At 70.8% G+C, this 45,666-nt stretch carries 38 protein-coding genes and 4 pseudogenes; 17 read left to right on the top strand and 25 right to left on the bottom strand.

All coding sequences use genetic code 11. From position 1 onward, the window contains the following. Positions 1-544, top strand: a pseudogene (locus ABD830_RS27390) (hypothetical protein); the annotation flags it as partial. Positions 545-655: 111 nt separating this feature from the next. Next, the gene (locus ABD830_RS27385) at positions 656-1,351 is read left to right on the top strand and encodes a DUF6193 family natural product biosynthesis protein (RefSeq protein ID WP_344993226.1); all 696 of its coding nucleotides are present in this window, start codon (positions 656-658) and stop codon (positions 1,349-1,351) included. Between the two features lie 98 nt (positions 1,352-1,449). Here ABD830_RS27385 and ABD830_RS27380 read toward each other — a convergent pair whose 3' ends face one another. Next, a complete protein-coding gene (locus ABD830_RS27380) occupies positions 1,450-2,553 on the bottom strand; it encodes a 1-acyl-sn-glycerol-3-phosphate acyltransferase (RefSeq protein ID WP_344993217.1) in 1,104 nt (367 codons plus the stop codon). Next, the gene (locus ABD830_RS27375; protein WP_344993214.1) at positions 2,550-3,266 is read right to left on the bottom strand and encodes a GNAT family N-acetyltransferase; all 717 of its coding nucleotides are present in this window, start codon (positions 3,264-3,266) and stop codon (positions 2,550-2,552) included. The genes ABD830_RS27380 and ABD830_RS27375 overlap by 4 nt, the downstream gene beginning before the upstream one ends. Positions 3,267-3,649: 383 nt before the next feature. On the opposite strand from ABD830_RS27375, the gene fusA reads away from it, so the two are divergent. Next, positions 3,650-5,686 (top strand): elongation factor G, encoded by a 2,037-nt coding sequence (gene fusA / locus ABD830_RS27370; RefSeq protein WP_344993211.1) that lies wholly within the window; start codon positions 3,650-3,652, stop codon positions 5,684-5,686. Positions 5,687-5,915: 229 nt separating this feature from the next. On the opposite strand, the gene ABD830_RS27365 is transcribed toward fusA, so the two are convergent. The 6 genes from ABD830_RS27365 to ABD830_RS27340 form a co-directional block, all read right to left on the bottom strand. After that, positions 5,916-6,893 (bottom strand): LacI family DNA-binding transcriptional regulator, encoded by a 978-nt coding sequence (locus ABD830_RS27365; RefSeq protein ID WP_344993208.1) that lies wholly within the window; start codon positions 6,891-6,893, stop codon positions 5,916-5,918. A 361-nt stretch (positions 6,894-7,254) separates the two neighbouring features. Then, positions 7,255-8,610 (bottom strand): ABC transporter substrate-binding protein, encoded by a 1,356-nt coding sequence (locus tag ABD830_RS27360; RefSeq protein ID WP_344993206.1) that lies wholly within the window; start codon positions 8,608-8,610, stop codon positions 7,255-7,257. 42 nt (positions 8,611-8,652) lie between these two features. Then, positions 8,653-9,597, bottom strand: a complete 945-nt coding sequence (locus ABD830_RS27355) for a carbohydrate ABC transporter permease (RefSeq protein ID WP_344993203.1) — start codon at positions 9,595-9,597, stop codon at positions 8,653-8,655. Positions 9,598-9,609: 12 nt separating this feature from the next. Further along, a complete protein-coding gene (locus tag ABD830_RS27350) occupies positions 9,610-10,557 on the bottom strand; it encodes a carbohydrate ABC transporter permease (RefSeq protein WP_344993200.1) in 948 nt (315 codons plus the stop codon). Positions 10,558-10,560: 3 nt separating this feature from the next. Beyond that, positions 10,561-12,696 (bottom strand): alpha-galactosidase, encoded by a 2,136-nt coding sequence (locus ABD830_RS27345; protein WP_344993223.1) that lies wholly within the window; start codon positions 12,694-12,696, stop codon positions 10,561-10,563. Positions 12,697-13,104: 408 nt separating this feature from the next. Beyond that, entirely contained in the window at positions 13,105-13,608 is a 504-nt protein-coding gene (locus ABD830_RS27340; RefSeq protein ID WP_344993197.1) for a GNAT family N-acetyltransferase, read from the bottom strand. A gap of 121 nt (positions 13,609-13,729) precedes the next feature. Here ABD830_RS27340 and ABD830_RS27335 point away from each other — a divergent pair, with 121 nt between their 5' ends. Both ABD830_RS27335 and ABD830_RS27330 read left to right on the top strand, forming a co-directional pair. Next, positions 13,730-15,196, top strand: a complete 1,467-nt coding sequence (locus ABD830_RS27335; RefSeq protein WP_344993194.1) for an FGGY-family carbohydrate kinase — start codon at positions 13,730-13,732, stop codon at positions 15,194-15,196. A gap of 60 nt (positions 15,197-15,256) precedes the next feature. After that, positions 15,257-16,171 carry a hypothetical protein gene (locus ABD830_RS27330; protein WP_344993191.1) on the top strand — a complete coding sequence of 305 codons (915 nt, stop codon included), beginning with the start codon at positions 15,257-15,259 and terminating at the stop codon, positions 16,169-16,171. Between the two features lie 81 nt (positions 16,172-16,252). Here the strand turns inward: ABD830_RS27330 and ABD830_RS27325 are convergent, their stop codons facing one another. Continuing rightward, complete coding sequence (locus ABD830_RS27325; RefSeq protein ID WP_344993188.1) at positions 16,253-17,533, bottom strand: MFS transporter; 1,281 nt, start codon at positions 17,531-17,533, stop codon at positions 16,253-16,255. A gap of 55 nt (positions 17,534-17,588) precedes the next feature. Here ABD830_RS27325 and ABD830_RS27320 point away from each other — a divergent pair, with 55 nt between their 5' ends. From ABD830_RS27320 to ABD830_RS54355, 4 genes and pseudogenes are all read left to right on the top strand, one after another. Further along, positions 17,589-18,599, top strand: a complete 1,011-nt coding sequence (locus ABD830_RS27320; protein WP_344993186.1) for an ArsR/SmtB family transcription factor — start codon at positions 17,589-17,591, stop codon at positions 18,597-18,599. A gap of 153 nt (positions 18,600-18,752) precedes the next feature. Continuing rightward, positions 18,753-20,870 carry a M14 family metallopeptidase gene (locus tag ABD830_RS27315; protein ID WP_344993184.1) on the top strand — a complete coding sequence of 706 codons (2,118 nt, stop codon included), beginning with the start codon at positions 18,753-18,755 and terminating at the stop codon, positions 20,868-20,870. Positions 20,871-20,891: 21 nt separating this feature from the next. Further along, complete coding sequence (locus ABD830_RS27310) at positions 20,892-21,233, top strand: hypothetical protein (protein WP_344993181.1); 342 nt, start codon at positions 20,892-20,894, stop codon at positions 21,231-21,233. A 70-nt stretch (positions 21,234-21,303) separates the two neighbouring features. Continuing rightward, positions 21,304-21,504: pseudogene (locus tag ABD830_RS54355) on the top strand (YybH family protein); the annotation flags it as partial. A 40-nt stretch (positions 21,505-21,544) separates the two neighbouring features. Here ABD830_RS54355 and ABD830_RS27305 read toward each other — a convergent pair. From ABD830_RS27305 to ABD830_RS27295, 3 genes are all read right to left on the bottom strand, one after another. Further along, complete coding sequence (locus ABD830_RS27305; RefSeq protein ID WP_344993178.1) at positions 21,545-22,402, bottom strand: class I SAM-dependent methyltransferase; 858 nt, start codon at positions 22,400-22,402, stop codon at positions 21,545-21,547. 135 nt (positions 22,403-22,537) lie between these two features. Then, complete coding sequence (locus ABD830_RS27300; protein ID WP_344993175.1) at positions 22,538-23,746, bottom strand: cytochrome P450; 1,209 nt, start codon at positions 23,744-23,746, stop codon at positions 22,538-22,540. A 48-nt stretch (positions 23,747-23,794) separates the two neighbouring features. Next, the gene (locus ABD830_RS27295; protein WP_344993172.1) at positions 23,795-24,565 is read right to left on the bottom strand and encodes a class I SAM-dependent methyltransferase; all 771 of its coding nucleotides are present in this window, start codon (positions 24,563-24,565) and stop codon (positions 23,795-23,797) included. A 108-nt stretch (positions 24,566-24,673) separates the two neighbouring features. Between ABD830_RS27295 and ABD830_RS27290 the strand changes: the two genes are divergently transcribed. Next, positions 24,674-25,573, top strand: a complete 900-nt coding sequence (locus ABD830_RS27290; protein WP_344993169.1) for an amidohydrolase family protein — start codon at positions 24,674-24,676, stop codon at positions 25,571-25,573. After that, a complete protein-coding gene (locus tag ABD830_RS27285) occupies positions 25,570-26,043 on the top strand; it encodes a MaoC family dehydratase (RefSeq protein ID WP_344993166.1) in 474 nt (157 codons plus the stop codon). Before ABD830_RS27290 ends, ABD830_RS27285 begins: the two co-directional genes overlap by 4 nt. Before the next feature lie 43 nt (positions 26,044-26,086). Here the strand turns inward: ABD830_RS27285 and ABD830_RS27280 are convergent, their stop codons facing one another. The 3 genes from ABD830_RS27280 to ABD830_RS27270 all read right to left on the bottom strand — a co-directional run bounded on the left by ABD830_RS27280 (position 26,087) and on the right by ABD830_RS27270 (position 29,123). Next, positions 26,087-27,208, bottom strand: coding sequence for an RNA-guided endonuclease InsQ/TnpB family protein (locus ABD830_RS27280; protein ID WP_344993164.1), 1,122 nt, complete (start codon positions 27,206-27,208; stop codon positions 26,087-26,089). A gap of 126 nt (positions 27,209-27,334) precedes the next feature. Then, positions 27,335-27,982 carry a response regulator gene (locus ABD830_RS27275; protein WP_344993162.1) on the bottom strand — a complete coding sequence of 216 codons (648 nt, stop codon included), beginning with the start codon at positions 27,980-27,982 and terminating at the stop codon, positions 27,335-27,337. A gap of 4 nt (positions 27,983-27,986) precedes the next feature. Beyond that, positions 27,987-29,123 carry a sensor histidine kinase gene (locus tag ABD830_RS27270; protein ID WP_344993159.1) on the bottom strand — a complete coding sequence of 379 codons (1,137 nt, stop codon included), beginning with the start codon at positions 29,121-29,123 and terminating at the stop codon, positions 27,987-27,989. A 159-nt stretch (positions 29,124-29,282) separates the two neighbouring features. Here ABD830_RS27270 and ABD830_RS27265 point away from each other — a divergent pair, with 159 nt between their 5' ends. The 4 genes from ABD830_RS27265 (at position 29,283) to ABD830_RS27250 (ending at position 33,573) form a co-directional block, all read left to right on the top strand. Beyond that, entirely contained in the window at positions 29,283-29,996 is a 714-nt protein-coding gene (locus ABD830_RS27265; RefSeq protein WP_344993156.1) for an ABC transporter ATP-binding protein, read from the top strand. Then, positions 29,993-30,784, top strand: coding sequence for a hypothetical protein (locus ABD830_RS27260; RefSeq protein WP_344993153.1), 792 nt, complete (start codon positions 29,993-29,995; stop codon positions 30,782-30,784). The genes ABD830_RS27265 and ABD830_RS27260 overlap by 4 nt, the downstream gene beginning before the upstream one ends. A 262-nt stretch (positions 30,785-31,046) precedes the next feature. After that, positions 31,047-31,622, top strand: coding sequence for a hypothetical protein (locus ABD830_RS27255; RefSeq protein WP_344993150.1), 576 nt, complete (start codon positions 31,047-31,049; stop codon positions 31,620-31,622). A 136-nt stretch (positions 31,623-31,758) separates the two neighbouring features. Next, the gene (locus ABD830_RS27250) at positions 31,759-33,573 is read left to right on the top strand and encodes a PA14 domain-containing protein (protein WP_344993148.1); all 1,815 of its coding nucleotides are present in this window, start codon (positions 31,759-31,761) and stop codon (positions 33,571-33,573) included. Positions 33,574-33,623: 50 nt separating this feature from the next. Here the strand turns inward: ABD830_RS27250 and ABD830_RS27245 are convergent, their stop codons facing one another. The 3 genes and pseudogenes from ABD830_RS27245 to ABD830_RS27235 all read right to left on the bottom strand — a co-directional run bounded on the left by ABD830_RS27245 (position 33,624) and on the right by ABD830_RS27235 (position 37,924). Continuing rightward, complete coding sequence (locus ABD830_RS27245) at positions 33,624-34,562, bottom strand: beta-galactosidase (protein ID WP_344993220.1); 939 nt, start codon at positions 34,560-34,562, stop codon at positions 33,624-33,626. Beyond that, positions 34,554-35,538: pseudogene (locus ABD830_RS27240) on the bottom strand (beta-galactosidase); the annotation flags it as partial. The pseudogene ABD830_RS27240 and the gene ABD830_RS27245, both read right to left, overlap by 9 nt. A gap of 109 nt (positions 35,539-35,647) precedes the next feature. Then, positions 35,648-37,924 carry a beta-xylosidase/alpha-l-arabinosidase gene (locus ABD830_RS27235; protein WP_344993145.1) on the bottom strand — a complete coding sequence of 759 codons (2,277 nt, stop codon included), beginning with the start codon at positions 37,922-37,924 and terminating at the stop codon, positions 35,648-35,650. A 197-nt stretch (positions 37,925-38,121) separates the two neighbouring features. Between ABD830_RS27235 and ABD830_RS27230 the strand changes: the two genes are divergently transcribed. Continuing rightward, on the top strand, positions 38,122-39,132 hold the full coding sequence (locus ABD830_RS27230; RefSeq protein WP_344993144.1) for a LacI family DNA-binding transcriptional regulator: 1,011 nt from the start codon (positions 38,122-38,124) through the stop codon (positions 39,130-39,132). Between the two features lie 28 nt (positions 39,133-39,160). Here ABD830_RS27230 and ABD830_RS27225 read toward each other — a convergent pair whose 3' ends face one another. From ABD830_RS27225 to add, 3 genes are read right to left on the bottom strand one after another with little or no spacing between them, the layout of a single operon-like run. Further along, the gene (locus tag ABD830_RS27225) at positions 39,161-39,625 is read right to left on the bottom strand and encodes a hypothetical protein (protein WP_344993141.1); all 465 of its coding nucleotides are present in this window, start codon (positions 39,623-39,625) and stop codon (positions 39,161-39,163) included. Between the two features lie 52 nt (positions 39,626-39,677). After that, positions 39,678-40,571, bottom strand: coding sequence for a phosphotransferase family protein (locus ABD830_RS27220; protein WP_344993138.1), 894 nt, complete (start codon positions 40,569-40,571; stop codon positions 39,678-39,680). 27 nt (positions 40,572-40,598) lie between these two features. Further along, positions 40,599-41,546, bottom strand: a complete 948-nt coding sequence (gene add, locus ABD830_RS27215) for an adenosine deaminase (protein WP_344993135.1) — start codon at positions 41,544-41,546, stop codon at positions 40,599-40,601. Positions 41,547-41,612: 66 nt separating this feature from the next. Here add and ABD830_RS27210 point away from each other — a divergent pair, with 66 nt between their 5' ends. After that, a complete protein-coding gene (locus ABD830_RS27210) occupies positions 41,613-42,353 on the top strand; it encodes an alpha/beta fold hydrolase (protein ID WP_344993132.1) in 741 nt (246 codons plus the stop codon). On the opposite strand, the gene ABD830_RS27205 is transcribed toward ABD830_RS27210, so the two are convergent. The 4 genes and pseudogenes from ABD830_RS27205 to ABD830_RS27190 all read right to left on the bottom strand — a co-directional run. Next, positions 42,346-43,107, bottom strand: coding sequence for a class I SAM-dependent DNA methyltransferase (locus ABD830_RS27205; protein ID WP_344993129.1), 762 nt, complete (start codon positions 43,105-43,107; stop codon positions 42,346-42,348). The two genes, ABD830_RS27210 and ABD830_RS27205, sit on opposite strands and share 8 nt — an antisense overlap. A gap of 92 nt (positions 43,108-43,199) precedes the next feature. Next, positions 43,200-44,153, bottom strand: a pseudogene (locus ABD830_RS27200) (RNA polymerase sigma factor); the annotation flags it as partial. A 216-nt stretch (positions 44,154-44,369) separates the two neighbouring features. Beyond that, positions 44,370-44,693, bottom strand: a complete 324-nt coding sequence (locus tag ABD830_RS27195; protein WP_344993124.1) for an MmcQ/YjbR family DNA-binding protein — start codon at positions 44,691-44,693, stop codon at positions 44,370-44,372. Further along, on the bottom strand, positions 44,660-45,666 hold a 1,007-nt coding region (locus ABD830_RS27190), incomplete at its 5' end, for a winged helix DNA-binding domain-containing protein (RefSeq protein WP_344993121.1). The genes ABD830_RS27190 and ABD830_RS27195, both read right to left, overlap by 34 nt.

The following is a 45,666-nucleotide window of genomic DNA, read 5'->3' as shown; positions in this document are numbered from 1 at the left end:
TCTGACTCCGGCGGATCACCTCCGGACGCCGGGCGGCACCACGGTCGATGTACTGGGAGTCAGCACGAAGCAGGGCCACCCCACCGTGCACGACCTCACGGTCGCTGACTTCCACTCCTTCTACGTAGCCGCTGGTGACGCGCCTGTTCTCGTGCACAACTGCGGAGATGTGGCTCTGGGATACAAGGATGCGGGAACAAGAGAATTCGCCGAGGACAGAGGATTCACCCATTTCCTGGATCTCGGGCCAGATGACTGGACGGCACCGGTGCAACGTGCGATCGCAGACGGCGGCAAGACCCTGCATGTCAATACGAAGAATTTCGGTAGCAGCTTCACCGAAATGGCGATGCGCGGACTCGGTAAGGTCGAGGGCATGGCGCCTCGGGCGACCGAGCAGGAGATGGGCTGGATCGCCAGAGCGGTGGCGAACGGACGGCGCACGTGGAGTTCGGTGAAATTCTACGATGACGCTGGAGACATCATAAAAATTCCCGAGCCGGACTGGAGCTCCTTCGGAAGACTGCCCGACTTCTATTTCTGATCTCCCGGCCTGGTGGAGCGCAGGTCCAGCCTCCTTCCTCCGGGGGAGCTGGACCTGCGCTTTACGCTAGAATCACTGGGAGAGGCTCCCGAATCTGAGAGTGTGACCCGAATGACGGACGGTCCGAATTTCTCTGCCGAACATCTGGATGCCGAGTTCTATCCGGATCTCATACAGCTCGGCGGCCTTGCTTCCGCGATCCGTCAACTCGCCAGGGATAACGGTATTGATCTGGAGCGAGTTGATGCCGAACCCGGGGCCGGCCGATACATCACTGCAAAGATACCCTCGAATTGGGGGCGCGTCTCTGTGCTGCTCGGCGCCGAGCGGCGCTGGTTCTCGGTGACGATTCAAGGAAACACGCACGTCTGGGCGAGCGGCGGTACAGAAGATCTTCTCTCCGTGGTGCAGATGGCCGATGCCTGGCGGCAGGGGTTGGCGCTGAGAGGGTTGGCCGATCGATTCCCGTTCATGAGTTACAGTCGTTTGTCCGAGGCGTATGAAAGCGGTGATCCGGTATCGGTCCAATGGGATCACCTTCTCGGCGATGCCGAATTCCGGCAGCTGGCCGACGTATTGCAGGCGGTTCACCGGGTGGATCGGCTGCGAATGTTGTTTCCTTATGTCAGCCACGGGACGATCCGCCTTGCACTCGACTACCTGGAGAGGAGGGCGGGGGAGATCTGGATCGTTCCGCTTGCCGGCGGGAGGTTCCGAGTCGAGTCCACGAGCTCACGGGACGCAAGGAGGGAAGCCGGCTCGGTGGACGACGCTATTGAGATCGCACTTTCGTATCTTCCCCGATGAGCGGGTGATTTCCGCTTTTCGTCTGCACGACCCTGATCCGCACAGACGGTCCATGGTGAAGGCAGCCTTTTCGACGGTGCCGTGCCGCGTTCTGCCGCCTACTCGTGATGTGCAGGTTCGAGTACGTTGGCGCGTACCCGGCTCTCGGTGAGCCGCGCCAGGGCCGTGCGGGCCTCCGGCCGTGTGCTCGTGGGCGCAGCAGGCCGTACGGCGGCGAAGAGCGTGATCTCCACAGTCAGGCGCCGGGTCGCGGCCACCCGGACGATGGAGGCGAGCAGCGAGTCGTCCCCGACGTAGCAGGCGCGGGTCGAAGTCGCCGTCCCTTCGCGGTAGCGGAGTACGGCCGGACGGACCGGAGCGCCCGCGTCCACGGCCGCCTGGAAGACGGCCGGGCGGAACCTGCCCATTCCGCGACCGCACCAGGTGGTGCCCTCGGGGAAGGCGACCACGGTGTCGCCCGCCCTGAGGGCGGCGGCGACCGCGGCGACGGCCGGCGGCAGCGCGGACAGGCGCTCCCTGTCGATGAACAGCGCGCCCGCGCCGGCGGCCAGCGTGCGGATGAAAGGCCACTCGCCGATCTCCCGCTTGGCGAGTGGGCGCGAGGGCACCGTGGCCGCGAGGACGAGTGGGTCGAGCCAGGACACGTGGTTCGCCACGACCAGAACGCCCGTCTCCGGTCCCGCACCGACTTCCGGTCTCACCCCGCCATCCGGTCCCGAACCGCCACCCGGCCTCGCCCGGACGTACGAAGCAGCACCGGCATCCGACACCGTGCCCGCCTCCGAGGCCGCGCCGGCGTCCGGCGGTGTGCCGCTTCCCGACGTCGTCGCCTCGAGGCGGACGCCGAGCGCGCGGAGGAGCAGTCGTGCCCAGGCCATCGTGAGCTCCGTACGCCACGTCGCCCGCATCCGCCCCACCAGGGACATCGGCACCCCGGCGAGCAGCACCAGGAATGCGGCGACCAGCCGGGCCGCGAGCTGGACGGGTCCGGCGGCGGCGGTCGCGGCCTCCACGCAGGTGTCCGTTGTGCAGGGGCCGAGCGGACGCCACGGGTCCGGCGCCTCGGCCGGGTTCGGTGCGTTATGGCTGACCGGCGCCTCAGCCGGGGCCGGCGCATGCAGGGTGGCTGGGGCCGGCGCATGCAGGGTGGGCGAGGTCGGCGCGTGAGGTGCGAGCGGCGTCTCGGGCGCGACAGTGCTCATAGCGTCTCCCCGAGGAAGTACCGCAGGTAGCGCATGTTCACGTTGGCCATCGAGAGCAGCACGAAGAAGTCCGCGGTGCCGAAGTCCCGGTCATGGGCGGGCGCCCCGCACACCCACGACCCCAGCCGCAGGTAGCCGCGCAGGAGGGCGGGTGGCACGAAACGGTCGGAAGGGGCCGTGCCCTGGGGGTGCCACGGCGTGTGCGGCGTGACCCGGTGCTCCTCCGGCCCGAGCGGGACCCGCTCCACCACGGCGGTGGCCAGCGTGCCACCGTCGTCGAGCGGCACCGAGCAGCAGCCCGCCAGCCACTGGTGACCGCCGGAGAGCATGTACCGGGCGATGCCCGCCCACATCAGCGCGACCACCGCGCCGCCCCGGTGGTCGGGGTGGACGCAGGTGCGGCCCGCCTCCACCAGGCCCTTCCTGAGTGGCGCGAGGTTGGTCAGGTCGAACTCGCCGTCGGAGTAGAGCCGGTCGGCACGCCCAGGCGGAAGCAGCCGGTACGTGCCGACGACTTCGCTGCCGTCGCGTACGAGGAGATGGTCGCAGTAGGCGTCGAACCGGTCCACGTCGAGGCCGGAGACCGGGCTGTCGAGCCGCGCCCCCATCTCCCCGGCGAAGACCTCGTGGCGGAGTCGCTGCGCGGCCTGCACGTCGGCGGCGCTGGTGGCCATGCCGACCGTGTACCGCCCAGTGTCCAGAGTGATCGTCATGGGCGCGTCCTTCCATGAAAGCGTCTCGCGCCTATGTCGACATGCCGAAATGACGGCTGTGTCTCTCGTCGGGGGCAGTCAGGCGACCGCGTGGTGAACCTCGCCCGCGGCCGAAACAAATCGCTTTCTTCGCCCCCACACCCCTCATTACACTCGCCACTGATCACCGACGAGGGAGAGGAGAACGGCCGTGCGCCACAGCACCGCTGCCGTCGTCCCCCCGTCGCGCTACGAGGTGATCCTGGTGTCTCCGTCGTCCCGGTGCCGGCTGCGCGGCCGCCACTGGACGACGCCCTGACGAGCACCTGTCCCGCCGATCGAGGCGGTCTCGTCCGGGAAATCGCGCTGTCCCCTTTCTTTTCTGGACCGAAGGGTCATGGGCTGTGCGTGCTCACCTCTCGAAACAAGAACAAGCCAACTCGCTGGCCGTCGTACGGAATCTCGGCATCCTCGCCCACGTCGACGCCGGCAAGACCACTGTCACCGAGCGGATGCTGTACCTCGCCGGCGCCACGTACAAGCGCGGCGAGGTGCACGACGGCACGACCGTCACCGACTTCGACTCCCAGGAACGCGATCGCGGCATCACGATTTTCGCCGCCGCGGTGAGCTGCGTCTGGGACGGGCACCGCGTCAACCTGATCGACACCCCGGGCCACGTCGACTTCTCCGACGAGGTGGAGCGCTCGCTGCGGGTGCTCGACGGCGCGATCGCGGTGTTCGACGCCGTCGCGGGCGTCGAGCCGCAGAGCGAGTCGGTGTGGCGCCGGGCCGACCGGTACGGCGTGCCGCGCGTCGCGTTCGTCAACAAGCTGGACCGGGCCGGCGCCGACCTGGACACCGCGGTCGAGTCGATCCGCCGCCGGCTGCACCGGGCCCCGCTGGTGGTGCAGTTGCCGATCGGGCAGGAGGACCGGTTCGCCGGCGTCGTCGACCTGGTCAGGATGCGCGCGCTCGTCTGGGAGGGCGACGCGTGCCGGGAAGTACCGGTGCCGGAGGATCTGCTGGAGGAGGCGCGGCGGCGGCGCCGGCTGCTCGAGGAGTCGGTGGCGGAGCTGCACGCGGAGGCGCTGGAGGAGTTCTGCGCGCTGCCGTCGATCTCCGACCGGACGCTGGCCGCCGCGCTGCGCGACCTGACCGCGAGCGGTGCGGGCCTGGTGGTGCTGTGCGGGTCGGCGTACCGCAACCGCGGGATCGAGCCGCTGCTCGACGCCGTGGTGGCATACCTGCCGTCGCCGCTGGACGTGCCCGCGGTGCGGGGCGTGGACGGCGCGGAGCGGGCCGCCGACCCGCAGGCGCCGCTGGCCGCGCTGGCGTTCAAGGTGAGCTCGGCCGCCACCGGGCGGCTGACGTATCTGCGGGTCTACTCGGGAACGATGCGGAAGGGGGACGTGGTGCTGGACAGCGGCACGGGTCGCACCGAGCGCGTCAGCCGCATCCTGCGGGTGCAGGCCGACCGGCACACCGAGGTGGACCGGGCGGTGGCCGGCGACATCGTAGCGGTGGTCGGGCTGAAGTCGGCCCGCACCGGGAGCACCCTGTGCGCGCCCGAGGCGCCGCTGGTGCTCGAACCGCCGAGCGCGACGGAGCCGGTGGTGTCCGTGGCGATCGAGGCCCGCCGGAGCGTGGACGCCGACCGGCTGGCCTCGGCGCTGGCGCGGCTGGCCGAGGAGGATCCGTCGCTGGCGGTCCGTACGGACGCCGAGACCGGGCAGACGCTGCTGTCCGGGATGGGCGAGCTGCACCTGGAGGTCGCGGCGGAGAAGCTCCGGCGCGACCACGGGCTGGACGTCGCCGTGGGCCGCCCGCAGGTGGCGCTGCGCGAGACGGTGACGCGTGGCGTGTCCGGGCTGCTGTACCGGCACGTCAAGCAGGACGGCGGCGCGGGGCAGTTCGCCCACGTCGTGCTGGATGTCGAGCCGCTGAAGGTGGACGGTGAGGGCTTCGAGTTCCGCTCGACCGTGGTCGGAGGCCGGGTGCCGCGCGAGTACGTGCGGGCGGTCGAGGCCGGCTGCCGGGACGCCCTGGCCGACGGGCCGCTCGGCGGCCACCCGGTGACCGGCCTGCGGGTCACGCTGACCGACGGGACCACCCATCCGAAGGACTCGTCGGACCTGGCGTTCCGCACGGCGGGGCGGCTCGCGCTGCGCGAGGCGCTGCGGGCCTGCGCGATGGAGCTGCTCGAACCGGTGGTGGAGGTCACGGTCACCGTGCCCGACGACGCGGCCGGCGGCGTGCTGGGTGACCTGGCGGCCCGGCGCGGCCGGATCTCGGGCTCGTCGGCGCGGGCCGGCACGGTGGTGATCACCGCCGTGATCCCGCTGGCCGAGGTGTTCGGGTACGCGACCCGGCTGCGTAGCCGTACGCAGGGCCGCGGCACGTTCACCACGAGGCCCGCCGGTTACGCCCCGGCACGGTAGAGGCACGGCCCCGTTCGCCCGCGCGGGCGGGCGAACGGGGCCGTGCCCCAGTTGGACGGCGTACCCGGCGACGCCCTATCACAGAGGCGATCTCGCTCACCCGCTGCAGCTGCCTCGGCAGCACCCGGTCCGAGGCTTTTGTCGCCGGCCACCACCACTGGCAGCGGCGCGTTCGACTGGAGGGCTTCCTCCCGAGGTGCGGACACCTTGAGTACCGCGGCGAGTCGCGCTAGGCCGAGCCGCCCATGAGGATCTCGGTCGGCAGGTAGATGCCGGGCTCCCCCGTAGGGCCCTCCTCGATCTCCCGCAGGCAGCGCTCCACCAACGCGACCGCGATCTGCTCGAACGGAACCCGCACGGTCGTCAGCGGCGGATCCGTCAGCCACTGCAGGGGACCGCCGTCGAAGCCGGTCACGGCCACGTCGTGGCCGATCCTCAGCCCCGCCGACCGTACGGCGCGGATCGCCTCGACGGCCAGCCAGTCGGCCGCGGTCACCACGGCGGTGGGGCGCCGCCGCCTGGTCAGCAGCCTGCCCACGGCGGCCTCGACCTTCGCCTGCGGCTCCTGCACCACCCATGAGCCGGGCACGGACAGGCCGTGGTGGCGCGCTCGGGCGCGGAAGCCCTCCACCCGCTCGGTGAACCAGTAGCCCGGCTGGCGGGGCCCCACGTAGGCGATGTCCTCGTGCCCTTTGCCGACCAGGTAGTCGACCATGGAAGCGATGCCCGCGGCATTGTCCACATCCACCCACGACTGCGGCAGGTCGGCCTCGGTGCGCCCGAACGAGGCGAAGGGCATGCCCACTCCCGAGAGATAGCGGGCCCGCGGATCGTCGATGCTGGAGTCGCTGATCAGGAATCCGTCGACGCCGTGGGCCGCCACGAGCTCACTCAGGCGGTCGGTGACGTCGCCGCTCGAGGTGAAGACGAGGATCTGGTAGCCCCGCCGCTCGGCCTCACGCAGCAGAGGCGACACGAACGACACGGCGAAGACCTGGTTGCGCTCCAACAGCTCGCCGGAGATGTGGAACCCGAGCTGACGGGTGCGCTGCAGCCGCAGGCTGCGTGCCTGCCGGTTGGGCTGGTAGCCGAGATCCTGCACCGCCTCCAGCACCCGCAGGCGGGTCTCCTCGGGGATGCCGCTGCCCGGCCGCTCGTTGATGACGAAGGAAACCGTGGTCGGCGAGACGCCGGCGAGCCGCGCCACATCCGCCATGGTAGGGCGCCGCCTGCGCGCCCGGGCTCCCTGCCTGGTGGTCATCGGCCGCTCCGTGCTGATCTCTCCCCCACCGCTCCCCGGTCGCTCCGGGCCGATCCCCCGACCGCCGCCCTGCGGGCCGCCGCCACCGCGACGCCCAGGCGGCGACGGCGAAGCCGGGATGCTTCACGCACGTTCATGCGCCCGGCCTGTCGGCTGCGCGTGATCAGCCTAGCGCAGGTGGTACGGCCGATGAGTACCGCCTGTCGCGTGACTCTTCCGTGTGCATCGGACATGTGTGCCCCCCCGTTCCGGTGGCGGACCCGGCGCCGACCGTGCCGGGGCCGGGTCCGCCCGCGTCTCGCCCAGCTCACTTGAACAGGGCGTTGACCTGCTCGTTGGCCTTGGTCAGAGAGCTCGCCGGGGCGGTGCCGGCGACCACGGCGTCCATGGCCGGCTTCATGATGGCTTCGATCTGGGCGGCATGGTCGGTGATCGGGAAGAGGAAGGTCGTCTTCTCCTTGACGTCCACGGTGAACGCCTCGACGTCGACACCCTTCTCCGCGAACTTCTTCTGCGCGACATCCACCGCGGCGGGGATGGCCGGGAAGACGACCGCGTGCTCACCGACGACGTTCTGGCAGGCGGGGGAGGCGAGATACTTCACCCACTCCCACGCGGCGTCCTTGTTCTTGGTGCTGGCGTAGATGGAGTCGGCGAGGCCGTTGAACATGCTCATCCGCGTGCCGCTCGGGCCGGCGGGCAGCGGGGCGAGCGCAGGCTCGAACTTCGCGGACTTGGCGCCGAACACCGAGCCGATCATCCAGCTGCCGTTGGTCGCCATGGCGGCCTTGCCCGCGGAGAGCATGTCGTTCCAGGCCACGCCCTCGGTCGCCTTGAGCGGCGGCATGTAGCCCTTGTCGATCAGGCTCTTCCACCAGGTGACGGCTTCCTGGAACTTGGGGTCGTCGTAGTTGTAGTGCGTGCCCCAGGGGTTCTTGTCGGTGAACTTCCAGCCGTTGCTGGCGGCGTACATGCTCCACTGGGTCTGGCCCACGCCGTTGCCGGAGCTCTCGAGCCACAGGCCGTAGGTGTCCACCTTGCTCTTGTCGAAGCCGGGCTCGTCGCCGTGCTTGCCGTTCTTGTCCACGGTCAGCTTGGCGATGATCTTCTCGTAGGTGCCGCCGTCGGTCGGGTTCCAGGCCATGCTCTTCAGCTGCTCATCGGTGATCCCCGCCTTCTCGGTCAGCTTCTTGTTGTAGAAGACGGCGATGGTGTCCCAGTCCTTGGGCAGGCCGTAGCGCTTGCCGTCGGCGCCGACCCACAGGTCGGCCAGGCCCTCCGCGTAAATGCCGGTGTCCACCTTGTCGCGCTTGACGAGGTCGTCGATCGGCAGGATGGTGCGCTTGGTGACGAACTCGGGGTACTTGGCCAGGTGGTTGGTGAAGACGTCCGGCGCGGACCCGGAGACGAAGCTCGTGGTGAGCTTGGTCCAGTAGTCGTCCCAGCCGAGCTGGGTGATCTTGACCGAGATGTTCGGGTGGGCCTTCTGGAAGTCGGTGGCGCACTGCTGGTAGGCCGGCTGCTGGTTGGCGTCCCAGAGCCAGTAGGAGATGGTCGCCTTCCCGTCGGCGGAGGCGGCTCCTCCGCTGTTGCCGCCGCCGCAGGCGGCGAGGGCCAGCGACAGCAGGGCGACGCCGGCGACCGCCGGCAGCTTCTTGATCATCAATGTGTCCTTTCCGGTGGAGCTTGCGAGAAGAGCGGGGGGTCACTTCAGACCGGAGAACTGGATGGAGTTGACGACGCGCTTGCCGAACGCCGCGAACAGCAGGAGCACGGGCAGCGCCGCGACGAGCGTGGCGGCCATGAGGCCGGCCCAGTCGGGGCTGCCCTGCGGCGTCTGGGACTTGAACACGCCGAGGGCCACGGTGAGCACGCGGACGTCGTCGTTCGTGGGATCGGTGACGAGCAGCGGCCAGAAGTACTCGTTCCAGGAATTGATGTAGGTGAGGATGGACAGAGTGGCGATCGGCGCGGCGCTCATGGGCAGGATGAGCCGGAAGAAGATGCGGGGATAGCCGGCGCCGTCGAGCATCGCGGCCTCCTCGACCTCGCGGCTCACGTTCAGGAAGAACTGCCGCAGGAAGAAGACCGCGAACGGGGTCATGAAGAGGTACGGCAGCACGATCGCGGCGAAGGTGTTGAGCAGGCCCAGGTTCTTCATCAGCTCGAAGTTGGGCAGGTGGATGAAGATCGGCGGGACCATGAGCGCGGTCAGGAACAGGAAGAACACCTTGTCCCGGCCCGGCCAGCGCAGCCGCGCGAAGGCGTACGCCGCCATGGCGCTGAAGAACACCTGCCCGACCGTGATGACCGTGGCGACGAGTACCGAGTTGCGCAGGTACAACCAGAAGCTGATGGAGGCTCCCGAGCCGCCCTGCGCCTGGGCCTCCTGGATGGTGGCCCCCCCGAACACCCGCTCGTATCCGCCGAGGGTCGGCGCCACCGGCAGCCAGGACGAGGGGTCGGAGAACAGCATCCGGTTGTTCGACAGCGAGGTGCGCAGCATCCAGTAGAACGGGAACAGCGTGAGCAGGACGAAGATCCAGAGCACCGCCCAGGCGGCGATCCGGCCGATGTGGACCCGACGTGCCTGGCGTGCGGCCGGGCCGGCCGCCGCGGTCTTCGCCGAGGGCATGCTTATCGCGGTCATGGCAGCGCTCCTCTAAGACAGGTCCGACTCGCCCGCACGCAGCAGGCGCATCTGGAGCAGCGAGACACCGGCGAGGATGACGATCAGGGCGACACCCATCGCGGAGGCGTAGCCGAAGTCGAACTGGCTGAAGGCCTTCTCGAAGATGTAGTAGTAGATGACCTTGGAGGCGTCCGCCGGGCCGCCCTGGGTGGTGACGGCCACGGTGTCGAAGATCTGGAAGGATCCGATCACCGTGATGACCAGCACCATCGCCAGCACCGGCCGCAGCAGCGGCAGCGTGATCCGCCAGAACGAGCGCCACTCCGTGGATCCGTCCACCGCCGCCGCCTCGTAGAGCGACCTCGGGATCGCCTGCAGGCCGGCGAAGATCAGCAGCGCCGTGTAGCCCATGTGCCGCCAGACGTTCACCAGCGCGATCGTCGGGATCACCAGGTGCTCTTCCCCGAAGAACCCCAAGGGACCGAGCCCGATCCAGCCGAGGAACTGGTTGGCCACGCCGAGGGTGTAGTCGGCCATCCAGTACCACACGAGCGCGACGACCACGTTCGCGACGAGGTACGGCAGCAGCAGCACTCCGCGCAGGAAGCTCGACTTGGTCAGCCGGTGCATCAGGACCGCCAGGACGACCGCCACGATCGTCTGCACTCCGATGTTGATGACGACGTATTCCAGGGTCACCCCGAGGGAGCTCCAGAAGGATCCGTCACCGATGAGCTTGGTGTAGTTCGACAGCCCCGACCACTCGGGCGGGGTGAGCAGGCTGTAGTCGGTGAAGCTCAGGTACACGCCGCGGATCGTGGGCCAGAGGTAGAAGACCCCGAACCCGAGCATCGCCGGGAGGATGAAGAAGAGCGCGGCCCGATGATCCCGCCTCTTGTGCGATGGGGCCTGTGGCGACCTGCGGCGCCCGGCGGGCGCCCCGGGTCTTGGTGTGGGAACGGAGACGGTGTCCGCCATCGATCACTCCCTGGTCAGCCGGAGCAGCAGTAGGTGTTCTGGATAGAGATCGGGGGCCTGGATCCCGGCCTGTTCCAAGACCGAGCCGGGAAGGCGGAGCTCGCCGCGGGCCAGCCACGGCGGGAGCACGTGGTTGACGCCGACAGCCGCGTCGCCGGGCGCCAGCGGCTCGATCCGGTACATCGCGCCGGGGTCCAGTGCGGGCAGCCGCACCCGGCCGGGTGGCGCGACGACCGAGGTCGCGACCGCGACCAGCGCGAAGATCGCCTCGGAGCGGTCCTGCGCGACCACGCCGTGCACCCACAGCGCGGGGTCGGGATGATCGACGCGGACGATCCGCCCCGTGTGCAGCAGGCCGCGCACGTCCTTGTAGAGCGCGATCCAGCGGGCGAGGTCCGCTCGCTCGGCGTCCGAGGCGGAGGTGAGGTCCCATTCGATGCCGAAGTGGCCGAACAGCGCGGTCCCCGCGCGGAAGGCGAGGTCGTGTCGCCGGCCGGTGGTGTGCGCGTGCGCGGCTCCCACGTGCGAGCCGATGAGCTCGGGCGGGAGCAGGAGCTGGGTCCAGCGCTGGATCGACTGGCGTTCCAGGGCGTCGATGCAGTCGCTGCCCCACACCCGGTCCGTCCGCTGGAGGATGCCGAGGTCCACCCGCGCCCCGCCAGAGGAGCAGGACTCGATCTCCAGGCCGGGGTGGCGCCGGCGCAGCTCGTCCAGCAGCCGGTAGACCGCCAGCGTCTGCCGGTGGACGGCCGGCTCTCCGAGCGGGCTGTGGCCCGCGTCGATCAGGTCGCGGTTGTGGTCCCACTTCAGGTAGTCGATGGCGTACTCGGCGATCAGCCGGTCCAGGCGGTCCAGCACGTACGCGTACGCCTCAGGGTGCACGAGGTCGAGCACCTGCTGGCGGCGTGCCTCCGGCGGCATCCGCCCGCCGGTCGACATGATCCACTCCGGGTGGGCCCGGGCCAGGTCGGAGTCGGGATTGATCATCTCCGGCTCGACCCACAGCCCGAACCGCATCCCGAGTCCACGCACGTGATCGACCAGGGGGTGCAGGCCCTGCGGCCAGACGTCCTCGTCCACGTACCAGTCGCCGAGGCCGGCGTGATCGTCGCGGCGGTGGCGGAACCAGCCGTCGTCCAGGACGAACCGCTCCGCCCCCACCTCGGCCGCCCGGTCGGCGAGCGCGCACAGCTTGGCGAGGTCGTGGTCGAAGTAGACGGCCTCCCAGGTGTTCATGACCACGGGACGCGGGGCCGGCGGGTGGCCCGGCCGGGCGCGCAGGTGCCGGTGGAAGCGGTCCGACACGTCGTCCAGCCCTTGTCCGTAGGCCGCGTACAGCCACGGGGTCGTGTACTCCTCCCCCGGCTTCAGCCGTACCTCGCCGGGCAGGAGCAGCTCGCCGCCGCCGATGACGGCCCGGCCGTCCGGCAGGCGCTCGGCGTAGGTGACGTGGTTGCCGCTCCAGCCCACGTGCACCGCCCACACCTCGCCGGAGCGGAATCCGAAGCCGGGAACGCCCGCCGCCAGCAGCAGCGACGCGTCGGCTCCGGTGCGGCCGCGCCGGTTCTCCCGGACCCGGGAGCCCACCGTGAACGGCTGGCGCTGCGGTGACCGCTCGCGCAGGTGCCGTCCGGTCAGGTCGAGCAGCTCAGCGGCCGCGGCGGGCACCGGCAGGCTGAGCACGAGACCGTCCAGCACGTACGGCTCGGCCGGATGCCGGTTACGCACCGCGGCCCGCATCGTGATCAGGCCGGTGGCGTCGAGCGCGAGCCACAGCGTCAACTCCAGGGCCGCGGCCTCGTCCACGGCCTCGACGCGCACCTCCGCGCCGTCGGCGTGCGCCGAGGTCACCGTGAACAGCGGCGACCAGGCCGTGCCGCCGCGATGCCCGCGCAGTCCCGGCAGCCCCGGCCAGCCGGTCGCGTGCTCGGCGACCATCGAGAGGTCCGCGGGCGTGTCGAGGCCGTTGGAGACGACGGCGGGAATGGCGGCGAGGGCCAGTTCGCGCAGCTCCGCCGACGTGACGTCGCCGAGGTCGCCACCCCAGTGGAGCACGCTCGGCAGGCGCGGCCCGCCCACGTCCAGGACCAGGCTGACGCCGCCTGCCCGCAGGTGGATCGGCTCCGGCCGGCTCACCATGGCGCCGTACGGCGCCGCCGGCTCCCCGGCTCGCATGCCGGTCTCTTGGGTCACTGCGGCACCTCCCACTACGTTACTAATCTTTAGTAAATCGATTTAGGAAGCACCATTCGCCATAGCGATCAAGGGCGGAAGCCATGGGAGAACGGGGGGAGTTTCGATTTACTAATTGCTTTTAGTTGCTAAGTTGGCCTCAAAGGTGCCCTGGCCTGAACCGCATGTCAATCCTTCGTTACGAGTCCGTTACGCCGACCTCACCTACGGCAAGCGCTTGCCGGTGCGCTGCTCCAGGCGGGCCGTGCGTCTGTCGTCGCGCTTCTTGCTGGAGATGTCCGCTGCGGTGATCGGGCAGGGCGCGGCCCACGGCCGCCGGCGGACATGATCCGTCCGGCGGCCCACCGGGACTCGTCAGGCGAGCGTCTTGAAGGAGATCCACACGTCCGGCGGCTCGTCGGGCAGGTTCGGCACGGGGCGACGCTCCTCGGTCCAGTCGTCTCCGGCGATCTCCGTGGCCACGCGCCGCCAGAAGGCCACGGCGCCCGAGTTGGCGTCCTGGAAGGCGATCTCCCAGCTTCCCGGGTGTCGGGCGACGATGTCCTTGATCGCTCGCAGCCCGATCCCGCTCCGGCGCGCGCCGCGTACCACGAAGAAGCTGTTCAGCACCCGTACCGGGCCGTCAAGCCCGCGCACGAACGCCAGACCGGCGGGGTGGTCGCCGCTCATGATCAAGTACGGCGCCCAGCCGGCGTCGTGGAAGGCGGAGTGGAGCCGTTCGCTCCTGAACGTGCCGTCGGGATGGGGCAGTCCTCCCTGGAACTCCGACATGTCGTGGCGGAACATCAGCCAGAGGCGTTCCACGGTGGCGTGGTCGGCGCCGGTCGCGGGCCGCACGGAGTAGTTGTCATTGGGCATGAAAAAAGCCTCCCGGCCGGAAGGGCGGAAGGCTGAAGCAGTTGAGAGATCATAGCAGGTTATGGGGGAACGCGGCGACCCGGCGCAGGACCTCCGCGCGGCGGTGCGCAATAGTGATCACATGGCACGGCGCGCGCTGCTGGCGGGGATCGACGTGGGCACCACCCACGTCAAGGTGGGCCTCTTCGACGAGCGAGGGACCCGCGTCGCGTCAGTGCGCGAGGCTACCCCGCGCGAGCTGCCCGCCGTCGTGGCCGCCGTGTCGCGGGCGCTCGGCGAGTGCGCCGCCCGGGCCGGGCGCGGGCCGGACGCGATCGGGGTCGCGGGCATGGCCGAGACCGGCGTGCCGCTGGACGGGTCGGGCCGGCCGCTCATGCCGCTGCTGTGGTGGAACGACCCCCGGGCCGCGCGGGAGGCCGCCGAGCTGAGCCGGGACGCGGAGGCGCTGTACGCGCTGACCGGCCGCCGGGCCGACCCGAAAGCGCCACTGGCCAAGTGGCTGTGGCTGCGCACCCACGCGCCGGACGTGCTGGAGTCGATGCGGTGGTGGGCGCACGTGCCCGACGCCGTGGCGTACGCGCTCACTGGCCGGCTGCGGACGCACGAGACGCTGGCCGCCCGCACCCTGGCCTACGACGCGGCGGCCGGAGCCTACGACCCGGACCTGCTGGCGCTGGCCGGGCTGCGGGTCGAGCAGCTGCCTCCCACGGCCGGCGCGGTGGAACCGGTCGGCCCGCTGACGGCCCGGGTGAGCGGGGTGGCGGCCGGCGTCCCCGTGGTCATCGCGGGGCACGACCACGCGGTGGGGTCGTGGGCGTCGGGCGTACGGCGGCCCGGGGACGTGGCCGACTCCCTCGGCACGGCGGAGGCGGTGATGGTGCTGTCGGACACCCGGCCGGACCCGCGCACCGGGCTGGCGCTCGGCATCACGACCGATCCGTCACTGGACGGCGTCCGCAAGGTGGTGGTCGGCGGGCTCCCCACGAGCGGCGCCATGCTCGACTGGCTGCTCGGACTGCTGACACCCGAGGGTGAGCCTGCCGGGGGCCAGGTAAGCGGGCACGCCGCCTCCCCTGGCGGCCGAGGCGGGTATGACGCCTTGCCGGGGCTGCTGGACGGGGTGCGGCTGCCCACCGGGATCGTCATGGAGCCGTACCTGCGGGGCCGGGTCGCGCCCGCCCCCGATCGCGGCCGCCGCGTGACGGTGTCGGGGCTCGGCCCCGAGCACGCGCCCGGCGACCTGCTGGCGTCCGCCGTCGAGGGCACCTGCCTGCACGCCCGCTGGATGCTCGACGAGCTCACCGCCGTGACCGGCACCGCTCCCGAGCGTCTCGTCGTTCTCGGCGGGCAGGTCAGGATCCCGCTGTGGACGCGGGTCAAGGCGGCGGTGTCGCCCGTCCCCGTCGAGGTGGTGCGGGACGGCGACGCGGTGTGCGCCGGCGCGGCGTTGATCGCCGGGCAGGCCGGTGGGTCGCTCGACGACGTGCCGCTGCTCCCCCGCGACGTCCCGCCGCACGACCCCGGCCTCGCCGCCGCGTACGTCCCCCTGTACGAGCGCTTCCTGGCCTCGGCCCGCGAGCCCCGATGACGCATGCGACCGGAGCGGGCCGGCCACAGGAGAAACCTCGCGAACACGATCGGAGCACTCATGACCAGTCCGCAGACCGGCGCCCCCGCGCCGACGCTCGACCTGCTGGCCCGCCCTTCGGGTGGGTTCGCCATGGTGGCGATGGACCAGCGCGAGAGCCTCAGGCAGATGTTCGCGGCGGCGACGGGCGAGCGGGTGGGCGATGAGACGCTGACCGGGTTCAAGCTGGCGGTGGCGCGCGAGGTCGGCCCGTACGCCTCGGGCTTCCTGATCGACCAGGACTACGGGTTCGGCCGGGTGGCCGCCGAGGGCCTGGTCCCGGGCGGCCTCATCGTCGCCGTGGATCTCCTCCGGCAGGACCCTGACGGTCCCGTCGAGGACACCTCCATCGACGAGCGGGTCGATCTGGCCGCCGCCCGCCGAGCCGGGGCCGTGGCCGCAAAGCTGCTGCTGATCTGGCGCGACGACGAGCACCGCGCGCCGCGTCTGGAGACCGCCGCCGCGTTCGTACGGCGCTGCGCCGACGCGGGGCTGCTCTCCGTGCTCGAAGGCGTCGCAAGACCTCCGGCCGGGGCGGCGGGACCCTTCGACGGGCCTGCCGCGATCCGCGAGGCCGCCAGGGAACTGGCCGGGCTGCGGCCCAGCCTCTACAAGGCGCAGGTGCCGCTCGGAGGGGCCGCGCCCGAGGAGCGGCTGGTGGAGGAGTGCGCGCGGCTCGACGAGGTGATCCCGGTGCCGTGGGTGGTGCTCTCCCAGGGCGTGGAGCGGGACGACTTCCCCGCGGCCGTGCGCGCCGCCTGCCGTGCGGGCGCTTCCGGGATGCTCGCCGGGCGGGCCATCTGGAGTGACGTGGTCGGCTCCGGCGATGTGGCCGCCGAGCTGCGTACCCGTTCCGTTCCGCGACTCCGGCGCCTGGCCGCACTCGTCGACGCCCACGCCCGCCCGTGGAACGCGCCGCGCCCCACAGTCACCTGACACGGCCATGCTGTGAAGTCACATCGGCCGAGAAACCCCTGGCGTGCTGAAGCTCCCGCCGGCTGATGCCGGCATCCCGCCTCAGCGCGCCTTCGCGCTCGCACCGGCCGGTGCGGGTGCGTCTGGGGCGGACGTTGCTCTGGGGCGGTGCCTCCGGGCGACTGCCGCGGCGCCGGTGCCGCCGGCGACGAACACCGCGGCCAGCGCGAGCCAGCCCACGGTTCCGTGTTCGATGGCGGTGGCGGTGACGAGCACCGGTGAGACCATGGCGGCGATCGCGTAGCCGGTCTGGCTGAGGCCCTGGTAGGCACCGGCGTTGCGCTGGTCGGCCAGTTCGAAGGCCATGCCCCAGCCACCCGCCTCGCCCAGGATCTCGCCGAAGGCGTGGGCGAGGCCCGCCAGGAGAAGCAGGACACAGGCGATGATCAGGTTTCCGTAGCCCGCCAGCGCGTACAGCCCGCATGCGAGCGCCAGCAGCCACGACGCGCGCCGGACGGCGATCCCGGCGCGACGCACGTCGTGGACGCCACGCGAGACACGCACCTGGAGTACGGCCACGACCACGGTGTTGAGGACGAGCAGCACGGACACGACGGCGGTGGGGGCGCCGATGGAGGCGACCCAGAGAGGGACGCCGACGGTCAGCAGGCCGAACTGCACGGCCACGACGGCGTTGCACGCCACGCTCGCCAGATACGTGCGGTCCTTGAGCGGTGACGGTCCCCCGGGAGGGGTGTCGGCCGCCTGACCTTCCGCCGAGGCGGCCATCCGGGCCGGAAGCTCCGGCACCCGGGATCCAAGCCGTGCCAGCGGCACCGCGGCCGCCAGCAGCAGGGCTCCGGAGGCGGTCATCGCGGCCTGGTACGCCACGGCGGTGCCCGTCAGGAGCGCCGCGGCGGCGGCCAGGGTACCCAGGCCGATGAAGACGTTCGTGACCACGCGCATCCGCGCCCGGACCACCACCCGTTCCGGGCCGGTGTACCACCGTGCCAGCATCGCCTGCTTCGACGTGCCGCTCGCCGAGCGCATCACCGCGGTCAGGCAGGCGACCAGGGTGAACACGACGGCGTCCGACGCGAGCGGGTAGGCGAGCATCGCCAAGCCGTTGAGGGCCGTGGCCACGGTCTGGACGCGATGCGCGCCGATCCGGTCGGCGAGCCACCCCGACGCGTACGAGGCCAGCACACCGGCGCCGCCCGCGATGCCCAGCCCCAGGCCCACCTTCGTCGCGCCGAGTCCGATGACAAGCGTGAAGTACAGCGTGCTGACGGTGTAGAAGGCGCCGCTGGACAGCGCGAACGCCATCGTGCTCAGAGTCAGCGAGCGGCCGACACGGTCCTCGGGGAAGAAGGTTCGGATCACGCCCCGTTTCTCCCGTACCTGGGGCGTGCACACCAATGATGTAGCGTATGGCTACATGGTCGCCGGCCGGAGCGGTGGGGTCATCGCGTACGAGCTCGCGGGGATGGACGTCGCCGACGTGCGCTTCGCCGCCTCACCGATCAACGAGCTCACCCTGTCACTGCGCACGTTCCGTGACCCCGGGCGCTATCCCGTGCACCTGCCCTGGCTGCGGCGCACGGAGCGCGTCCGATCCGGGCTCGACCTGCCCCTGCTGCACGCCCTGACGAACGACGCGCTGTGGTCGCCCGACTATCTGACACCCCGGCCGCACGCTCCCCTCACCCGCATCGACGACGAACTCGCCGCCGTCGCGCGCGTGCCCCTGGAACGCATGCTCGACGACCTGCGCGCCCTCCATCCCGGGCGGCTGCCCGCGCCGTTGCGGGGCGACCCGGCAACCGTTCGCGCCCGCATCACGGAGGCGCTGCGGACGTACTGGCGCACCTGCTTCGCGCCGTGGTGGCCGCGGATGCGGACGGTCCTGCAGGCCGACATCATCTACCGCGGACAGGTCATCTCCGCGCGCGGTCTGGCGGCGATGTTCGCCGACCTCAATGAGCGGGTCCACCTGCACGAGGGCGTCGTGCACGTCCGCCTGGTCAGCAACGCCGGCTACCGCCGGTCCACCGGCGGAGAAGGGCTCACCCTGGTGCCGACGCTCTTCAGCAGGGGCGTGACCGCCCCGATCTCACCGGAAGAGCCACCTCTGATCATGTACGGCTCGCGCGGCACCGGAACGCTCTGGCAGGCGGAGTCCCGCCGTTCCCCCGCGGCGCTCACCGAAGTACTCGGCGCGACACGCGCGGGCCTGCTCACGGCCCTGGAGACGCCGGCGTCGTCGACAGAGCTCGCCGGCCGTCTCGGCGTCACCACCTCGGCCGTCAACCAGCACCTGCGAGCTCTGCGCGACGTCGGCCTGCTCACCGGCGCACGCCACGGCCGCTCGGTCCTGTATCTGCGTTCGGAGCTCGGCGACGCCCTCATCACGGGCGGGGCCGCGGAGGACTCCGAGGACACGCGGTGACAAGCCGCCGCACCGAAGGCTGGGTCTGTCCGGACAACCGTTTCCTGCGCGAGGTCGCCGGTCTCCGGCCCGCCGCGTAGGCGGGGGTCCTTGCCGGTTCGATCAACTCGGCTTTCAATTGAGGCCTCATACGGGTGATCCCTGGAGGGGCCGATGCGTGGCTTGCGGGCGTCCGCTGCCGTTCTGATGATCGCTCTCACGACGTTCGCGGCCGCGAATCCCCCGGCCACGTCCGTCGCCGCACCCTCCGATCCGGAGGGTCCGGAGCCGGCCTCGCTGGTCACCCTCTCCGTGCCGGACCGGACGGCGATGGAGCGGCTGGCGGCCTCGGGCGCCGACCTCACCGAGCGGTTGCGGCCGCAGCCGGACGGCAGCGTCCAGGTGGACGCGGTGGTCACGCCCAGCCAGCTCGCGGCCTACCAGGCGCTCGGCGCGAGCCTGGCCCCGGAGGCATCGCCGCCCCCGGCCGCGGCGAAGTCCACCGCCGCGAAGGACCAGCTGGTCGTCGAGCGGGCGGTCTGGTTCAGGTCACGCGAGGGGTACTTCCTGTCCGTCGAGGCGTCCAGCAGCGCCGGCCAGGCCGCCACGCTCAGCGTGACATGGACGGGCCAGGGCGGCGCGACCGGCCGGGCGCCGATGACGCCGTACGTGGACGCGGGGGCGTACCTGGGCCACCAGTTCAGCACCCCGGTGCCGGCCACGAGCCGGCCGCAGTGGGTCACCGTCACCTCGGCGGCCGGCGGCACGGCCGAGGCGAGGGTCAGAGCGTGGCCCGACGGCGAGCGCCCGGACCGGGCCGGCCCCGGCTACCAGAAGGACTTCGTCACCCAGTACATGCCGCCCGCGCAGCTCAACGAGCGGATCAGGGCGCTGCACCGGCGCTTCCCCAAGCTCACGGAGCTGCTCACCCTGCCGTACCCGACCAACGGCTACCGGCGGCACGCCCAGGCGCTGATCGGCACGCCGCCCGCCGCGGCCGTCGTCGTCACCTCCGACGCCTACGGCTCCGAAGGCGGCAACGACCTGGCCGTCGAGCTGGCCGATCCGGGCGCGCCCGGCAGGCCGCTGCAGGTCACCGTGAACGGCAAGCTCATCACCGTCAGCCTGGCCACCGACGGCTCGGGCGCGCCCGTCAGCACCGCCGCCCAGGTGGCCGCCGCGATCAACGCCGGAGCGATCAACGCCAGCGCGGGCAACGCCAGCGCGGGCAACGCCAGCGCGGGCAACGCCAGCGCGGGCACCAGCGCCGCGGGCATCGGTGTCAAGGCCACCACCTACCGTGGCGATCCGGGCGCCGGCGTCATGGCGCCCGCGCCGCTCACCCAGCTCAGCGACTTCCTCCACGCACCGGCCGACGTCTCCAGGGCGCCCGCGCGGGTGCTGGCCCTGCGCATCGGCGCGCACCGCGACGGCACGCGCACCGGCGTGCTCGCCTACGCCCAGGAGCACGCCCGCGAGTGGGTGGCGCCCCTGGTCGTCGTCGAGGCGGCCGAACGGCTGCTGCGCAACCAGGCGTACGACAAGGCCACCCGCAGGCTGCTGGAGCGCGCCGACATCTTCGTCGTGCCGACCGTCAACCCGGACGGCGCGAACTACAGCTTCTACGACTTCAACGCCCAGCGGAAGAACATGACGAACCACTGCCCGCCGCAGCAGTCCGACCCGGCGCAGCGCAACACCTGGGGCGTGGACGTCAACCGCAACTACGCGACCGGCTCGCTGTCCGACGGCTACTTCGGCGCCTCGGCCAACTGCCAGAGCGGCACGTACGCGGGACCGGCCGAGCACTCCGAGCCCGAGAGCCGCAACGTCATGTGGCTGGCGCAGAGGTACCGCAACATCAGGTTCGCCATGAACGTGCACAGCTACGGCGGCTACTTCATGTGGCCGCCCGGCGCGTACAAGCTCGACGGCCGCGTCACCCTGCCCAGGCCCACCGCCCAGCAGGAGGCGTACTTCCTGCGCTCGGCCCGCACGATCGAGGAGGCCATCGCCGCCGAGCGCGGCACCGTCACCTGGCCGCAGCAGACGGGGCCGGTCACGGACGTGCTCTACTCCGCCGCCGGCAACTCCGCCGACGAGCTCTGGTACGAGCACGGCGTCTACGGCTGGGACTTCGAGGTGGGCGCCGACCTGTGGAACCCCGCGACGCAGGCATGGGAGGGCGTGGGCTTCCAGCCGCCGTTCGCGGAGGGGCACGCCGAGGCCATGGAGTTCGCGTCCGGGCTGATCTCGCTGGTCGGGGTCGCCGCCGACTACCGGGAACCCTGATCCGCCCTGTCTGGAGGCCCTTTGGGCTTACCCGTCGCCCTGTTCGCCGCCCTCCTCGTCATCCCCCTGTCCGCCCCGCTGTCCGCCCCGCTGTCCGCCGCCGACCCGGTGCAGCCGCCGCGTCCGGCCGTACGCGACTTCGGCAACGGCCCGGAACGGAACGAGGTGGCCGCCGACATCCCCGAGCAGGCCCAGACATTCGGCGCGGAGACCGCGCTCAACCCGGCGGCCAGGGCGGCGCTCGACGCGTTCCTGACCACCGGCGGCGTGATCACCCTCCTCCCCCGTCGTGCCTTCACCACCGAGCAGCAAGCGGAGCTCGACGCCTTCTTCGCCGCACGGAACAACGCCGCGGTCTCCTGACCATTCGCGATGAGTTCCGGGCCAGGCCCGGGTTGTCGTCCTGACGAACCGATGCGGAAGGACGGCAACCATGACGGTGAAGACCCGGGACGAGGCGCTGATCCGTACCTTGGTCGAGCGCTGGGCCGAGGCGGTGCACCGCGGCGACCTGGCGGGCGTCGCCGCCGACCACGCCGACGACATCGTGATGTACGACGTGCCGCCGCCCTGCGAAGGAGTGCGCGGCCTCGAGGCGTACCTCGAGGTCTGGCCGCCCTTCTTCCGCCGAGGGTCAGGCGTACGTGGCGCAGGGCGGTCAAGCCGGTTGATCGTCATGACCTCGGCACGGCGGCGCGGACCAGGCGGCACAGGTCGGCCGGTCGCAGGGCGTCGGAGCGCTCCCACAGGCCGGGATCGACGCAGGCGGCCTGCCGTACGTGCTCGACCACCTCCAGCCCGTGCTGCTTGAGCAGGGCCGACAGCTCGTCGGGGACGAAGAAGGACAGCCAGGGCTCACCGCGCTCGGCCGCGGCGGGCAGGGCGAACCCGGCGTACGCGCTGCCCCTCTCGTCGCGCAGGGCGGGCGGCAGCGCGTACTCCATGATCAGCTCGCTGCCCGGCGCGAAGCGCCCGATGACCGCGAACGTGGCGGCGATCGCCTCCGGCGTGAGGTACATGGCCACGCCGAGCCAGCCCACCAGGGCACGCTTGCCGGGATCGAACCCCGCCGCGCGCAGCCCGTCCATCAGGTCGCCGGACTCGAAGTCCAGCGGCACGAAGGTCAGGCCCTCCGGCTGCCCGAGGCCGGCCGCGTCCGCCAGGTCGCGCTTCCACCGCTGCGTGGCGGGGTGATCCACCTCGAAGACCCGCAGGCCGGCCGCCTCCGGCCGGTAGGCGAAGGTGTCGAGCCCGGCGCCCAGCACCACGTACTGCTCCAGGCCGTCGCGGCCCGGCTCGGTCAGGCGGCGCTCGGCGTAGTGGCTGCGGGCCGTGACCTGGGCGCGCGTGCCGGACAGCACGACGTGGTCGCCGTGCGTGCGATGGTAGCCGAGCGGCTCCTCGACCCGTTCGCCGAGCAGGGTCGCGGCCACCGTGTCGCGGAAGATGAAAGGCTCGTGGTCGACGACGAGGTGCGCCGCGCGGGCGGCGGCGGCCATGATCGCGGTCTGGCTGGGCTGCGCTTCATGCATGAGCGGCCGTTCCTTTCTGGGAATCCAGGAACGCCGATGCTAAACGCAATTTCCAGCTTTATGCAGACAGCGTAGCACAGACAAATAAATTTACGACAACAGGCCAATCAACGGAATATCTCTTCTTTTATTGTTTTATTTGTCGCCGGTGTTTATCGGAAGTCTCGCCGGGCCGCGCAGATTGATCCTGCCGTTCCACTCCACCTCGCCGTCAAGCGCCAGGCGGGGGAAACGGCGTACCAAGCGCTCGATGGCCACGCGGCCCTCCAGCCGGGCCAGTGCCGCGCCGAGACAGTGGTGCGGGCCCGCGCCGAAGGACACGTGGCTGCGGGCGTTCGGGCGCTCCAGCCGGAGCCGGTCGGCGTCCGGGCCCCAGAAGCGTTCGTCGCGGTTGGCCGACGCCAGGCAGGCGAAGACGAAGGTGCCGGCGGGGATCGTACGGCCGCGCACGGTGTAAGGGGCGAGGGTGATCCGCTTGGACTGCTGGACCGGGCTGTCGTAACGGAGGAACTCCTCCACGGCGTTGGCCGCCAGCTCCGGTCGGGCGCGGAGCAGGGCGAGCTGGCCGGGGTTGCGGAGCAGGGCGACGGTGCCGTTGGAGATGAGGTTCACGGTCGTCTCGTGCCCGGCGATGTAGAGCATGACGACCTGCGCGATCAGTTCGTCGTCGCTGAGCTTGCCGCCCTCGTGCTCGGCGGCGATGAGCGCGCTGAACAGGTCGTCGGCCGGGTTCGCCCGTTTCCAGGCGATCAGCTCCCTCGTCACCGCCGTCATCTCCCGGCCGGCTTCGGCGATCTGCTTGAGCACCTCCGGATCCGTGACCACCTGCAGGGACAGCGCCAGAACCCCGGTCAGCTCCCGGATGCGGGCGTGGTCGGCCGGCGGCATTCCGAGCATCTTCGAGATCACCGCGAACGGCAGCGGGAACGCCAGCGCCTCGACGAGGTCGGCGTGCCCGGCCGCCTCGATCCGGTCGAGCGCGGCGTCGACGAGTCCGGTGATCTCGCCTTCCATGGCCGCGACCGAGCGCGTGGTGAACACCTTGCTGACCAGGGAGCGCAGCCGGGTGTGGTCGGGCGGGTCGCGATGGACCATGGACAGGTTGAGCACGCCGAGGTCCAGCTGGTCCATCTGCTCGCGGATCTGGCCGCCGGCGACCTCCCGGTCGTCGACCGAGAGCCCGGCTCGCAGCAGCGCCGCGATGTCGTCGTACGCGCTCAGGACCCAGAACCCGAACGGATGCTCATGCACCGGATCGACCTCGCGCATCCGGCGATAGGTCGGATAGGGGTCGTCTGTGAAACCTGGAGCGAACGGATTGAACAGCATTTCCGTGGCGGTCATCAATGCCTCCGGGGGCGTGGCGATGAGGGTTTCGCTGCGGGAGCACGGTCAGGGGCGGCGCCCCCACATGGTGACCATCGCGATCCCGATGTCGCGGGTCTCCGGATCGGCGAGGTACGCCAGGGCGTCGTCGACGGTCTCGGGCCCGAGTTCGCGCACCAGCGCGGGGCGGGCCGCGTTCGCCGTGCTCACCCAGAACCGGGCCAGCGCCCCGCCCCCCTCGATCACCGGAACGTCGACCGCGAACCCGATCTCCGAGAATCCCAGCTCGGCCATGGGCCGCGGATACCGCCGGCCCGCGTTGAAGTCGCTGCCGGTCGTCCGCGTGGCCAGCTCGCTCGCCTTGGCCGCCGTCTCCCGGTACGCCGCGCACGGCGAGGTCGGCGCGCCCAGCTCCCAGGAGTCGGACAGGACCAGCCAGCCGCCGGGCCGCACCCAGGTCGCCATCCGTCTCAGCACCGCCTCCCGCTCGCGCAGGTGCATCAGGACGAAACGCGCGTGCACCAGGTCGAACCGGCCGGGGTCGAAGGCGGGGTCGGTGATGTCGGCCTGGATCTCCTTGAACCCGCGGCCGCCGAGGTTGCGGACATCGGTGTCGATCACGACCGTCTCCGCGCCGGAACTGCTCATCAGCCACTGGGCGACCGTTCCGAGCCCGGCTCCGACGTCACAGGTCCGGGATCCCGGACGGACGAGAGGCCGCAGCCGCTCGAACGAATACGGGTCGAAGACCTGCGCCATGGCCCCGAGACGGTCGGCCTCGGCCGGATTCTCATGCGAGTAGAGGCGGTCTCCGTACCGCTCTTCCCCACGTTCCATGAAGAGATGGTTCGACGGCGCCATGGAGTCTCTCTCGACGATCGCTCGACGCGGGCGATCGTTGGGCAGATGCTTGACGACCGTCACTAAAATGCCTACCTTCGCCCCATGGACCTGTCCTCCGACGCCTTCGCCGAGCTGGTCGCGATCGACGTGCACGCCCACGTGGAGGTCTCCAAGGACGGCCACGGCTCGCTGAGCCCGGCGCTGGCCGGCGCCTCGGAGAAGTACTTCGGCTCTCACGAGCGGCCGGGCATCGATCAGATGGCCGCCTACTACCGGGAGCGGAAGATGGCCGCGGTCGTGTTCACCGTGGACGCCGAGCACGCCACCGGCCACCCGCGCATCTCCAACGAGGAGATCGCCGAGGGCTGCGCCGCGCACGCCGACGTGCTCATCCCGTTCGCCAGCGTCGATCCGCACAAGGGCCGCGCGGGCGCCCGGGAGGCCCGCCGCCTGGTCGCCGAGCACGGCGTGCGCGGCTTCAAGTTCCACCCCAGCGTCCAGGGCTTCGCCCCGAACGACCCGATGGCCTACCCGCTGTACGAGACGATCGAGGAGCTCGGCGCGATCGCGCTGTTCCACACCGGCCAGACCGGCATCGGCGCGGGCGTGCCCGGCGGGGGCGGCATCCGGCTGAAGTACTCCGATCCGATGCTCGTGGACGACGTGGCCGTGGACTTCCCGCACCTGAAGATCATCCTGGCCCACCCGTCGTTCCCCTGGCAGGACGAGGCCCTGGCCGTGGCCACCCACAAGCCGTCCGTGCACATCGACCTGTCGGGCTGGTCACCGAAGTACTTCCCGCCCCAGCTCGTCCGCTACGCCAACACCCTGCTCAAGGAGAAGGTGCTGTTCGGCTCCGACTACCCGATGATCACCCCTGACCGGTGGCTGGCCGACTTCTCGAAGCTCGACATCAAGCCCGAGGTACGCCCCAGAATCCTCAAGGAGAACGCCGCCCGCCTGCTCGGCCTCGGCTCCGACGAAGGGAAGGACCCGGCATGACCATCACCGTGCGCGGCCTGGAGGAGATCAAGACGCTCGCCGGGCAGGACCTCGGCGCCAGCTCCTGGCTGCAGATCACCCAGGAACGGATCGACGCCTTCGCCGCCGCCACCGGCGACCACCAGTGGATCCACGTCGACCCCGGACGCGCCGCGGCCGGCCCGTTCGGCGGCACCATCGCGCACGGTTACCTGACTCTCTCGCTCGTCATCCCCCTCTACCACGAGCTGGTCGACATCCAGGGCGTGACGTTGAGCATCAACTACGGCCTCAACAAGGTCCGCTTCCCCAGCCCGGTCAGGGCCGGCGGCAAGATCCGGCTGGCCGCCAAGGTGGTCTCGGTCGAGGACGTGCCCGACAACGGCGTCCAGATGCTGTGCGACTTCACGGTCGAGATCGACGGCTCGGCCAAGCCCGCCTGCGCCGCCCAGGCCGTCTACCGGCACTACGCGTCAACGACTCAGCCCTAAAGGGCTGAGCTTGCAGCTCATCGTCCTGACTGGAGGTCAGGTGTCAGGCCGCGTTCGGCTGGTTGACAGCAGCCCAGCCCGCGACACCGCGTGAGGCGATGTTGCGGGCTGCGTTGACGTCGGCGTGCTCAGCGAAGCCGCACGACGTGCAGGCGAAGGTTTCCTGGTTCGGCCGGTTGTGTTTGTCCACGTGCCCGCACGCCGAACACCCCTGCGATGTGTAAGCCGGATCGACGTACACCACGGCGACACCGGCACGGCGGGCCTTGTAGGCGACGAACTGGCCGAGCTCGTGGAACGCCCACGAGTGCAGCGTGACCCGCTGGGGCTTGCGGAGCCGTACCCGGTCGCGGATGCCCTGAAGGTCTTCCAGGGCGATCCCGCGTCCGGTGCGTGCAGCCTCGGTCACGATGTCTTTCGAGATGACGTGATTGACGTCCCGGGCGAACCGAGCCTCCTTGCGCCTGCGGGCCTTGAGCAGGCGTTTGGCGGACTTGGTCTGCTTGGCCTGGAGGCGGCGGCGGAGCTCCCGGTTGCGGTGCCGGACCGCGTTCAGGTGCTTGCCCGAGCGACGCTTGCCGTCGTCGGTGGTGGCGATGTTGGCGATGCCGAGGTCCACGCCGAGGAAGCCGTCGGGTTCGGTGACGTCGGTGTCGGGGATGTCGCAGGTGGCGATCAGCAGCCACATGCCGTCGCGGTGAACGAGGTCTGATTCGCCCTTGCGGTAGGCGGCCAGCGCGGCGGCCTGCTCGTCGGAGCAGCCGAACGCGACGCCCTTCATCCGGCCGCCGGTAGTCCAGATGCTCACGGTGCGGGCCTCGACCTGCCAGGACAGGCATCGGTCGTCAAACGGCTGGGCCGCGTCCGGGCGGAACCCAATCGGCTTGGTGAGAGGCTTGCGGAGCCTCGCCTTCACCTGTGCCTTCACTGTCGTGTAGGCGTCGGCGACCTTCTTGATGACGTGCTGGGCCGGCTGGGCCGACAGGCTCATGTTCTTCAGCTCGCCGTAGGTGTGCAGCCGCAGGTCGTAGTTCCGGAACGTCTTCGTCTCCCACGCGATGCGGGAGACGAAGTTGGCGGCTTCGTTGCACAGGCGCAGGGTGTCCGCCAGCGCCGCCTCCTGGGCAGGCGTGGGGAACAGTCGCACCTGCGCAACGAATTTCACGCTGTGAACTTTATTATGACGAGAACAAACGTGCGGCGCCGTAGGCGATTCCTCCCGGGCCTGAAGGCCCGAGGTTCCTCGCTATATGTGGCTGAACCGCCGCCTCCCGCTCTCCTGTCGAACGAGCTAGAGCAGGCCCGCGTCGCGGACCTTCATCGCGACGTGCACCCGGTTGTCGGTCCCCAGCTTGGCGAAGATGCGGGTGATGTTGGCCTTCACGGTCGCCACGCTCACGGACAGGCTCGTCGCGATCTCGGCGTTGGAGCTGCCTCTGGCCAGCTCGATCGCGACCTCCCGCTCGCGTTCGGTGAGCCTGGCCAGCTCCCGCTGAGCCGCCGGCCGCTGCGCCGCGTACCTGCCGGTGGCGGCCGCGATCACCTGCTGCGCCACGCTGGGCGACAGCACCGGCTCGCCCCTGGCCACGGTACGGACGGCGTCGATCATCTTCGGTGGCGGCGTGTCCTTCAGCAGGAAGCCGGCGGCGCCGAGCTGAAGAGCGCGCAGCACCATGTCGTCGGCGTCGAACGTGGTGAGCACCAGGATGCGGGGCGGCGCCGGGCGGTCCAGCAGCACCTCGATGGTGGTGAGCCCGTCCTGGTGGGGCATCCGCAGGTCCATGAGCACGACGTCGGGCCCGAGGTCGCGGATCACGGCCATGGCCTGCCTGCCGTCCCCGGCCTCGCCCACCAGCTCGAGGTCGGCCTCGCCGCCGAGGATGAGGCGCAGGCCGGTGCGCACCATGGGGTCGTCGTCCACGATCACGACTTTGATCACGGCGTCAAGCCTCCCACGGCAGCCGCGCGTCGAGGACGAAGCGGTCGTTCTGCACCGAGTGGGTGATCGTGCCGCCCGCCATCCGGGTGCGTTCGGCAAGGCCGACCAGGCCAAGCCGGCCGCCGGGGCCGGCCTTCGCGCCGGACCGGGCGGGGTTGCTCACCCGGATGCGCAGTCCCTCGCCGGGACGCCCGCCCAGTTCGGCCCGCACGCGGCTGCCCGGCGCGTGCTTGCGCGCGTTGGTCAGCGCCTCCTGCACGATCCGGTACGCGTGCCGTCCCGTCTGCGTCGGCAGCAGTTCGCGCCCGTCGATGGCGTCGTCCACCTCCACCTGCTGCCCGGCCGCCCGCACCTCCTCGAACAGCGCGTCCAGGTGGGCCAGCGTCGGCTGCGGCGCCTCCATGCCGCCGTCGCGCCGGAGCGTGCCGAGGACGGCGCGCAGCTCGTTCAGCGACTGGTGGGCGTTCTCCTGGATCGCCAGGGCGGTCTCGCGGGTCTGCTCGGCGGACAGGTCCGTACGGTAGGCCAGGCCGCCGGCGAGCATCGCCAGCAGGGAGATCCGGTGCGCGAGGACGTCGTGCATCTCCTGGGCGATCTTGAGCCGTTCGCCGAGCTGGGCTTGCTCGATCCGCTGCCGCTGCGCCGCGCGCTCCGCCTCCCGCTGCACGGCGGCCAGATCGCGGCGCCCGCGCAGGTAGAGGCCGAGGAACGTCAGCCCGGCCAGGACGGCGGCTGAGGCCAGACCGTAGAAGACGGTCATCTCGAAGGGGCTCTGCCACAGGGTCGAGGCGGTCACGCACAGCCAGAACGTGACCGCCACCGGCACGGTCCAGCGCCACCGGCGATGCGTGACCAGGGAGACATACGAGACCAGGGCAGGGCCGGTGGCGCTGAGGGAGACGGTGGCGAAGAGCGCGGTCACCAGCGCGATCTGCCACGGCCAGCGGCGCCGCCACCACATCAGGACCAGCGCCACCACGCCGAGCCCTACGTCGGCCGTCACCCACAGGATCTTGTCCCGGCCCATGGGGACGTAACTGACGAGCGCGATCAGTATGAGGCCGGAGAACAGCAGGGGCAGCACGGCGGCCAGGTAGCGCAGCGCGATGCCGAGTCTGTCGAGGGGTGGTGGGTCGTGCACGTCCTCAGCCTAGGGACCCGCACGGCATCGCCTTAGCGACCCGGGTCGATCTCCGTACCGACCCAGGTCTACATCGGCGGCGGCGACGGTAGCCGTGGCGCGCGCATCGCTCGACCCAGGTCCGATGAGGCCGGGCCGGGTTTCCGATGGACTGAGGCGGTGATCGAATTTCAGCACGTCAGCAAGGCGTACAGAGAGGTGAAGGCACTCGACGACGTGTCCTTCACCGTGCGGCGGGGCACCGTCACCGGATTTCTCGGGCCCAACGGGGCGGGCAAGTCCACCGCGCTGCGCATCCTGGCCGGGCTCTGCCGCCCGACCTCCGGCACGGCGACCGTGCTGGGGCGGCCGTACGCCAAGCTGGAGCGTCCGGGGTTCGAGGTGGGCACGGTGCTGGACGCGGGGGCGCAGCATCCGGGCCGCAGCGGCCGGGAGGTCCTGACCCTGGGCGCGATGCTGCTCGGCCTGCCGAAGTCGCGCGTGGACGAGGTCCTGCGGCTGGTGGGGCTGACCGGCAAGGAGGGCGGCCGGGCCGTGGGCGGCTACTCGCTCGGCATGCGGCAGCGGCTCGGCATCGCTCATGCGCTCCTCGGCCGGCCCCGGGCGCTCATCCTGGACGAGCCCGCCAACGGCCTCGACCCCCAGGGGATCCAGTGGATGCGAGGGCTGCTGCGCGACCTGGCCGCGGAGGGGTGCGCGGTGCTGCTCAGCTCGCACCTGCTGCACGAGGTGGAGCAGGTGGCCGACCACATCGTGATGATCGGGCGCGGCCGGGTGCTCGCGCAGGGCACGGTCGCCGAACTGAGCCGGGGCCGCGGCCTCGAACAGACCTTCCTCGAACTGACCGCGAACGCCGACAGGAGCGCCTCATGAGTGACACCGCCGCCCGGCCTGACGCCACCGCCGAGCTCGACACGGCAGGCGCCGCCGGAGGGCGGCCTTCCTTCATGACCCTGGTACGGGTCGAGACCCGCAAGCTCTTCGACACCCGCACCAGCAAGATCCTCACCGCGATCCTGGTGACGCTGGGGCTCGGCTCCGTGGCCGCCCGCGGCCTCGTCGCGGGCCCGCACTTCTTCACCCTGGCCGGGACCTCGGCGATCGCGTTCGGAACGCTGCTGCCCGTCCTCGCCATCCTCACCATGACCGGCGAGTGGAGCCACCGCACGGCGCTGACCACGTTCGCGCTCGAACCCCGGCGGAGCCGCGTGCTGGCGGCCAAGTGCCTGCCGCCGCTGGTCGCGGCCGTGGCGGCCTGCCTGCTCGCGCTGCTGATCGCGGCCCCGGTGACCGCCGCCGTCTCCGCCGCCCAGGGCGTGCCCGCCACCTGGCAGGTCGCGCCGCAGACCGTCCTGGGCTGGATCGCCACGATGGTGATCCTGACGGCCCAGGGGCTGGCCATGGGCGCGCTGCTGCTGAACGCGCCCGCCGCGATCGTGATCTACTTTGTGACTCCCATGCTGTGGAGCGCCATCGGGCAGCTCGGCCACGTGGGAGAGGTCCTGGCCGGATGGCTCGACCTCAACAGCACCACCAACCCCTTGACGAGCGGCGACATGTCCGGCGGAGACCTTGCCAGGCTGGCCGTGTCGGTGATGGTCTGGATCGCCATCCCCATGGGCGCAGGGGTTCTGCGGGTGTCCAGAAAGGACATTAACTGAGGACTTTACCGTCAAACGTAGATCTTTGTCCGATTCATGGGTTTTCGTTTGCCTTTGTCCGTTATGCGCACGTAACGTAGGTGGCGTTACCGGCGAGTGACCTGGACCTTACCCCCGTGGAAGGTACCACTCGCTTGGGCTCTGGGATCCGATCTGCTGGATCCCCAGCGCTCCACGTAGCAACTGTATGGCTTGATGCTCGGCTACGTGCGTCTATGAGCGTACCTGCCCCCCGTTGTCGAACAAAGGACCCACTACACCTATGTCTGCATGCCTGCGCCCTTTCGCCGCGCTCACCGCCTCCGTGCTGACGGCACTGGCCGTCGGTGCGCCCGCGGCGCACGCTGACGCCGACGCCGGCAGCACCACCCAGAAGGCCGTGCTCAAGGGCTCGACCACCGCGTCGTACTTCTGGGACGACTCCTCCGGCCGGGCCGGCGACACCGGTCTGCCCGCCGCCGGCAAGCCCATGCAGAAGGGCCTGGTCGCCAGCCCCAGCTGGCCGCTCATGACCGAGGGCTACGTGATCTACAAGGGGAAGAAGATGCCCTTCTTCGTCGGCGACCGCGGTCCCGGCGACCCCTCCAGCAGCGGCGTCATGCTCGACCTGGACGCCAAGACGTTCGCCGAGCTGACCGGCGGCCGCTTCAACTCCGAGACCCTGGGCGTCGACGGCGTCGCCGGCGAGGGCCACATCAAGGTGGAGTACGTCGTCACCAAGTGGGGCGACGGCGTCGGCAAGAAGAACTACCCGGAGGCCTTCTCCACCGGCGCCTGGGCCGCACAGGACGCCAACCCGCTCACCAAGCAGATGACGGTGAAGCTCCCCGCCAACTGAACCCCCTCCGCCGAAGGGCGCTCCTGATCAGGGGCGCCCTTTCGCGTGCCCGGTGGGGCTCTCCCTGATTTCACCCCGCTGTCATCCGCATATGTCATGATCCACGGGTCCTCATGGATCTTGTGACAGGAGCAGGATGACTGCATTGGCGCGTCGCGCGCTGCGTGCCGCTCTCGCGGGCGGCCTGGCCGCCGCCGCGGCGATCTGGCCGGCCGGGGTTCCTGCGGAAGCGGCCGTGCCCGCCGCCGTGCCCGCCGCCGTGCCCGCCGCTGTGTCCGCCGCCGTCTCGGTGGACTTCACCAAGCCGGTCCGTACGCTGTCCGCCGCCGACTACGGCATCGGCATCACCGGGTACGGCGACGGCTCGTACATCACGAACGACTCCAAGCATCGCGAGCGCCTGCGCACCCTGAAGCCGGGCCGGATGCGGATCGAGCTGCACTACCAGGAGCCCGGCAACCACGCCGGCCCCATCGTCTGCGGCGGCTTCAAGTGCGACACGACGATCTCGGGCGACGCCTGGATCACCGCCATCCGGGACCTGGGCGCCGAGCCGGTCGTCATCCTCCAGATGGACGGGCGCCAGAGCGCCGAGGTGAACCGCGACGACGCGGTGGCCCTCTATCAGCACTTCGCCGCCTCCGGCACGCCGGTGCGGCGGTTCATCCTCGGCAACGAGCTCAACTGCACCTGCACCCCAGAAAAGCCTGAAATGTCGGCATCCGAGTACAGCCGGCGGTTCAACATGATCACCGACGCCCTCGACGCCAAGGACCCGGCGGTACGCGTCGGCGGCCCCGCCACCGCCTGGAACGACCTGCCCTACATCAGGACGTTCCTGGAGGGATCGAAGGACCGCGTCGACTTCCTCGACTACCACGACTACGGCAACGGCACCGAGGCCGCCACCGACGAGAACCTGCTGGGGGCCGTCGTCCGCGGCTACGAGACGGACCTCAAGGAGGTGAGCGCCCTCGCCGAGTCCGTGCTCGGGCGCAAGATCGACCTCCAGATCGGCGAGTTCAACTCCGACTTCGACGACCCCGACGGCCACCGTACGCTGACCCACTTCAACACCCTGTGGGGCGCGGCGGCGCTCGGCCAGATCCTGCACGCCGGAGCCGCCGCCTACCAGTACGGCGACAAGAACGGGCAGCTCGGCCTGACCAGCACGAACGGCGAGGGCGGCATCCAGCGCAGCGAGCCGCTGCCGATCTACCACGGCATCGGCATGTTCACCGGCGAGGGCCTGTTCAGGCCGTTCGGCACGACCATGGTGCAGGCGACGGCCGACAGCGACCTCCTGCACGTGTTCGCCTCCGACGCGGCCAAGAACGTCGTCCTGGTCAACGTCGGCACCCAGCCGCTGGACACCATGCTCTCGTTCACCGGCCTGACGGCGGGCACGGCCGCGGTCTGGCAGAGCACCTCGGACGCCTGGACCCCGCACCGCACCGGCGCGGTCACGGTCGCCGGCGGCAAGGGCACGCTGACGCTGCCGGCGGGCTCGGTCACGACGCTGGTCATCGACCAGCAGGGCCTGTCGGCGACCTACTTCGACAACGCCGACCTGACCGCGCCCAAGCTCACCCGGATCGACCCCGGCGTGAACTTCGACTGGGGCGCGAACGCCCCCGACCCGGCCGTGTCCGCCGACACCTTCAGCGTGCGCTGGACCGGGAAGGTGATCGCGGACCGCGCGGAGACGTACACGTTCATCACCACGAGCGACGACGGCGTCCGGCTCTGGGTGGACGGCAAGGTGGTCGTGGACAACTGGACGGACCACTCCAAGCGCGACGACAGCGGTCAGATCGCGCTGACCGCCGGGGCACACGACATCAGGATGGAGTTCTACGACAGCGGCTACGACGCCATCGCCCAGCTCCACTGGTCCAGCCCCGCCATCACGCGCCAGACCATCCCCGCGGAGAAGCTCCTCGCCGGCTGATCCACGGCCGCCGCGACCGGGAAGCGCCTTCCCGGTCGCGGCGCGGGGTGCTACGCGCGGGGGCGCTGGATCACGGCCGCGCCGAGCGGGGCCAGGTCTACTGAGCCCGACACGCGCTCCCCCGTCAGCAGGTCGGTCCCCTCCCCGTCGAAGGGCACGGACACGCTCTCCTCGCCGCTGTGGTTGAGCAGGAACACGTACTCGTGCTCCGCGTCCCCCCGCACGGCGCACTCCACGTGGGCCGGCACCCCCGGGAAGGGCGAACGGACGCCCGCCGCCTCCACCGCCCCGACCAGTTCGGCGTCGAAGACCGCCTGCTCCAGCAGCGTGGCGAAGTACACGACCCGCCCCGCGCCGAAGCGGTTCTCCACCACGGCCGCCCGCCCGGCCAGCAGGCCGTCCCCGTAGGTGGCCAGGGCCGTGCCCGTCTCGAGGTGGAGGTCGTCGCGCCACCAGGTCGAGGTGGTCTTCCGCCCGTCGGCGAACTCCACGGAGAAGACCTCGTGCGGCCTGGCCGGCCAGTACTCGTCGATCTTGGCCCCGATGAGCTGCCGGAACGCCCCCGGGTAGCCGTCGGGCCGCACCCGGTTGCAGTCGTCGACCACGCCGGAGAAGAACGACATGATCACCGTCCCGCCGTCGCGGGCGAACTCGGTGATCCGCCGCACGCCCTCGTCGTCGATCAGGTACGCGTTCGGCACCACCAGCACCTTGTACCCCTCCAGCGAGGACCCGGAGGACACCACGTCCACCGGGAGGTGCTGCGACCACAGCGGCGTGTAGTGCCGCATGACCGTGTCGGGATAGCTGAAGTCCTGGCGCGGCAGCCCCGCGGTCTCCTCCAGCCCCCACCAGCCGTCCCAGTCGAAGAGGATCGCGATCTCGGCGCGCGAGGTGGTCCCGGCGGCGGGCGCGAGCAGCTTCAGCTCCCGTCCCAGGTCGATGATCTCCCTGAACGTGCGCGAGTCCGGCCCGGAGTGCGGCAGCATCGCCGAGTGGAAGCGCTCCTGCCCGCCGCGGCCGGCCCGCCACTGGAAGAACATCACCGAGTCCGACGCCCGCGACACCGCCTGGAGCGAGCCGAGGCGCATCCGTCCCGGCTCCTTGACGATGTTGAGCTGCCACTGGCTGACCGCGCTCGCCGCCTGCTCCATGAGCAGCCACGGCTGACCGCCCTTGAGCGAGCGGAACAGGTCGAACTGGAAGGCCGCGGACACGTGGGAGTCGGCGTCGGCGGGGTTGGGGTAGATGTCGAGTGCGACCGCGTCCTCCTCGGGCGCCCACTTCCAGTAGTCGGCGTGCTTGAAGAAGCGCATGAAGTTGGTCAGCACCGGGATGTCGTCGCGGAAGGAGCGGACGATGTCGCGTTCGGCGATGTAGCACTCGAGGAGGGCGTCGGAGGTGAACCGCTTGAAGTCGAGCCTGCGCGCCGGGTTCATCCAGGTACGCGGGATGTGCGGCACCTCGATCTGGTCCCAGTCGGTGTAGCGCTGGCTCCAGAAGCGGGTGGTCCACGCCTCGTTCAGCGTCTCCAGGTCGCCGTACCGGCGCTGCAGCCAGCGGCGGAAGTTGACCGAGGCGGCCTCGTTGTACGCCGTGGGCCCGTACTCGTTGGAGATGTGCCACATCGCCAGCGCCGGGTGGAAGGAGTAGCGCTCGGCGAGCTTGGTGGTGATGCCGGCGGCGTACTCGCGGTAGATCGGCGAGGACGGGTCGTAGTGCAGCCGGTTGCCGAAGCCGAAGCGCTCCCCGTCGGCCATGATCGGGAACACCTCGGGGTGCAGCTGCGTGAGCCAGACGGGCGGCGCCGCGGTGGGGGGTGGCCAGGTTGACGCTGACGCCGTTCTCATGGAGGAGGTCCATGATCTCGTCCATCCAGCCGAACTCGTACTTGCCCGGCTCCGGCTCCAGCGAGGCCCACGCGAACACGCCGAGGGAGACGACGTTGACGCCGGCCTCGCGCATGAGCCGGACGTCCTCCCGCCACACGGCCGGGTCCCATTGCTCCGGGTTGTAGTCGCCGCCGTAGGCGAAGCCCCCTAGGCGGTTCCTGAAAGCGTCCAACCGCGACATGTCATAGCTCCTTTCCCGGCTCGACCGACACAGTGGTCAGACGCCGCTCGGAGCCGGTGACCTCATACAGGGGGCCGGTCAGCTCCACGGACGTCTCGGCGATCGGCTCCGCGACGGAGCGGCGCACCGACAGGCCGATCTCGCCGGGCTCGACGACACGCCGCCCGTCACGGCCGGTGAAGGCCAGCAGCCTGACCGGGACGTCGAAGGCGACCTTCGCGCTCTCGCCGGGGGCCAGCTCGACCCGGGCGTACCCGACGAGCTGGGCCACGGGCCTGGTGACCGAGGCGACCTTGTCGGAGGCGTACACCTGGACCACCTCCGCCCCGGCGCGCTCGCCGGTGTTGCGCACCACGACCGAGCAGCGGATCGACCCTGCCGTCCCGGCCGTCCCGTCGGCGGTCAGGTCCTCGTAGGCGAAACTCGTGTAGCTCAGCCCGTGCCCGAAGCTCAGCGCCGGTGCGGGGTCGATGTTGCTGACGGAGCTCGCCGCGCCGAGCCTGGGGTGCAGGTAGCTGTACGGCTGGCCGGCGGTCGAGCGGGGCATGCTCATGGGCAGGCGGCCGGAGGGGTTCACGGCGCCGGACAGCACGCGGGCGACGGCGCCCGCGCCCTCCTCGCCGGGGAAGTACGCCTGCACGACGGCGGCGGCGTCCCTGAGCAGGCCCGGCACGGCGTAGGCGCGCCCGGTCATGAGCACGACCACGGTCGGCGTGCCCGTGGCGATGACGGCGTCGACGAGCTCCTGCTGCGCGCCCGGCAGGTCGAGGGTCTCCGCGTCGCAGCCCTCGCCGGAGGTGCCCCGGCCGAACAGCCCGGAGCGGTCGCCGAGCACGAGGATCGCGAGATCCGACTCCGCCGCCAGGCGCGCGGCCGCGGCGATGCCCGTACGGTCACCGTCGTCCACGCCCGTGCCCCGCTCGACCTGGATCGTCGCGCCGGGGAACTCCTCGCGCAGCGCGTCGAGGAGCGTGGGCGCCGCGATGCCGGACTCGACCTCGGGGAAGTGCGGCAGCACGTGGTTGACGAACGAGTAGCAGCCGAACAGGGCGGTGACGTCGTCGGCGTTCGGGCCGATCACGGCGACGGTCCTGCCCGCGGCGTCGCCGAGCGGGAGCACGCCGCCGTTCGTGAGCAGCACGATCGACTCCTCGGCCAGGCGCCGGGCCAGGTCGCGGGAGTCGGGGTCGTCGAGGTCCACCGGCCCGGACGGCTCGGGCTCGTAGCCGTCGTCGAGCAGGCCGAGCTGGGCCTTCTGCAGCAGCACGCGGCGCAGCGCCCGGTCGACGAGGGCCTCGTCGATCCTGCCCTCGGTGACAGCCTGCTTCAGCGGCTCCAGGTACGCCACCCCGGTGGGCAGCTCGACGTCGATGCCCGCGGTGAGCGCCTGCACGGCCGCGTCCTCGGCGCCGGAGGCCACCGCGTGCAGGGTGTGCAGGAAGGCGACCGCGAAGTAGTCGGCGACGACCGTGCCCTCGAAGCCCCATTCGTCCCTGAGGACCCGGGTCAGGTAGTACGGGTCGGCGGCGACCGGGATGCCGTCGATCTCGGCGTAGGAGTTCATGACCGAGCCCGCCCGCGCGTCCTTGACCGCGACCTCGAACGGGAACAGCAGCGTGTCGGCCACCTCGCGGGCACCGGCGTGCACAGGGGCGAGGTTGCGCCCGGCGCGGGAGTTGGAGTAGCCGACGAAGTGCTTGAGCGTGGCGATCACGCCCGTGGACTGCACACCGCGCACGTAGGCCGCGCCGATGGTCGCGACCTCGTACGGGTCCTCGGAGATGCACTCCTCGACCCGTCCCCAACGCTGGTCTCGGATCACGTCGAGCACCGGGGCGAGGCCCTGGTGGACGCCGAGCGCCCGCATGTCGGCCCCGATCCTGGCGCCCATCCGCTCCACCAGTTCGGGGTCGAACGACGCGCCCCACGCGGGCGGCACCGGGTACGTCGTGGCGCGCCAGGCCGCCAGCCCCGTCAGGCACTCCTCATGCGCGAGCGCCGGGATGCCGAGCCGGGTGTGGTCGCGGAGCCAGCGCTGCCGCGCGGCCAGCGCCGTGCTCGCCCACTCCGGGTCGACGGGCCTGGTGCCGTAGTGGCGGGTGACGTGGCCCAGGCCGTGGCGGGCGAACGCCTCGAACTCGACGTCCTCGCCCTGCATCGCGTCCTGCAGCGGCGCGACGACGCCCTCTTCCCTGTTGACGTTCAGCCACACGCCGACGAGCTGGGCGAGCTTCTCGTCGAGCGACATCTCCGCGAGCAGTTGCTCGACCCGTTCCATAAATCCTCGATCGGCAGATAGTGGATCGGAAAGTTTCTGACATAGTTTCCGAAATTTTACCGTGACATTGCCGAGGGGTTACGCTAGGCTTCGACCTGCACAGATGTCAACAGCACTGATCGGGTAGCAGGATGCTCCCAGGTCAGCGGGAGACCTGCGGTTTCCATCAGTTTCCGAAAGTTGTCCGGGGAGGGCCTGTGGCTCGAGCAACGCTGGCAGACGTCGCGGCCGCCGCCGGAGTGTCCGTGCCGACCGTCTCCAAGGTCCTGAGCGGCAAGAAGCACGTCTCGGCGGCCACCAGGGACAAGGTGCTCGAGGCCGTCAGGGCCTTCGGGTACGAGGCCCCGCGCCCGCCGAGCACGCCCCGGGCCGGCCTCGTCGACCTGCTCATCGACGGGCTCGGCTCGCCGTGGGCCCAGGTGCTCATCAAGGGCGCGGAGCAGGCGGCGGCGCGGTGGGGGTTCTCGCTCGTGGTGACGTCCTCCGCCCGCGCCGACTTCGACCTGCGGCGCTGGATCGGGATCGTGCGCAAGCGCAGCACCGACGGGATCGTGCTGGTGCTGTCGCGGGCCAACCAGGAGGAGATCTCGGCCATCGAGGAGCTGCTGCACGTTCCGCTGGTGCTGCTCGACCCGGTGGGCAAGCGCGATCCGCGCATCTCCACCGTCGGCGCCACGAACTGGTCGGGCGGCGTCATGGCCACCACCCACCTGCTGGAGCTGGGGCACACGAGGATCGGGTTCATCGGCGGGCCGCTCGAGACGCAGTGCACGCTCGACCGGTACGAGGGCTACCTGGCGGCACACCGTACCTTCGGGATCGACCCCGATCCCGGGCTGACGCGTTACGGCGACTTCCTCATCTCGGGCGGCAGGGAGTTCGGGGCCGAGCTGCTCGACCGCCCCGACCGGCCGACCGCCATCTTCGCCGGGTCGGACCTGCAGGCGGCGGGCGTCTACCAGGCGGCGACCGAGCGCGGGATGCGGGTGCCGGACGAGCTGTCGGTGGTGGGGTTCGACGACTCGACGCTGTGCGAGATGATGTCGCCGCCGCTCACCACCGTCCGCCAGCCGCTCGACGACATGGCCAACGAAGCGGTCCGGCTCATCTCGGAGGAGCTGACCCATCCGAGGGGCGCGGCGGGGACGCGCATCGAGCTCGCCACCTCCCTCGTCCTCCGCAGCAGCACGGCGCGGCCCGCCTTCTGAGCGGCGGCCGCACACGCCCGTGTACGGCCTAGCCCGAGAGGGCGAGGCCGACGCAGAACGTGAGGAACAACGCCAGTCCCAGGCCGCGCTGCCGCCAGGAGGCGTGCGGAGCGGTCACCAGGGCGGCGAAGGGGTACGCGAGCACGCTGCCGAGCACGAAGAACACGCCCAGGGCGTCATCGGTGAGCTCCCACAACGACACCAGGAACAAGGGCGCCACCAGGGCGACAGGCCACGCCGGGCGCACACGCAGCACGTGGAGCAGCGGCCAGGCCAGCACCGGCACGACCCAACGCCCCGACTCCCACCCGGTGACGATCTCCCCAAGGCACCCGAATAACCCGCACCTGGAGTCGTCGTCCAACACCGCCGCCACCAGAAGCATCCATCCAATATGCAGCAGTACGAGAATGGCTCCGGCCACGCCCGCCAGCACCGCCCGTTCAGGAAGCCGCTGGGGCACGGACGAAGCGCCGGCCTTCGATGAGTCCACCCGCACCAGCCTCCGCTCCAGCCATATCGTCAATCACACTGAAATATCACGATCATGCACCGGGTGCCCGGGACAGGATGAAGTCCTCGTATCCATCGGGCAGCCGCATCCCCCGCGACAGCATCCAGTGCACCCGCCCGGCCCCCGTCAGCGCGAGCGTCGCGCGGTATCCCAGCTCGACGTCCGCCCGCTCGAACCGGCCGCCCGCCCCGGCCAGGTAGTCCTCCACCGGGTCCATGAACGTGGTCAGCGCCAGCGCCGCCAGGTCCGCCCCGACGGGAGCCGCGCCGAGCGTGGCCCAGTCCAGCACCACGGTCACGCCGGCCGAGTCCATCAGGTTCCCGGCCGAGAAGTCGCCGTGCGTCAGAACGACCGGAAGCCGCGCCAGCTCCGCGAGCAGCTCGTCCCGGCGCCGCCACAGCCGGGCGACGCGCGGGTCGGCGTCCACGGGGGTCCATGCGCCGGCGGCGAGGAGCCGCTGGGCGAGCTGGTGCCCGGCCAGCCAGGGCACGTCCGGCACCGCCGCGCGGGCCTGCCAGGCCCCGAGCCTGCGGGCCGCCCGTCCCGGCTGCTCGGGCCGGCCCCTCACATCGGCCAGGTACATCACGTCGCCCACGACGCCGTGACAGCGCGGCGCGGCCAGCTCGGGTCCGGTGGGGAGCAGGCCGCTCGCGTACGCCAGGGGCTCGCGCCGCCAGTACGCCCAGTGGCGGGGATCCCCGGCGTAAGGGGCGTGCCGTCCGGACCGCACGGGGCGGACCTCCTTGCGCACCACGCTGAACGGCACCTCGTCGCCCCCGCACCGGGCCACGCCGGACAGCCTGGTCACGGCCCCGGTCGCCGCCCCCGTGCCGCCGCTGACCGGCTCCCGGCGGCACGTCACCACCACCCCGCCCGGCCGTCCCAGCACAGCGGCCAGAACGGGCTCGGGCAGCCCGTCATCCATGACCGTCCGCACCCGTGCGAGGCGGGGTCACGGGGCGGCGAGCCAGGCGTCCACCTGGGCCCTGAGCTCCGTCTTCAGCCCTTCGGGGGCGAACGACGCGTCGATCGAGGCCCGGGCCAGCTCCGCCAGCTCCGCGTCCTCGTACCCGAACACGTCCCGCAGCCGGGCGTACTCGTCGGCCAGCGCCGTCTCCCCGTCCGTGTTGATCGTGACCGCCAGCCCCGCCTCCCGCAGCCGGGGCAGCGGGTGCTCGGGCAGCGAAGGGACGAGCCCGAGCAGGACGTTGGAGGTGGGGCAGACCTCCAACGGGATCCCGCGCTCGCGCACCTCGGCCACCAGCGCGTCGTCGTCGAGCACCCGGATGCCGTGCCCGAGCCGCTCGGCGTGCCCGAGGTCGAGCGCCTCGCGGATGCTGCCCGCGCCGGCCGCCTCGCCCGCGTGGTGCACCAGGTGCAGCCCCGTCTCCCTGGCCGCCTCGAACACCTCCGCGAACGGCGCCAGCGGGTAGGCCTCGTCACCGGCCAGCCCCATCCCGATCACCCGCTCGTAGCGGCCGGCCAGCTTGAACGTCTGCCACAGCCGCTCCACCGGCCGCCGCCTGGAGTGGTCGAGCAGCACCCGGCACTCGATCCCGAACCTGGCCCCGCCCTCGGCCAGCCCGTCGAGCACCGCCTCCAGCGGCATCTCCGGCTCCCCCACCCGCTCGCCGTGGGAGGCGGCGGTGAAGGTCACCTCCACGTAGCGGCTGCCCTGGGCGGCCTCGTCCTCGCAGAACTCCACGGCGATCCGCCGGAAGTGCTCGGCCGTGCGCAGCAGCGAGCGCACCCGCGCCCGCTCGTCGGCGAACTCCCTGAAGGTCCCGAACGCCTCCGCCCGCTCGGACGTGCCGCCCAGCTCGCGCACGGTCTCCGGCCGTACGGTGCTCTCCAGGTGAACGTGCAGGTGGGCTTTGGGCAGGGTCCGTACGTCTCTCACTCCCGACACACTAAAGGCAGGCCCCCGCCGTATGCATGCGGATATTCACGGCGTACGGTCAGGGGCATGACCCTGGTGCTGGTTCACGGCGTCCCCGAGACGGCCGCCGTCTGGGATCCGCTGCGCGCGGCGCTGAGCCGCCAGGACGTGCGCGCTCTCGCGCTTCCCGGCTTCGGCTGCCCCAGACCGGACGGTTTCACCTCCACAAAGGAGGAGTACGTCGCATGGCTGGCCGGCGAGCTGGAGTCGATGGCCGACGACGAGATCGACCTGGTCGGCCACGACTGGGGCGGCGGTCTGGTGGTGCGCCTGGTGAGCACCCGTCCCGGGCTGGTGCGTTCGTGGGCGAGCGACGCCGCCGGCCTCGGCCATCCCGACTTCGAGTGGCACGACCTGGCCAGGGCCTGGCAGACGCCGGAGGCCGGGGAGGCGTTCTTCGAGCAGCTCCTGGCCGTGCCGGTGGAGCAGCAGGCCAAGGCGTACGAAAGCTTCGGCGTGCCGCACGCGCACTCCCTGCGGATGGCCTCCGCCGTGGACCAGGTGATGGCCGACAGCATCCTGGCCCTCTACCGGTCGGCCGTGCACGTCGCCGAGGAGTGGTCTCCGGCGTTCGCGGACATCCCCGTGCCCGGCCTGGTGGTGGCCCCCTCGGACGACCGGTTCCTGACGAGGGACCTGGCGCAGGCGAGCGCGGCCAGGGCGGGCGCCGCGGTGGCCGAGTTGCCGGGCCTCGGACACTGGTGGATGCTCCAGGACCCGGCGGCGGGCGCGGCCCGGCTGGAAGCCTTCTGGGCCTCGGTCAGCTGATCCTGGTGATCCGGATCTTCGACTGCTTGTGCGGTCCCCGCTCCCAGTCCTCCATGAACGTGGCCCGCAGCCCGTGCGTCCCGGCCAGGGCCACGAGCGTCTCGGTGCGGTAGTAGAAGTCCTCCCGCAGCACGTGGTGCTCCTTGCCCTCGGTCCTGTCGAAGGTGAAGTCGAACCATGCGCCGGGCTTCATGATCCGCCCCACGTGGGCGAAGCACTCCTCGATGACGTGCAGCGGCGAGTGGGAGAACACGCTGTGCGCGTGCACGACGTCGAAGTGCTCGTCGGGCAGGAAGGCGAAGCGCAGATCGCGTACGGGGGTGAGATGAGGCAGTTTGTCGCGCAGCCCGTGCCGGACGATCGTGTCCTGGGCGGCCATGAGGATGTCGGGCGAGATGTCGATGCCGTAGTAGTTTCCGCTGTGCAGGTAGTCGATGAACAGCCGCCCGGCCCGCAGGTTGCCGCAGCCGATCTCCAGCATCCGGCATTCCGGTTTGAGCCCGTGCCCGACCAGGTAGTCGAACTGCATGCGTCCCAGCGCCAGCCACCGTTTGTGGGTGTGTGAGCCGACGGCGCCCTCGGGATCGCGCGCGGTGTCGGACTTCATGACGGCACGGTAGTAGGCGATGTGGTCACGCGTGCGCAGCCGGAACCACGTGTCGCGCGCCAGCCGCCGGAGGTGGGGCGCGATCTTGTCGGGGTTCTTGACCGCGTAGCCGACCTGGTGGACGAGGCTCGAACGGGAGCGTTTCACGCCTGGGAATCTAGGACAGCGCCCCTGGCCCTCACCTGCCTTGGGCGACAGTCTTGAGTCTCCGTTTGCACAGCCTTTCAGACAGGGGAGGGTCAGCTCAGGTAGTCGCGCAGCGCCAGGGAGCGGGACGGGTGGCGGAGCTTGGACATGGTCTTGGCCTCGATCTGCCGGATGCGCTCGCGGGTGACGCCGTAGACGCGGCCGATCTCGTCGAGCGTCCTCGGCTTGCCGTCGGCCAGGCCGTACCGCATGCTGATCACCCCCGCCTCGCGCTCGGAGAGCTGGTCGAGCAGGGCGTGCAGCTGCTGCTGGAGCAGGGTGAACGAGACCGCGTCGGCCGGGGAGACTGCCTCGGTGTCCTCGATGAGGTCGCCGAACTCGCTGTCGCCCTCCTCGCCCAGCGGCATGCTCAGCGAGATCGGCTCGCGACCGTAGCCCTGGACCTCGATGACCCGGTCCACGTCGAGCTCGGTCTCCTTGGCGATCTCCTCCGGCGTGGGCTCGCGGCCGAGGTCGCTCTGCAGCCGGCGCTCGACCCGCGCCACCTTGTTGATCAGCTCGACCATGTGCACGGGGATGCGGATCGTCCGGGCCTGATCGGCCATGGCCCTGGTGATGGCCTGCTTGATCCACCATGTCGCGTACGTGGAGAACTTGTAGCCGAGCCGGTAGTCGAACTTCTCGATCGTCCGGATCAGCCCCAGGTTGCCCTCCTGGATCAGGTCGAGGAAGAGCATGCCGCGGCCGGTGTAGCGCTTGGCGATGGAGACGACCAGCCGCAGGTTGGCCTCCAGCATGCGGCGCTTGGCCCGCGTGCCGTCGTCGGCGATCCACTCCAGATCGGCACGTAGATCGGCGGACAGGCCCGGCTCGGTGTCGAGCCGCTCCCTGGCGAACAGCCCGGCCTCGATGCGCTTGGCCAGCTCGATCTCCTGCTCGGCGGTGAGCAGGGGCACGCGCCCGATCTCCTTGAGATACGCCTTCACCGAGTCTGCGCCGACGGCCGTGCCACCGTCGGCGACGTTGTCGTCGAGTTCGAGAACCTCTGCTGCTTCGGACAAAACACTCTCCTCGCTCGCTTTGGACACACGACGCTTCGAACGTGGGTCAGAACTGAACGTGATGACCGTGGGCGATCGCCACCTTGGGTTTTCGACGGACGGGGAAGCGGCGGGCCGTGCGGACCGCCTCTGACCACGCTACCCAACGGTTGCAGGTACGTGGCTCCGAGCGGACGGATGATTCGCGGCATCGGCCTGCCGTCAGCGGGGCAGCGACGCCACGTAGTCGGCGGCCTCCGTCAGCAGGCGGCGCCAGACGTCCTCGTCCGGCGACCGCAGCGCCACCCACTCCCGCATCCGCCGTGCCCCCATCACCATCACCTCGGCCGTCCCCTCCTCCACCAGCTCCCGAGCCCGCCCGGCCGGGAGCTTGAGCACCACCCCGTCCTTGGACTTGGCGAAGAAGGCGTAAACCTTGCCGTTGACCTTGAGCCCCTCGGCGTGGAACATGCGCCCCAGGCTCACCTCGGGACGGACGAGATGCTCCATGATCAGATCGTCGTAGAGCTCCTGGGCGGCAGCCATGCGATGCTCCCCTCCTCGACACCCGCGAAGGCCATCAGGCGTGCCCCCTCCACGGCCAGCTCCTCCATCACGCCGTCGGGCAGCGGGCGGAAGGGCTCGACCGTCAGCACGCCGTTCTTAAGGTCCCACATGCCACCGACAGTTCCGTCGACGAGGAAGGTGGGGTAGATGACGGCTCCCACGCAGATCGCCTTGCGCTGGTCGGCGGTCATCAGGCGGCTCCGGTCGTGGAAGGCCACGACGAGGTTGTCGAACCAGGGCAGGAACCGTACGGGAGCGGGCACGTCCTCGGCGGCCAGCGGAGCATCCGGGAGGTCATAAAGGACACGACCCTCGATGTCATGAAATTTCCGTAACAACGGCATCTCTTCCACCACTGACCGCAGCCGCGTCAGCCCCGACCACATCTGCATGTCCATGACGCTCGCCGGCCCGAACGCCGCCAGATACCGCACCACCAGCCGCTCCACGGACGGCGCCGCCTCCAGGGACCGCCCGAGCCACTCCTCGGCGAGCGCGAACGGCGTGGCCCCGCGCCTCCCCCAGATGCCGTTCGGCGGCGTGTGCACGACCGGCACCAGCGCCTGCGCCGACCACCCCAGCGCCGCCGCGTCCGCCGAGGGCCACCGCTCGTGCAGCAGGTCGCGCAGCTGCGACCGGGTGAGCGTGCGACCGGCCAGGTGCTCGCGGGAGAGCTTGGTCAGCTCCTCCACGTCGACGTCCCGCATCATCCGGTTCCATGCCCCCTGCCTGCGCGAGAACATCGCCTGCAGCAGCGGCCGGATCCACAGGTAGTCGTCGGCCGAGACCAGATGCTGGGTGACGCGCAGCAGCGATCCCCGCACCACCTGCTTCCCGTACAGCAGCGCGGCCAGGTCGGACTGGGTGAAGGAGGCCAGGCGCGACCACAGCCCGATGTACGGCGCGTCGATGTCCTGCCCCTGCACGGCGACCAGGCGCTCGACGGCCTCCA

This window comes from Nonomuraea helvata (assembly GCF_039535785.1).
Lineage (GTDB): Bacteria > Actinomycetota > Actinomycetes > Streptosporangiales > Streptosporangiaceae > Nonomuraea > Nonomuraea helvata.
The sequence above is the reverse complement of the archived record's forward strand: the minus strand, read 5'-3'. Positions and strand labels throughout refer to the sequence as shown.

Coding starts and splice junctions, on each gene's coding strand:
- ABD830_RS27295 (WP_344993172.1), bottom strand. CDS start 24,565: ATGGAACGTGGGGAAGAGCGGTACGGAGACCGCCTCTACTCGCATGAG.
- ABD830_RS27260 (WP_344993153.1), top strand. CDS start 29,993: ATGAGTGACACCGCCGCCCGGCCTGACGCCACCGCCGAGCTCGACACG.
- ABD830_RS27235 (WP_344993145.1), bottom strand. CDS start 37,924: ATGGAACGGGTCGAGCAACTGCTCGCGGAGATGTCGCTCGACGAGAAG.
- ABD830_RS27195 (WP_344993124.1), bottom strand. CDS start 44,693: ATGGCTGCCGCCCAGGAGCTCTACGACGATCTGATCATGGAGCATCTC.
- ABD830_RS27255 (WP_344993150.1), top strand. CDS start 31,047: ATGTCTGCATGCCTGCGCCCTTTCGCCGCGCTCACCGCCTCCGTGCTG.
- ABD830_RS27355 (WP_344993203.1), bottom strand. CDS start 9,597: ATGACCGCGATAAGCATGCCCTCGGCGAAGACCGCGGCGGCCGGCCCG.
- ABD830_RS27340 (WP_344993197.1), bottom strand. CDS start 13,608: ATGCCCAATGACAACTACTCCGTGCGGCCCGCGACCGGCGCCGACCAC.
- ABD830_RS27220 (WP_344993138.1), bottom strand. CDS start 40,571: ATGGATGACGGGCTGCCCGAGCCCGTTCTGGCCGCTGTGCTGGGACGG.
- ABD830_RS27290 (WP_344993169.1), top strand. CDS start 24,674: ATGGACCTGTCCTCCGACGCCTTCGCCGAGCTGGTCGCGATCGACGTG.
- ABD830_RS27350 (WP_344993200.1), bottom strand. CDS start 10,557: ATGGCGGACACCGTCTCCGTTCCCACACCAAGACCCGGGGCGCCCGCC.
- ABD830_RS27345 (WP_344993223.1), bottom strand. CDS start 12,696: ATGGTGAGCCGGCCGGAGCCGATCCACCTGCGGGCAGGCGGCGTCAGC.
- ABD830_RS27385 (WP_344993226.1), top strand. CDS start 656: ATGACGGACGGTCCGAATTTCTCTGCCGAACATCTGGATGCCGAGTTC.
- ABD830_RS27315 (WP_344993184.1), top strand. CDS start 18,753: ATGCGTGGCTTGCGGGCGTCCGCTGCCGTTCTGATGATCGCTCTCACG.
- ABD830_RS27300 (WP_344993175.1), bottom strand. CDS start 23,746: ATGACCGCCACGGAAATGCTGTTCAATCCGTTCGCTCCAGGTTTCACA.
- ABD830_RS27380 (WP_344993217.1), bottom strand. CDS start 2,553: ATGAGCACTGTCGCGCCCGAGACGCCGCTCGCACCTCACGCGCCGACC.
- ABD830_RS27360 (WP_344993206.1), bottom strand. CDS start 8,610: ATGATCAAGAAGCTGCCGGCGGTCGCCGGCGTCGCCCTGCTGTCGCTG.
- ABD830_RS27245 (WP_344993220.1), bottom strand. CDS start 34,562: ATGCTGCCGCACTCCGGGCCGGACTCGCGCACGTTCAGGGAGATCATC.
- ABD830_RS27330 (WP_344993191.1), top strand. CDS start 15,257: ATGACCAGTCCGCAGACCGGCGCCCCCGCGCCGACGCTCGACCTGCTG.
- ABD830_RS27305 (WP_344993178.1), bottom strand. CDS start 22,402: ATGCATGAAGCGCAGCCCAGCCAGACCGCGATCATGGCCGCCGCCGCC.
- ABD830_RS27210 (WP_344993132.1), top strand. CDS start 41,613: ATGACCCTGGTGCTGGTTCACGGCGTCCCCGAGACGGCCGCCGTCTGG.
- ABD830_RS27320 (WP_344993186.1), top strand. CDS start 17,589: ATGGTCGCCGGCCGGAGCGGTGGGGTCATCGCGTACGAGCTCGCGGGG.
- ABD830_RS27250 (WP_344993148.1), top strand. CDS start 31,759: ATGACTGCATTGGCGCGTCGCGCGCTGCGTGCCGCTCTCGCGGGCGGC.
- ABD830_RS27335 (WP_344993194.1), top strand. CDS start 13,730: ATGGCACGGCGCGCGCTGCTGGCGGGGATCGACGTGGGCACCACCCAC.
- ABD830_RS27375 (WP_344993214.1), bottom strand. CDS start 3,266: ATGACGATCACTCTGGACACTGGGCGGTACACGGTCGGCATGGCCACC.
- ABD830_RS27285 (WP_344993166.1), top strand. CDS start 25,570: ATGACCATCACCGTGCGCGGCCTGGAGGAGATCAAGACGCTCGCCGGG.